This window comes from Streptomyces sp. NPDC110618 (assembly GCF_055657065.1).
Genome location: NZ_JBVKBN010000036.1, coordinates 1 through 55885, shown reverse-complemented (window position 1 = coordinate 55885; position 55885 = coordinate 1). Strand labels below are relative to the sequence as shown.

The window sequence follows — 55885 nt, the reverse complement described above, 5'->3', positions numbered from 1 at the left end:
CGAGTACGAACGCGACTACTGGCGAAGACTGGAGCAACCCCCGCAGTCCGCCTGAAACAAGACCACCGGACTCCACGAAACCCGGGGCACTTCAATGAGCATGGGAGACGGCGCCGACCCAGGCCAGCTCAGCTGGCTGCCAAGCTCTGTAGAAAATGCCGGGCGTGGCAGGGCCTGGGAGGCGAGGATGCTCATCATGGACGAGAGTGCAGTCGACAGCTGGTCACCGGCAGACAACCCCTACGCAATCGCCGTATCGGAGGCTCAGTGGGCACGGCGTGATGTCGCGCTGTGCGTCCGGCGCATCCATGCTGGCGATGAAGTAGTCAGCGGGTTCGACTCCCGACAGATCGACGCGAGGCACTTGTGTATCGCGCTGCGGCAGTTGCTGACGGCGGAGACCTTGGAGCAGGCCGCGCTGGCCGATCTCGGCATGGACCCGGAAGTCGGACAGGCGCTGAAACAGGCACGCAAGCGATTCGAACTGTCGCTGCCGGACATCACGCAAATCCGAAACGGACTCATCCACTTCGAAAACTGGTCGCGTGGCCTGGGCCACGGTCCGCAGAGCCAGCGGGTCAAGGCTGGTAACGAACCGCGCGACGTGGCTCGCGCCTTCTGGGGTTTCGGCTACGACATCACTACCGACACTGTCTCCATGGGGCCCTACCGAATCAACGTCACTGCCGCCGAGGAGGCTGCCGCCGAACTGGCTCATGCGATCTACATGGCCGCGCGCGCTGTCGACATGAAGAACACCGCCGACCATCGTGATTCCGCCGCCCAGGTCCTCACCGACGCCGAAGTCCCTTGCGCACCGGCGGGGCCGGTCCAAGTCTCAGCAGGGCTCGACGGACGTGTGTGGCTCTCCCTCGACTCTGCGGCCGTCGCTGAGGAGGCCGAACGCCACACCCTGTCTAGGAGGGCACTCTCCGCACTCGCTGGCGCGGGGTTCGGCATCACGTCGCTCGGGCACTTTCCGGCTGACGATCCAGCTCTTCAACTCGCTGCTGGGCAGGCGCTCCGTATCGAACCATGCGCCGCACGGCAGGCGCTCGCTACGGCGCCGCAAGGCTGAAGGGCGACAGTGCTGCTGCGGAATACCTGGCTTGATGGAATCGCAGACCAGCTGGTCTCTGTCCATAGCATCAGATCTGCTAGCCCAATTCCGTCTTGCCCCCACATCCGCACCCACAGCCAGGCACACTGTCCCGCAGAGAAGAAAGCGAGAGCACATGGACGGGACAACAGCGATACACCTCGGGCTGCGGCACTGCCGCACAAGCCTGACTGAGAAAACCAAGCTCCAGGATTCGGCCTCCAGGAGGAAGACCTTCTCCGCCGCACTGCAACAGTTCGAGGAACAGATGAAGGCGGCGGAGGTCGTCTCACCCGCCACTCGCCCCATCAACCTGTACTACGGCCTCGTCCAGGCCGGGCTGGCAATAACGGCTGCCCATGCAGAAGGAACATGGACCTTCGACAAGCACGGCCTGAAGATCCCAGACATGAAGCGCGGCGTTCCTGACATCGCCGTCCGGCCCGAGGGCGTGGGGGCCTTCCAGGCGGTGTCCGACGCCACAGGATCCGAGCGCACGACGGACGCCATCACTCTCGGGGCATTGTGGAACTCGCTCCCTGAGCTTGCGGAGATCCCTCTCGAAGGAACGAACGACATCCTTGCGGTCGAGCTCTTGGCGGACAGCCGCACATCTACCGAAGCCACAGATGTCTGGTCGGCCGACCATATCGCTGAGTCCGCTGAATTCCTTTGCGCGACTGTCTGGGTAAACGAGGAAATGCCCTCACTGCCAAACCGCAAAGCGTGGCTGCAGGACTTCATCACCAAGTACCCGGGCCTGGAGGGCTCAGAGCCGTGGGGGGCGAGGAGCAGGCATTCAGAGAGGCGCGCGCCCGCCGCTTCTCCGTCGAGCTCTGCTGGCCGGCCCCGAAAAAGGGCATGCAGACAGGAGAGATCGCGGAGTTCTTCGACGTCCGGGCCCCTGCCTACCGCTTCATCGAGGACCGCCACCTGCGGCCAGCGTTCGAACCCAGCAAGGCACCACCGACACCGCTGATGTCCTGGTGGCTGCTCCTCTACAGCTTCTCCATGCTGGCCCGCTACCAGCCCCGCCAATGGACCGACGCCCTGGACATCGACAAGTCCCCCGACGCCGCAGCCTTGGAGTACGCCCTGGACACCGCGCTCGAAGTGATTCCCCACCTGGTACTGGAGGGCCTGCGTCAGACGCCGATCCTGCTCTCCAAGCCGCTCGCCTTGTAGGCGGCCAGGGCACATCCAGGGCACATGAGCCCGGGAAACGGCGTCGACCCGTGAGAACTACCGAGAGGAGTTTTCCCAGTTCAACGCACATTTCTCTGCGAAACCCCAGGTCAGCGCCCTCCCGCCCCCAATCGCTGCACGAGTGGCAGGACCTGAGCCACCGGTTGCATGAGGCGGGGCATCAGCCGTATTGCCTTGTGTGGCCGTGAGTCATCCTCATACCGCGGGGCCCGACGCCTGAGTGCGCCTGAGTGCGCGTCGGGCCCCGCGGTCGTGGTCGGGTGGGTGTCGGTCAGGGGGTGTGGTTGAGGACGTTGCCGTTGGCGCAGGAATGGGTCGCGTCAAGCGTCCACGCTTCCCCGGCCGGTACAGCCGCCAGCTCCTGGACGCAGATGCTGGCTCCGACGATGTTCCAGTGGGTCCCGCTGACCCCGGATCCGAAGTTGGACTCGGGCTCGTCGGCGTGGGCGGGCGTGGCGAGTACGAGGCTCGTGACGACCAGGGCGGCGGCGGAGATGATCTTCTTCACGGGCCACCCAAGGACGTCGTACGACTCCGGTTACTGTCCTGCGGCCGGAAGCCTGACCAGGGCCTTCACGATGCGGACCCCCGTACCACCGCCACCGGGCACTCTGCGTGGTGCAGGGCCGCCTGGCTGACCGAGCCGAGGAGGAGGCCGGTGAAGCCGCCTCGGCCTCGGGCGCCGACGACCAGGAGTTGGGCGGTGCGGCTGGCCTCGATCAGGGCCTCCCGGGTGGGGCCGTGGACCAGGCGGTGCTCCACGGGGACGTCCGGGTAGCGCTCGCGGTGGCCGACCAGGGCCTCCGCCAGGAGGCGTTCCTCCGTCGCCTGCAGTTCGCCGCGGGTGCTCGCGTACGGCTGGTTCGGGTCCGGCGGCGCGGGCAGGGGGGCGTTCCAGGTGGTCCAGGCGTGCAGGGCCAGCAGGCCGGTGCCGCGCTGGGCCGCCTCCGCGAAGGCGAAGTCCACAGCCGCCTCGCCCTTGGGGGAGCCGTCGACTCCGACGACCACGGGGCCGCTCGCGTCCCCTGTCTCCCGCACGACCAGCACCGGGCACCCGCCGTGCGACGCCAGATGCACCGCCGTCGAGCCCACCAGCAGGCCTACGAAGCCGCCCATGCCCCGGGAGCCCACGACCACCAGCTCCGCGGCGCGGGACTGCGCCTCCAGTACCGTCAGCGGCTCGCCCGTCACCACCGTGTGGGAGACCTCCACCTCCGGCGCCGTCTTCCTGGCGCGGGCCACCGCCTCGGCCACCAGGTCCTCGACCATGTTCCGGACGCCGCCCTCGGGCGGACCCAGCGGCGACGGGCCCAGCGGCACATGCATCGCCGGCCACAGGAACGCGTGCACGACCCGCAGCCCCGCCCCGCGCCACCGCGCCTCCCGCGCGGCCGTCTCCACCGCCGCGAGACTCGACGCGGAACCGTCCACACCCACGACCACCAGACCGCTCATCACCGCTCCCACGTCCAGACGCCTCGCTTGTCACCCTCAGGGTCACCCGCCGCGCCGCCCCCTGCCATGGGACCAACAGCCGTCGTAGGGGCCGACCGGCCCTGTTTCCCGGCCTGCGCGTCGCGCCCGGCGCGGTCCGCCGCTCGCCGTACCGTTCCGCTATGTCCGAGTCCGACGCCGGGCGTCCGCTGGTCTCCGCCCCTCACCCCGACACCCTCGTCGAGCGGGTCAAGGAGCGGGTCTACGCGACGATCACCATGCTCGCCGTGCTGGTCGGGCTCGCGCAGAACAGCCATACCCGGTACTCCACCGCCGCCGTCTTCGTCGCCTGCACCGCGCTCGGCCTGTGGCTGGCGACCCTGGTGGCCGACCTCCAGGCCCACCGGGTGGTCCATCAACGGATGCCCGCCCGTACCGAGGTGCGGGATCTGCTCTACGCCACCTGGCCGCTGCTCAGTTGCGCCGTCGGGCCGCTCGTGATGATCGCCCTGTCCGCCCTGGAGCTCCTCGGGCTGTCCACCGCCCTGTGGATCGCCGTGGGCGTCGATGTCGCCTCGCTGGCCGGGTGGGGGTTCATCGGGGGGCGGCGGATGGGGAACGGGGTGCTGCCGTCCGTCGTCGCGGCGGTCGTGGACGCCGCCATCGGGTTGGGGGTGGTGATGGTGAAGGTCGTCGCCGGGCATTGAGGGCTGCCCCGAGCCCGTTGCCGGGTTCCGGCAACGGGAAAGGGCCCGCCCGCCGTCGTACGGCGAGCGGGCCCGTGCGGGCCACCGGCCGTCAGCCGGTGATCTCCACCTTCCCGTTCAGCGGCTCCGCCGGAGCGGGCGCGGGCGCCTCCGTGCGCTTGCCGGTCACGCCCTTCAGCAGCTCCGCCAGGTCCACGCCCGTCGTCGAGCCGAGCAGCTCCAGGCCCTGGGCCACGTTGTCGGCCACCGCGCGCGGGATCCGGCCCGCGCCGTCCGTCGAGATCACGGTCATCTTGTCGACCGCGCTCAGCGGCTCGGACGCCTTCGCCACGACCTGCGGCAGGACCTCGACGAGCATCTGCAGGACCGCCGCGTCGCCGTACTGCCCGAACGCGTCCGCCTTCAGCCGCATCGCCTCCGCCTCGGCGGCACCCTTCGCCCCGATGGCCGCCGCGTCGGCCTCGCCCTCCAGCCGTACGGCCTCGGCGATCGCCGCACGCCGGGCGCGCTCGGCCTCACCCTGCCGCAGACCCTCGATGGCCTCAGCCTCGGCCAGGGCGCTGCGCCGCTGCTTCTCGCCCTCACCGGTCAGCCGGGCCCGCTCGGCCTCCGCCTGGGCGTCCGCGATACCGGCCGCCTTCTCCGCCTCGGCCTCCTTCACGCGGGCCACGCGACGGGCCTCCGCCTCCTGCTCGGCGGCGTACCGGCGGGCGTCGGCGGGCTTGCGGACCTCGGTGTCGAGCTGGCGGTCGGTCAGCGCGGCCTGCCGCTCGGCGACCTTCTCCTGCTCGGCGAGGATCTCCTGCCGCCGTGCCGCCTCGGCCAGCGGGCCGGCCGCCGCGGCTCGCGCCGCCGCCTCGTCGGTCTCCGCCTTGATCTCGGCCTGCTTCAGCGCGAACGTCCGCTGCGCGACCGCGATCTCCTCCTCCGCCTTCAGCCGGGCCTGCTCGGCGGCCCGCCGGGCCACGGCCTCGGCGATGTCGGCCTCCTGCTTGGCGCGCGCGGCCTCCGGGCGGCCGAGGTCCTCCAGGTAGGAGCCCTCGGTGGTGATGTCCTGGATCTGGAAGGCGTCCAGCACCAGGCCCTGCCCGGACAGGCTGGCCTCCGCCTCCTCGGCTACCTGGCCGGCGAACGCGGCCCGGTCGCGGATGATGTCCTCCACCGACATCCGGCCCACGATGGCGCGCAGGGCGCCGGAGAGCACTTCCTGGGTGAAGCCGACGATGCCGTCCTGCTGCATCAGGAACCGCTGGGCGGCGGCCCGGATGGAGTCCTCGGTGCCGCCGACCTTGACGATCGCGACGCCCTCCAGGTTGGCCTTCACCCCGCGCAGGGTGACCGCGCCGCGCACCGCCACCGGGATGTGCCGGGAGGACAGGTCGAGGGTGAACTTCTGCTGCACGAACGGCACGACGAACACACCGCCGCCGACCACGACCTTCTGGCCGCTGTTGTCGGTGAAGACCCGCCCGGTCTCCGGGTCGGTGGCCTTCTTGCCGCGCCGGCCGGTGACGATGAACGCCTCGCTCGGCCCGGCCACCTTGTAGCGGGTGATGACGACGAGGCCCAGCAGCACCAGGAGTACGACGACTCCCACCACCGCGAAAACGACAGGACTCATGGCACTGCCCCCGATTCATGTACTAGGGAAAGAAAGAAGAAAGAGAGAGAAGGTCAGCGGGTCACCGGGCGCACGACGACCGAGGTCGCCGACGGCACCGACTCGACCCACACCTCGGCGCCCCGGGCCACCGGGCCCGCACTGCGCGCGGCGAACTTCACCGGCTGGCCCGCGAGTCGGAGCAGCACCTCGCCGTATCCGTCGGCGGGGATCGCGGTGACCACGCTGCCGGGCGCCCCCACCAGATCGTCCCCGTTCGGGGTGCGAGCCGTCCGGTCGCGCATCAGGGCCCGGCTGAAGCGGTACGTCAGCCAGGCCGTCCCCACTCCGCACACGGCACCCGCCGTGCCGGCGACCGCGGGCGGGGCGTGGGTCACGCCCATGACGATGGCCCCGGCGAAACCGGTCATCGCCGTGAACCCGGCGACCACCGGCAGCGACAGCCACCCGTCCAGCCCGCCCTCGAACGCGCCGTCCAGCACCCCGCCGAAGACCAGCGACAGGGCGAGGAGCGCGACCCCCGCTGTACCGAGTCCGAGAAACCAGACCATGCGCGCTCTCCCCCTCCCGCCTCTGCCGCCGACCTCCGACGGAAGGGAGCATGACACGTTCAGCGGAGTGCCTTCACTGCCGTGCTCCGGCAATCTTTATCCCGCGTTTAATGCCGAGCCGACACCGGAACCGGCGGCCCGGATTTCCCCTCGTCACCGCTTCCGCGGGTACACCCTGATCAGGGTCTGCTGGCCGTTGGCGACGAGTGTGCGGCGGTCGTCCCGGACGCCGTAGACCTCCAGTTGGCAGACCGTCAGGGTGCGGCCGGGCTTAAGGACGGTGCCGATCGCCTCCAGGTGGTCGCCCACGGCCGGGGCGAGCAGGTTGATCTTGTACTCGACGGTGAGCACGTCGGAGTCCTCGGGGAAGAGGGTGTACGCGGCGTAGCCCCCGGCGCTGTCGGCGATGGCGCTGGTGGCGCCCGCGTGGAAGTAGCCGTGCTGCTGGGTGACTTCGGGGCGGCTCGGCAGGGTGATGTGGACCCGGCCCGGCGCGATGTGCGTGATCCTGGCGCCGAGGTGGCCCATCAGGCCCTGGCGGTCGAAGCTGTCGCGGATCCGGGCCTGAGTCTCGGGGCTCGCCTTCTCCTGCGCTGTCGGGTCCTCCACGCACGCTCCTCCAGAAAATCCAGAAATCCCAGAAACTCCGGGGACTCCAAGGGCTCCAAGGGCTCCAAGGGCTCCAAGGGCTCCAAGGGCTCCAGGAACCTCAGCGACTCCACGGACGTCACGGCACCACCACGGTCATCATGGCACCGGGGGTGCCGGGCCCCTGGGGACACCGGCACCCCTCCGTACGGATCAAGCCGCCTGAAGCGCCGGTTCCGGCGACTCCACCGGCTCCCCCGGCTCCCCCGGCTCGTCCAGCAGATCCAGCAGTTCCGCCCGCGCCCGCGCCACCCGTGAACGCACCGTCCCGACCGGGCAGTCGATCGCCTCGGCCGCCTCCGCGTACGGCAGACCGAGCAGTTGGGTGAGGACGAACGCCCGACGGCGCTCGGCGGGCAGCGAGGCCAGCAGGTCCAGCAGGACGACTCCGTCGTCGAACCCGGGCACGCCCCGCGGCTGGGCGTTCTCCACGGCGAGCTGCCAGTCCGCCACATCGGCGGGCCGGGGGCGTACGGCGGCGTGCCGGTAGCTGTCGACCACCGCGCGCCGGGCGATGGCCAGCAGCCAGGAGCGGGCCGAGGAGCGGCCCTCGAACCGGTGCAGGCTGCCGAGCGCGCGCAGGAAGGTGTCCTGCGCGAGGTCGTCCACAGCCTGGGGATCGGCGCACAGGTAGGCGACATAGCGCAGCACGTCCCGGTGCAGGGCGCGGACGAAGTGCTCGACGGCGGCCGGGTCACCGGTCCGGGCGGCGAGCGCCGACGCGGTTATCAAGTCGTCGGGCGCGAGGCTGTCTTTGGGTACGGCGGAAGCGATCACCTGGGGTGTCCTTCGGATCGTCCGGAGCACGGGCCGACCGCGCGCATGCGCACGGCACGGACAGGCGCGGGGGTCCGCGACCCGGTGAGTGAAGTGGGAACACGGCCGTGGGAAACGGCCGTTGGCACCGGCTGTCGTCAGGCGACAGCGGGCCCCACCGGCGGACCCCGGGAGGTGATCGCATGGGCGAGGAGGAGACACGGCACGCGCTCGGCGTCGCCGCGGGCGGCGCGTGGGCGGGGCCGCTCGGGTGGTACGGGCAGGGCGAGCAGCAGCCGCAGCGGCGCCGCCAGCCATCCGGCCACCGCCCGCAGGATGCGGAACGCCGCCTGTTCGCCGTACGCCAGCCACAGGCCGCACAGCAGGGCGGCGAGCAGGTGGGCGGCGAGCATGCCGGGCGAGGAGACGAGCGAGGCGGCGGAGGAGACAGCGGAGGCGTCGGGGCCCATGTCGTGACCCAAGTGGCCCATATGACCCATATACCCCATGTGGCCCATGTGGCCCATGCGCAGGGCGTGTTCGTCCACCCCGCCCGCCGCACCGGCCGTCGACTGCGCCCAGGAGAACCCCGAGTGCAACCCGGACTGCGCGGCCACGACCACCGTCACGACCAGCGGCAGCCCCCGCTCGCGCCCGCCCAGCAGCCAGCCGACCGCACTCGTCGCGGCCGCCCCGGCGGCCAGCGCCCACGCGGGCACATGACTGCCGGACATCAGGACGTGTCCCAGCGCGGCGAGCAGCACGCACACGGCCGCGAACACCGCGGCCCTGATCGCGCGAGTGCACCGCCCTGCTGTCATGGCGCCTCATCCTCGCATCCGGGCGTGGTCCGTCAGGCGTGGGTACGGCCGTGACCTGCGATCGGTTCACCGCGGGGCGGATCCGCTCGACCGGAGCCCAACCGGAGCCCGACCGGATCAGGTTCACATCCGTGAATAAGGATCATGTACGCGGATATTGACGCGCACACAACACCACCCGCAAGCTTCCCGCAGAAAGCGCTTACCAAAGGCGACCTGCACCCGCCGCCCGCACCCGCCCCCACCCACCGGCCACCCGCACCCACCCGCACGGCTCCTGGAGGCCCCCCCATGCACCTGAGACCCGCCCTCGCGTGCGCCGCCCTGCTCACCGGCACGCTGGTCGCGCTGTCCGGCAACCCGGCCCAGGCCGCGACCACCCGCTACGAGGCCGAGGCCGCCGTCTGCACCGGCACCGTCGACTCCGACTGGGCCGGGTACTCCGGCAGCGGCTTCTGCAACGGCACCAACGCCACCGGCGCGTACGCCCAGTTCACCGTGAACGCGGCGAGCGCGGGCACCGCCACCGTGCACATCCGCTTCGCCAACGGCACCACCACCGCCCGCCCGGCGAGCCTCGTCGTCAACGGCACCACCGTGCAGACCCCCTCCTTCGAGGCCACCGGCGCCTGGTCGACCTGGGTCACCAAATCGCTGACCGTGAACCTGAACGCGGGCAGCAACACGATCCGCCTGAACCCCACGACCTCGGGCGGACTGCCCAACCTCGACTACATCGACGTCGAGACCGGCGACAGCACCCCGCCGGCCGGCACCACCCTCTACGTCGCCCCGAACGGCACCGACAGCGCCGCCGGCACCCAGTCGGCGCCGACCACGCTCACCTCCGCCATCAGCCGGATCTCCGCGGGCGGCACCATCTACGTACGCGGAGGCACGTACCACCAGTCCTCGACGATCACCATCCCGGCCGGGAACAACGGCACTTCGGGCGCGCGCACCACACTCGCCGCCTACCCGGGCGAGACACCGGTGCTCAACTTCTCGGCGCAGAGCGAGAGTTCGTCCAACCGCGGGCTTCAGCTGAACGCCTCGTACTGGCACATCAAGGGGCTCGTCGTCGAACGGGCCGGGGACAACGGCATCTTCGTCGGCGGCAGCGACAACGTCATCGAGCGCACGGTGACCCGCTTCAACCGGGACACCGGGCTCCAGCTCGGCCGGATGACGTCCTCCACGCCGACCTCGCAGTGGCCCTCCGACAACCTGATCCTGAGCGCCGAGTCGCACGACAACGCCGACTCCGACGGCGAGGACGCCGACGGCTTCGCCGCGAAGCTGACCACCGGGACCGGCAACGTCTTCCGCTACGCCGTCGCCCACAACAACATCGACGACGGCTGGGACCTGTACACCTACGCCGACGAGGACCCCATCGGCCCGGTCACCGTCGAGGACTCCCTCTCCTACGAGAACGGCACCCTCAGCGACGGCTCCCAGGCCGGCGACGGCGACCGCAACGGCTACAAGCTCGGCGGCGAGAACGTGCCGGTCAACCACGTCGTACGGCGCAGCTTCGCCGTCGACAACGGCAAGCACGGGTTCACGTACAACAGCAACCCGGGCTCGATGACGATCTCGAACAACGTCAGCGTCGACAACGCCCAGCGCAACTTCAACTTCGACGCGGGCAGTTCGGTGTTCCGGAACAACACCTCCTGCCGCAGCGGCAGTGGCACCAACGACCGGATCGTGGGCAACTCCGACAGCTCCAACCAGTTCTGGTCCGGCAGCAACGGCTCCCGCTGCTCCTCCTACGGCGGGTCCCTGGGCTGGTCGTTCGCCTCGGACGGACGGCTGGTGGTGACGTTCGGCGGGGTCGTGGTCACGCCGTAAGCCCCTCCCCGGCATCGGCGCCCGCCCCCGACCAGGAAGCGGGCGCCGGCGCTCACTTCGTCCCCACGCTCCGCAGGATCACCGGCACCAACGTCCTGGCGGCGTCCGCGACTTCGGCCACCGAGACATGCTCCCGCGCACTGTGCGCGACGTGGATGTCGCCGGGCCCGTACTGCAGGGTGGGGATCCCCTCGGCCGCGTACAGCCGCAGATCGCTGCCGTACGTGGCCCCGTGGATCCCCGGCTCGGCGCCGCCGACCGCGTCGGTCTTCGCGGCGCGCACCAGGTCCGCCAGCGGATGCCCGTCCGGCAGCGAGCCGCTGGCGAACTGTCCGCCCGGCCAGGTGACCTCGGCCGGATGCTCCCGCAGCCACGGGTCCGCCGCGCACGCCTCGGCCACGCACCGCTCGAACTCGGCGCGCGCGTCGGCCGGTTCCTCCCCCAGCCGCACGCCGAGCCGCCCCTCGGCCACCAGCAGGTCGGGCACGCTGCTCGCCCAGTCCCCGGCACGCAGGGTGCCGACGGACAGGCCGTACGGGATGGGATGCTCGGCCATCAGCGGTGCCGGGTCGCGGTTGCGCTCGGTCTCCAGGCGGGCCAGCGCCCGGTGCAGCGGCAGGTAGGCGTCGATGGCGCTGACGCCCTGTTCGCGCGAGCTGCCGTGGGCGGACCTGCCGGGCACGGAGATCCGGAAGGTCAGGGCGCCGGCGTTGGCGGTGATGACCCGGCCCGCGGTCGGTTCGGCGATGACGCAGGCGTCGCCTCGGTGGCCGCGGCGCAGGGTGCCGAACGCGCCGATGCCGCCGTCCTCCTCGCCCACCACGAAGTGCACGGCGACCCGGCCGCGCAGCCGCAGCCCGGCGGCCCCGATCGCGGCGAGGGCGGCGAGGTGGGCCGTCAGTCCGGCCTTCATGTCGCAGGCGCCGCGCCCGTGCACGAGATCCCCGGTGACGCGGGGGACGAACGGGTCCCCGTCCCAGGCGGCCAGGTCGCCGGGCGGTACGACGTCGACGTGGCCCTGGAGTATCAGCGTGGGCCCGTCGTCGCCGCCGGTCGTGCCGACCAGGCCCCAGGCCTCGTCGCGGGGGGCTTCGGAACCGGGGAAGCCGGGGTCGGCGTGCAGGGCGTCGAGGTCCATGGACCACAGGTCGACGTCCAGGCCGAGCAGTTCCAGGCGCCGGGCGAGGTGGTGCTGGAGCTCGGACTCGGCGGGGGTGCCGGTGACGCTGGGGATCGCTATGAGGTCCCGCAGCGTACGGGCGACGGCGGCCTCGTCGATCTCGTCCAGCGCGCGGGCTTCTTCGCGGCTCAACATACGCGGATGCTAGATCCCCGGGGAGCCCTCGGAACAGCGCCTCATCGGCCCCTCACGACGAGCCTCGCCATTGCCCCGCCGCGGAACAGCGACTCACCCGCCCCCCGCCGTGAACCTCACGACCGCCCCGCCCCGGAACAACAACTCACCCGCCCCTCACCATCGCCCCGCCACCGAACAGCGCTCACCCGCCCCCGGCCATGCACCTCACAGCGGCCCCTCCCCCGCGCACCAGCTCATCCCCCCTTCACCGTGAACCCGATGACCGCCCCTCCCCCGGGCCGCCGCGAGGCGAACGTCGCGCCGCCGTGCGCCAGGGCCACCTCGCGGACGATCGACAGGCCGAGCCCCGAGCCGGGCAGGGAGCGGGCGTCCGCCGCCCGGTAGAACCGGTCGAAGACATGCCGGAGGTCGTCGTCGGTGATCCCGGGCCCCCGGTCCAGCACCTCCACCCGTACCGTGCCGTGCACGGCGGGCCCGGCGACATTGATCTCGATGGGCGCGTTGCCCTCGCGGTCGAACTTGGCCGCGTTCTCCACCAGGTTCGACAGCGCCCGCTGGAGCATCCCGGGCTGCCCGTCGGTGGTGGTGTCCCCGCTGGCCCGGACGAGGATCCGCCGCCCGGTGCGCCGCTGGGCGAGGCCCGCCACGTCCTCGGCGATGTCGGCGAGGTCGACGCGCTGCGGGGGCTCGGAGTCGTACTGGCCCGCCGCCAGGTCGACCAGTTCGTTGACGAGGTCGGTCAGTTCGCGGGCCTCCTGGGCGAGGTCGGCGACCAGTTCCTCCCGGGTGTCGGGCGGGAACTCGTCGATCCGGCGCAGCAGCGAGATGTTGGTGCGCAGCGAGGTCAGCGGGGTGCGCAGTTCGTGCCCGGCGTCCTGCACCAGCCGCCGCTGGTCCTCCTCGGACTGGGCGAGCCGGCCGAGCATGCGGTCGAAGGCGCGGCCGAGGCGGCCCACCTCGTCGTAGCCGGTGACCGGCACCTGGATGCCCAGGCGCCGGGTGCGGGCGACCTTCTCCGCGGCGGAGGTGAGCACGATCAGGCGCCGGGTGATGCGGCGGGCCAGCCACCAGCCGAACAGTCCGGCCCCGACCACGACCGCGGAGGTGAGGATCAGGGTGCGCTGCTGGAGTGCCCGCAGCAGGTCCTCGGTGTTGCTGAACTCCTGCGCGATCTGCACCGCTCCGCGTCCGCCGCCGAGGGAGACGGTGGCGACCCGGTAGACGTCGTCGCCGACGTCCACGTCGACGTGGACGATGGTGCGCCCGGAGGCCTGCCGGGCGGCGATCTCGCGGTCGGCGTCGGTGACGGGCAGTCCGGGGTCGCCGGGGTCGTAGATCGAGCCGTCGTGGCCGAGGACCTGCACGTCGGTGCGGGCGGGGCGGACCAGGTCGTGGCCGGGGGCGGTGGAGGAGAAGTCCAGCGGTTCCATCTTCCGGGTGCTGACCTCCTCGCGCACGGCCCGGACGACCTCGTCGAACGCCGACTGCTGGTCCACGCGGACCAGGCGGGCGGCGGCGCTGTAGGACAGGAAGCCCATGAGGACGGTGACGGCGGCGGTGATGGCGGCGAAGGAGACCGCGAAGGTGGTGCGCAGCGAGACCAGCCGGGGTCGCGGGCGCCGCAGCCGCCGCGCGAGGCGGCCCACTCAGTCCGCCCGGAGCACGTAACCCACGCCGCGCACCGTGTGGATCAGCGGCGGGGCGCCGGGCGCGTCGAGCTTGCGGCGCAGGTAGCCGACGTAGACGGCGAGGTTCTTGGAGCCGGGGCCGAAGTCGTAGCCCCAGATCTTGTCGTAGATGGTGGCGTGGTCGAGGACGATGCCGGCGTTGCGCACGAGCAGTTCCAGCAGTTCGAACTCGGTGCGGGTCAGCTCCAGCTCGCGCTCGCCGCGCCAGGCCCGGCGCGCCTGCGGGTCCATGCGCAGCCCGGCCGCCTCCAGCATCCGCTCGTCGGCCTGCTCGGGCTCCTGCTTGGGCACGTCGGCGGCGGCGCCGGTCTCGGTCTGGCCGGTGCGGCGGAGCAGGGCGCGCAGCCGGGCGAAGACCTCCTCGACGTCGAAGGGTTTGACGACGTAGTCGTCGGCGCCCGCGTCCAGGCCGGCGATCCGGTCCTGGGTCTCCACGAGAGCGGTCAGCATCAGGATGGGGGTGCGGTCGCCCTCGGCGCGCAGCACCCGGCAGACCTGGAGGCCGTCGATGCCGGGCATCATCACGTCCAGGACGAGCACGTCCGGCGCGGCGGTGTGGGCCTGCGCCAGTGCCTCCACGCCGTCGGCGACCGCGGTGACCCGGTAGCCCTCCAGGGTCAGGGCACGCTCCAGGGCGTGCCGGATGGCGCGGTCGTCTTCGGCGAGGAGCACGGTGTGAGGCACGCCTTTCAGTGTGCCAAGGCCGGGGGCCGGGCGGCCCGGTGAGTACGCCCGCGGGCCCCCTTCTTACGTGCCTCTCACCGGGCCTGGGAGACCGCCCCTGACCAGCCCCCGAGATCACCCCTCACCAGCCCTCGGAGATCACCCCTCACCAGCGCCCGCAGACCGCCCCTCACCGGGCCTCGGAGATCGCCGCGAGCTGCTCGGCGAACGGGACGACGGCGAAGTCGTCCTTGACGGGCCGGGCCGGGCCCAGCCCCTCCGTCAGCGCGGCCAGTTCCCCGGCCGCCCGCTCGATCCGGCCGTCCAGGCCCTCCGCGCCCCAGTCCTCCGAGGCCGCGTAGACGCCGGTCGGGACGACGACGGCCTTGAGGTAGGCGAACAGGGGGCGCAGGGCGTGCTCCAGGACCAGCGAGTGCCGGGCGGTGCCGCCGGTCGCGGCGATCAGCACGGGCTTGCCCGCGAGCGCGTCCGGTTCCAGTACGTCGAAGAACGACTTGAACAGTCCGCTGTACGACGCCGAGAACACCGGCGTGACCACGATCAGCCCGTCCGCCTCGGTCACCGCCCGCTGGGCGGCGGCGAGCTTGGTCCCGGCGAATCCGTTGGTGAAGTTGTGCGCGATCTCCACGGCGAGGTCGCGCAGTTCCACGACCTCGGTCTCGGCCCCGGTGCGGGCGGCCGCGGCGGCGGCCAGCCGGTCACCGAGCAGCCGGGTGGAGGACGGGACGCTCAGTCCCGCCGAGACGACGACGAGCTTCATACGGTGGTCACCTCCTGGGCGTTCTTGAGAGAGGCGTGGGTGGGGGCGTCCGGCACGTCGGCCGGGCGGTTCTTGGCGAACTCCTCGCGCAGGACCGGTACGACCTCCTCGCCGAGCAGGTCGAGCTGCTCCAGCACGGTCTTCAGGGGCAGTCCGGCGTGGTCCATCAGGAACAGCTGGCGCTGGTAGTCACCGGCGTACTCGCGGAAGGCCAGGGTCTTCTCGATCACCTGCTGCGGCGAGCCGACGGTCAGCGGGGTCTGCGCGGTGAAGTCCTCCAGGGAGGGGCCGTGGCCGTAGACCGGGGCGTTGTCGAAGTAGGGGCGGAACTCGCGCACCGCGTCCTGGGAGTTCTTCCGCATGAACACCTGCCCGCCGAGCCCGACGATCGCCTGCTCGGGAGTGCCGTGCCCGTAGTGGGCGTAGCGGGCCCGGTACAGCTCGACCATCCGCTTGGTGTGGTCGGCCGGCCAGAAGATGTTGTTGTGGAAGAAGCCGTCGCCGTAGTACGCGGCCTGCTCGGCGATCTCCGGGGAGCGGATGGAGCCGTGCCAGACGAACGGCGGTACGCCGTCCAGCGGGCGGGGCGTGGAGGTGAAGCCCTGCAGCGGGGTGCGGAACTTGCCCTCCCAGTTCACCACGTCCTCGCGCCACAGCCGGTGGAGCAGGTTGTAGTTCTCCAGGGCCAGGTTGATGCCCTCGCGGATGTCCTTGCCGAACCAGGGGTAGACCGGGCCGGTGTTGCCGCGGCCCATCATCAGGTCCACCCGGCCGTCGGCCAGGTGCTGGAGCATCGCGAAGTCCTCGGCGATCTTCACCGGGTCGTTGGTGGTGATCAGCGTGGTGGACGTGGACAGGATCAGCCGCTCGGTGCGGGCCGCCACGTAGCCGAGCATGGTGGTCGGCGAGGACGGCACGAACGGCGGGTTGTGGTGCTCGCCGGTCGCGAAGACGTCCAGGCCGACCTCCTCGGCCTTGAGCGCGATGGCGACCATGGCCTTGATCCGCTCCGCTTCGGTCGGCGTCCGCCCGTTGGTCGGGTCCGGCGTGACATCGCCGACGCTGAAGATCCCGAACTGCATGGTCGCTCACCCTCCAGGTTGTTGACCGTTCAACTATACCCTCGAACGGTCACACCCGGCGGGCTATTCCCCGCCCCCTGTCAGGGCGTCCAGCGCGGGTCGCGTCCGGTACGGGCCAGCAGCCGCTCGAAGGGCTCGGCATCCTCCGCCACCGGTACGGGTTCCCCGAACACGCCCATCCTGCGGGCGGTCGGCTCCAGCGTCGCGACCGCACCCTCCAGCTCCGCCACCACGGCCCCGTCCGCGCCCGGGTACTCCTGACCGGTGGCCCGCGCCAGGTCCCACACGTGCACGGTCAGATCGAGCAGCGCCATCGAGCCCACCAGCCGGGCCGGCATGTCCATCGCCCCGGTGGTCCCCTCCTCCGCCCCGGGCGCCGACCACAGCGAGACCAGCCGCTCCGCCTCCTCCGTGAACCGCTCCCGCCACGCCGGGTCGGCGCCGACGAGGTCGGGAGTCTCGGCGCCGAAGTCGGAGTCGTCCTTGACGGCCAGCCGCTGGAACTGCACCACCACCTGGAAGAGATGGTTGACCAGGGCCTTCACGTCGTACTCGGAGCAAGGAGTCGGGCCACCGAGCGCCGACGCGGGAATGGCCCGCACCACCGGCACCGCCCGCTCCCGCGCGAGATCCAGCAGCTCACCGATGCCGTACGTCTTCACAGGGTGCGCAGAGTTCGTGTCCATACCCCGACCGTAGGAGCGGGCGGGGCTGCCCTTCTTGAAGAAACGCGACATACGATCCCGGCATGGACGCCCGCCAGGACGACACCCGCGGAATCGTGGACCCGTCGGGCCTGCTCTCCCGCGTCCGCTTCCGCCGCCACCTCCCCGCCGAGCCGCTGCGCCCCTACGTCGAGTGGTACTGGCTGATCGACTGGGACCTCCCCGAGCCCTACGTCGCCCACACCGTCCCGCACCCCTCGGTCAACCTGACCTTCCAGTGGGACGAGGAGACCGGCCCGCCCTATTCCGAGCTGACCGGCGTGGCCCTCGGCCTGTACGCCCGCAAGCTGACCGGCCGGGGCCGGGTGTGCGGGGTGAAGTTCCGGCCCGGAGCCTTCCGCCCGTTCGCCCCGCAGGTCCCGGTCTCCCACTGGACCGGCCGCGCGCTCCCCGCGGGGGAGGTCCTGCGGCAGGCGACCCCGCAGGAGGCGAGGCGGATCGTGACGGCTGACGGCGACGAGGCCCGCGCGCACGCCCTGGACCACTTCCTGCTCTCGGTCCCCCACACCGCGGACCCCCAGGCGGAGCTGGCGGCCGACCTGGTCGCCCGGATCCGCACAGACCGATCCGTGAACCGGGTCGCGGACTTCGCGAGCAGCCAGGGACTGTCCGTCCGCTCCCTGCAACGCCTGTTCTCCGCGTACGTCGGAGTGAGCCCCAAGTGGACGATCCTGCGCTACCGCCTCCACGACGCCCTGGACCAGGCCGACTCCGCGGACACGGACTGGTCCGGCCTGGCGGCCACCCTGGGCTACGCGGACCAGTCCCACCTGGTGCGCGCGTTCACGGGGACACTCGGGGTGTCCCCCACGGCGTACGCGCGAGCGGTACGGGGGGACTGACGGCGCGGGCACGTCGGCCGCACCCCCAGCGCCTCCCCGGGAGCCGACACCGCCGACGCCTCACGGCACCAGCACCAGCCGGCCCCGGATGCCGCCCTCCGCCAGACGGGCGTGCGCCTTCACCGCGTCGACCAGGGCGTACGTCTCCGCGACCCGGAGGGTCAGCACGCCCTTCTCGGCCAGGTCGACCAGCTCGGCGAGCCGACGGCCGTCCGCGCGCACCTCGACCGCGCCGACACGGATGCCGCGCTCGGAAGCGGGCTCACCGCCCGGGTGGACACCCAGGTACGCGCCGCCGTCGCGAACCCGGGCCAGGGCCGGCCCGCCGAGGGCCGCCGCGTCCAGTACGGCATCGAAGCCGCCCTCGTCGGCGTCCGCGACCCGGGCCGCGCCCAGCGACCGTACGAGCTCCTCACTGCCCGGCCGGGCCAGCGCCGTCGCCTCGATGCCCCGGTGTGCGGCAAGCTGGAGCGCGTAGCCGCCGACCGCGCCCGCGGCACCGGTCACCAGCAGCTTCTGCCCCGGCTCCACCCCCAGCTCGTCCAGCGCCTGCGCCGCGGTCAGGGCGTTCAGCGGAAGGGTGGACGCGGAGACGGCGTCGACGCCCGCCGGGGCCTTGGCCACCGCGTCGGCGTCCAGGATCACGTAGTCGGCGTGGGTGCCCAGCGACTTGCCCATGCCGTAGTGCAGGGCCACCACCTCGTCACCGACGCTCCAGTCCGCCTCCGCGCCGACGGCGTCCACCGTGCCCGCGACATCCCAGCCCAGGCCGATCTGGGTGCCCTCACCCCCGAAGACACCCGCCCGCAGCCCGGCGTCGACCGGGTTCAGCGCGGCCGCCGCCACCTTGATCCGGATCTGGCGCGCACCCGGCTCGGGCACCTCGACCTCCACGACCTCCACGGCCTCGGGTCCGCCGAACGTCGTCACCACTGCTGCACGCATGTCGAAACAGCTCCTCAAACCATTGCGAAAGCCTCGGTATCTCCTCGGCCTCCGCAACCCTAGGAAGAGCTACTATCGATTCGTAAGGAGTTACCCAAAGGTGCGTACCTACCTCAGAGGTGAGCCGTGGCGACGATGACAGCGGCACAGCGACGCGAACAGGCACGCCGCGAGTACGACGCGTTCATCAAGGGCTGCCCGACCAACCAGCTCCTGGACCGGCTCAGCGACAAGTGGGTCAGCCTCGTCGTCTCCGCGCTCGCCTCCGGCCCCATGCGCTACAGCGACCTCGGCCGCAAGATCGCCGGGGTGAGCCCCAAGATGCTCACCCAGACGCTGCGCGCCCTGGAACGCGACGGCATCCTCACCCGTCAGGTCACCCCGTCCGTACCGGTCCGCGTCGACTACGAACTGACCCCCCTCGGCCACAGCCTGGCCCTGCTGCTGATGGCCGTGAAGGACTGGGCCGAGACCCACATCGAACAGGTCCACGAGGCCCGCGAGCGGTACGACGCGGCGAACGAGGCGCAGGCGGCCTAACCACCGGGGGGCGCGCCCGGGGGCGCTAGAAGTAGTACGCGTCCCCCGTCTCCAGGATCAGCACCCGCTGCCGGTCATTGGCCGGGTTCCGGTCCACGGCCCCGCCGCTCCACACCGTGTCCATCTCCAGCTCCACCTCGGAGGACGCGTCCCGCAGCCGTACCCGCAGCGCGATCCGCTCCCCGAACTCGTCCGCGCCCAGCGCCCCCACCCGGCACAGCACCGCCCGCGTCCCGGCCCGCGCACACCCGTCGGGCAGCTCCTGCCGGTCCGCCAGCGGCTCCGACCAGCGCAGCCGCACCGTCGCGTCGGGCACCGCCGAGGGCCCGTGGTTGCGGGGCGTGAACCGCAGATCGACCTCACCGCCGACCAGCGACGCGGACCCGTGGTACGCCAGATCCGCCTCCGGCCCTCGCACGGCACCGGCCGCCCCCGACGCCCCTCCCACCAGCAACGCCGCCGCCATCACTCCGGCCCCGCACACCCGCGCACCGCGCATACGTCCACTCCCGTCCATCCGGTCGTTTTGTCGTACGGATGTATGCCACGTGGGGCATACGGCAGGCGCCGTCCAACAGGTGACAGACCCCGGTCCGCCCGAGGCCCCTTATGCCAAGCTGCGCCCATGTCCGTACTGCGCTCCGCCGTCCTGTTCGTCGTCGCCGCCCTCTTCGAGATCGGCGGTGCCTGGCTGGTCTGGCAGGGCGTACGCGAGCACCGCGGCTGGCTGTGGATCGGCGGCGGCGTGCTGGCCCTCGGTGCCTACGGCTTCGTCGCCACCCTCCAGCCGGACGCCGAGTTCGGCCGCATCCTCGCCGCGTATGGCGGGGTCTTCGTGGCCAGCTCGCTCGCCTGGGGCATGGTCGCGGACGGCTACCGGCCCGACCGCTGGGACGTGGTCGGCGCACTGATCTGCCTCGCGGGGATGGCCGTGATCATGTACGCCCCGCGCGGCGAGGGCTGACGGCCCTCAGTCCTCCGGCAGCAGACCGAGCTGCCCCAGGAACTCCATCTGATCGAAGTAGAGCCGGTAACTGACGATCCTCCCGTCCCGGACGGTGGCGAAGTCCACACCCCGCAGCTTGACGGGCTTCCCGGTCGCGGGCAGCGACTGCCCGTCCGGCAGCGCGATGGGGCCGCTGTTGATCCCGCTGAAGAACCCCTCATCGATCGCGGTGTCCCCGGCCTCGTACTCGTTCAGGGGCTCGAAGACCGCGTTCGGCACCGCGTCCGTCATCTGCCGGAAGTACTCGACGATGTGGTCCCGCCCGGTCACTTCCCCCTCATCGGGCGTCACCGCCACGGCTTCCTCCGCGAACAGCTCCGCCAGCGCCTTCAGATCCGGCTCCCCGGTGACCGCCGCGGTCAGCCGGTCCATCACCTCACGAGCCTGTCCCATGACAACCTCCGCCCTGCGAGGACCACCCACCCCAATTCTCCCACCAGAGCCCCCACCGGGGGCCGCCAGAGGCCTCGCCGGAACCTCGCAGGGGGCCGTTCGAAGGGCTCGCAGGGGCCCCTCGGGAGCCCACCCACCGAAACCCCCCGACCCGCCCCCGGCCCGCCCGCCTATCCTGGCCGGGCATGCATTCGGGCCCCGCCCGAGCCGTCCGCCCTCCCGAGGAGCAGCCCCATGGCAGCCGCCGCACCGTCCGCCGCGTCCCGTATCGCCGTCGTCACCGGGGCGAGCAGCGGTATCGGTGCCGCCACCGCCCGGCAGCTCGCCGCGGCCGGGTACCGGGTCGTGCTGACCGCGCGCCGCAAGGACCGGATCGAGGCCGTGGCCGAGGAGATCAACGCCGCCGGACACTCGGCGACCGCCTACCAGCTCGACGTCACCGACCGCGCGGCCGTCGACGAGTTCGCCACCGCGTTCAAGACCATCGCCGTCCTGGTCAACAACGCCGGCGGAGCCCTCGGCGCCGACCCCGTCGCCACCGGCGACCCCGCGGACTGGCGCGCGATGTACGAGACCAACGTCATCGGCACCCTCAACCTCACCCAGGCGCTCCTGCCCAAGCTGGAGGCCGGCGGCGACGGCACCGTCGTCGTGGTGTCCTCGACCGCGGGCCACGGCACCTACGAGGGCGGCGCGGGCTACGTCGCCGCCAAGCACGGCGAGCACGTCCTCGCCGAGACCCTCCGCCTGGAGATCGTCGGCAAGCCGGTCCGTGTCATCGAGGTCGCCCCCGGCATGGTGAAGACGGACGAGTTCGCCCTCACCCGCTTCGGCGGCGACACCGACAAGGCCGCCAAGGTCTACCAGGGCGTCGCCGAGCCGCTCACCGCCGACGACGTCGCCGACACCATCACCTGGGCCGTGACCCGGCCCAGCCACGTCAACATCGACCTGCTGGTCGTCCGGCCCCGCGCGCAGGCGTCCAACACCAAGGTCCACCGGGAGCTGTGATGACGGGCGAGGAGAAACAGCAGGACGAGAGCAAGAGCCCCCACAACGAACGCCAGATGTGGTGGTGGCTCGGCTACTTCCTGTTCGGCATCCACATCGTGGCGTTCGTCATGATCTACGCCGTGACACACGCGCCGAAGTAACCCCGGAACCCAAGAGTCCACGGATAGAACCGACCGAGTGGACAGACACATACCCTTCGACGCCCTGCACAACTTCCGCGACCTCGGCGGCTACCGCACCGCCGACGGCCGCCGGATCCGCCCCGGCCGCCTCTACCGCGCCGACTCCCTCGGCAAGCTCACCGAAGGCACCGAGGACTGGACCCGCTTCCTCGCGCTGGGCGTGCGCACGGTCATCGACCTGCGCTACCCCTGGGAGATCGACTCCCGGGGCCGGGTCCCGGACCACCCCACGCTGACCTACCACAACCTCAGCATCGAACACCGCCCCTACAACCAGGCCGCGTTGACGGCGGACGTGCAGGCCGGACCGTACCTGTCGGAACGCTTCCTGGAGGTAGCCAAGGACGGCGCACAGGAGATCCGCCGCGCCCTCGAAGTCATCGCCAAGTCCGCCGAGTCGGACGAACCCCTCGTCTTCCACTGTGCCTCGGGCAAGGACCGCACGGGCCAACTCGCCGCCCTGGTCCTGTCGTTGCTCGGCGTCGACGAGCCGACGATCATCGAGGACTTCACCCTCACCGAACTGGCCACCGAGTCCCTGCTGGCGGAATGGCGCACCCGCAACAACGGCAACTCCCCCACCTGGCCGGACTACGGCCGCGCCCCGGCATCGGTCATGCGCCTGTTCCTCCAGGGCCTCAAAGACCGCTACGGATCGGTAGAGACGTACGCAACCGAGACCCTCGCCCTGACCCGCACCCTCCGCGCCGCCCTCCTGGAGCAACCCCCCACCACCCACCCGGCGTTGACCTTCCACAAGGCAACCGAGGCAGACGCCCCCACCCTCGCCCGCCTCCACGACTCGGCCGCCCTGTGGATGCTGGCCCGCGGCATCGACCAGTGGAAACCGGGCCGCAAGGACGAGGCCCACTTCCGCACCCGCATGCGCGAGGGCGAGGTCTGGCTGGCCCACGCCGACGGCTACCTGACCGGCGCCTGGGAACTGTGGTGGTCCGACCCCGCCGCCTGGGGCCCCCGCCCCGACGACGCCGGGTACATCCACCGCCTGATGACGACGCCCCACACGGCCCCGCCAGGCACCGGCCGCCGCCTCCTCGCCGAGGCCGAGTCCCGCATAGCCACCACCGGCCGCCCCTACGCCCGCCTCGACTGCCTCACCTCCAACCCCCGCCTGCGCACGTACTACGAGACCGCGGGCTACCGGGCCGTCGGCGAACGCCACGACAAAACGGACGGCACGAACGCCCTGTACGGGGTGACGCTGATGGAAAAGAAGCTCGGTTAACTCACAGGACTGAACATCACCGATCACCCGTACGGCCGTTGAACTGCCGACCTACGCTCGCGTCGAACGATCAACGCAACGGCCCTCGCCCGGATGCCGGTCCGGAGCGAGGGCCTGACCAGTACGGAAGGCGGCCTTCCTCATGGCTGACTGCGAGCCTAGCGCTCATCGATTCATGGACCTCACGGTCCCCGAGTACGCGTACATGTTCGGCTTCCTGCAAGCCGACGGGCATCTGTACCAAGGCACAGGGCGCAAAGGGAGGTTGAGCCTGGAGATCAACGCGCGGGACATCGATCTCCTCCGCGCATTCCAGAAGCTGACGCCCTACAACAGCAGCATCATCCAACGCACCCGGTCCACCAACTTCGCCGCCGTCCATACCTCGGCGGTCTGGAGCGTGTGCTCCCTGGAGGCCAGGACCGTCCTCAACGACCTCGGACTCCCCTACGGACGAAAGTCGGAGACGATCGCTCCGCCGCTCGGCGACTTCGCCCACCGTGACTACCTTCGAGGAGTCATCGACGCCGACGGGTCAGTGGGATTCACGAGCAAGGGATTTCCGTTCGTCTCCCTCACCACGGCCAGCACCGCCATCGGCCAGGACCTGTGCGACTACGTCCAAGAGGTCACCGGAGTCCAGCGCACAGTCAAGCGGAACACTCGCGACAGCATCTACAACGTGCTCATCGCGATGGAGGCAGGCCAGCGCCTGGCAGCCGACCTGTACTACCCCGGCTGCCTGGCTCTGGCACGCAAGCAGGCGGCCGCCGACTCGCTCGCCGCGTGGATCCGTCCCGCAGGAATGCGTTCCGCCTACACGGCCCGCCGCTGGACGGCGGCGGAGGACCGCATCCTGCTGAAGCTCAACAGCCCGACAGCGGCGGCCGAGGTCCTCGACCGGACGCCGCAGAGCTGCAATCTTCGTATGTGGCGACTGCGGTCCGGCAAGGTACCCATGCCGAGCAACTGACGTCGGACCGACACGGCCCCCGGCTGTCGCGCCGGGGGCCTTGTGCGTCAGCCCTTCACACACACGAACTGCTTCAGCTTCGCGACCACTTCGACGAGATCGCGCTGCTGCTGCATTACCTGGTCGATGTTCTTGTAGGCACCCGGAATCTCGTCCAGCACACCGGAGTCCTTACGGCACTCCACACCGCGCGTCTGTTCCTCCAGGTCCCGCACGGTGAAACGCCGCTTCGCCGCATTGCGGCTCATGCGCCGACCGGCACCGTGCGAAGCGGAGTTGAAGGCCTTCTCGTTGCCGAGTCCCTTCACGATGTAGGAACTCGTGCCCATCGAGCCCGGAATGATCCCGTACTCGCCGGAGCCCGCCCGGATCGCTCCCTTGCGGGTGACGAGCAGGTCCATGCCCTCGTAGCGCTCCTCGGCCACATAGTTGTGGTGGCACGAGATCTCCTGCTCGAAGGTCGGCTTCGCCTTCTTGAACTCCCTGCGGACGACGTCCTTGAGCAGCGCCATCATGATCGCGCGGTTGTACTTCGCGTACTCCTGGGCCCAGTACAGATCGCTCCGGTACGCCGCCATCTGCGGCGTGTCCGCCACGAACACCGCGAGATCGCGGTCGACCAGGCCCTGATTGTGCGGAAGCTTCTGCGCGACGCCGATGTGGTACTCCGCCAGCTCCTTACCGATGTTCCGGGAACCGGAGTGCAGCATGAGCCAGACCGAATTTGACTGATCAAGACAAAATTCGATCATGTGATTGCCGGATCCGAGCGTCCCCATCTGCTTCTCGGCCCGTTCATGACGGAACTTGACCGCTTCCGCGATCCCGTCGAACCGGTCCCAGAAGTCGCCCCACCCGCCGGTCGGGAAGCCGTGCAGTCGGCCGGGGTCGACGGGGTCGTCGTGCATCCCCCGCCCCACCGGAATCGCCTGCTCGATCTTCGAGCGCAGGCGGGACAGGTCGCCGGGGAGGTCGTTCGCCGTCAGGGACGTCTTGACCGCCGACATTCCGCAGCCGATGTCCACCCCGACCGCCGCCGGGCACACCGCGCCCTGCAGGGCGATCACGGAGCCGACCGTCGCACCCTTGCCGTAGTGGACGTCCGGCATGACCGCCAGGCCCTTGATCCACGGCAGGGTCGCCACGTTCCGGAGCTGCTGGAGGGCCACGTCCTCCACCGTCGCGGGGTCCGTCCACATGCGGATCGGAACCTTGGCACCGGGCATTTCCACGTACGACATATCGTCCTCATTCCCCCGATAAGCAACACAAGTCTCAAATCGCAAAACTGGCGCCGAGGTCAACGAAAGGGACACCGGACCGGCGTTCACAGCAGTGCGTGCGATACACATTGTGTCCAGGGGTCGCACCCCGCCCGCAATCCATTTCCGCAGCGAGAGGAGCCGACCGTGCAGCGGAAGGCGTACGTATCCGGCGTCGCCGCGCTCCTCGCGGCGCTGCTGGCCGGCTGCACCGGAAGCTCCGACGACGGCGGTCCGACGGACGGGTCCAACCCGGGCGACTCCGGTACGGCGACGGCGGCGGCCGAGCCCGGCCGGTACCGCACGCTCCCGGAGCCCTGCGGCTCGGTCGACCCGGACACCCTCGACGCGCTGCTGCCCGGCATCCCCGAGGTCAGCGACGAGGAGCAGCGCGAGAAGCTGTACGAGGGCACCGCCACGCTCACCTACGACACCGACCGCAAGGTGGGCTGCCGCTGGAAGGTGGACTCGGCGACCGCGACCGATCACCTCTTCATCGACTTCGAGCGCGTGGTGTCGTACGACAACACCGTCAGCGACGACAGCCAGGCCGAGGAGGTCTTCGCGAAGCTGCGCACCGAGGCGGACCTCCCCGAACCGACAGACACGGACGCCGAGCCCTCCGGCTCCGAGTCCCCGGACAAGCCGACCGACGCGGTGTCCAACTCCCTGACCCCGTCGGACCCCGACGCCTCCCCGTCCTCCACGTCCACTCCGACCGACCTCCAACCCCGCGTCCTGGACGATCTGGGTGACGAGGCGTTCCTGAACGACGTGCTCAGCAGTGCCGGTTCGACGGCCAAGCAGCGGACGGTGACTGTGGCGTTCCGCACGTCCAACGTCGTGGTGACCATCCAGTACGAGGAGCAGCCGGCCACGGTCGGTGTGGTGCCGGACAGCAAGGAAATGCAGGACAGGGCGCTGAATCTGGCCAGTGAGCTGGCTGAGACGCTGGCGGGCTGAGGCCCGTGTGCGGCGAGTTGTGAAGACGGCGAAACAGAAACGCACTGCTTCCTCACCGCGTACCGTGGCCCCTCGGACCCGATCCGACGGCAGGAACCACGAGTCTCATGAGTGAAGGAACCATGCAGCGAGCAGCCCAGCGTGACCCGAGCCATCAGCGAGCCAGGCGTCTTTCCCGCGCTGTTGTCGGTGCGGCCGCCGTTCCCGTGATGCTGATCGCCGCCGGCTGCTCCTCTGACTCCGGCTCGGACGACGCGAGCAAGAACGCCAGTGCCAGTGCTTCGGCGTCGGCGAGCCCGTCACCGACGGTGCAGGCGGCGGCGTACGACAAGTTGCCCGAGGCGTGCGATGTGCTGGCCAAGGACACCTTGTCCGATCTCGTACCGAAGGCGGGCAAGTCCGGCAAAGAGGGTTCGTCCGACGACACCTCCGCGCGGGCCAGTTGTTCGTGGAGCAGCCTGGACAACAACGGTGTGAAGGGCTCGCAGTTCCGCTGGCTGAACGTGTCGCTGCTGCGCTTCGAGTCGGACATCACGCGTGGTGAGGGCGACAAGCTGGCGGCGGAGTTCTACGCCAAGCAGGTTCAGGACGCCCAGGCGACGAAGGACGCGAAGAACGTCAAGTCGGAGCCGGTCGCCGGGACGGGCGACGAGGCGACGCTGGTGCGTTACGACCTGAAGAAGAAGGAGGGCGCCTTCAAGCAGCAGACGGTCGTGGCGCGGGTCGAGAACGTGGTCGTCACGCTCGACTACAACGGCGCCGGCCTCGCGGGCGAGAAGACGCCGGACGCGGGCACCCTCGTCAAGCTGGCCGAGAAGGCGGCGAAGGAGGCGGTGGCCGCGGTGACGAAGGCCAACGGCTCCGGCACGGACGGTGACGCGGCGGGCACGAATCCGTCCAAGTCGCCCTCGAAGGAAGCCTCCAAGGACTCCTCCAAGGACTCCTCGAAGAAGCCGTCGGCGAAGGCGTCGGCGAAGAGCTGACCCTCCGGCGACACGTGCGCCGCACACATGTGCCACCCTGTTGCGCGCAACAACACGCAAGGGGAGGGGAGTACGAGTGGCCGGGCCACCGCAGCTGACCCGAATGCACCGCGTCCTCATCGGCGTGGTGGTGTTCGGCGCTGTCATCATCGCCGGCATCGGCTTCGCCGGTTCGTACGCGGCCGTCCGAGAGCTGGCCATCAAGAAGGGTTTCGGGGACTTCAGCTATGTGTTCCCGATCGGCATCGACGCGGGCATCTGTGTGCTGCTCGCGCTCGATCTGCTGCTGACCTGGATTCGTATCCCCTTTCCGCTGCTGCGTCAGACGGCCTGGCTGCTGACGGCGGCGACGATCGCGTTCAACGGCGCGGCGGCCTGGCCGGACCCGCTGGGCGTGGGTATGCACGGCGTGATCCCGATCCTGTTCGTGGTCGCGGTGGAGGCGGCCCGGCACGCGATCGGGCGGATCGCCGACATCACTGCGGACAAGCACATGGAGGGCGTCCGGCTGACCCGCTGGCTGCTGAGCCCGGTGCCGACGTTTCTGCTGTGGCGGCGGATGAAGCTGTGGGAGCTGCGCTCCTACGAGCAGGTCATCAAGCTGGAGCAGGAACGTCTCGTCTATCAGGCCCGCCTGCGTTCCCGTTTCGGCCGGGCCTGGCGCCGCAAGGCTCCGGTGGAGTCCCTGATGCCGCTGCGGCTGGCCCGTTACGGTGTCCCGCTGGCGGAGACCGCACCCGCGGGTCTGGCGGCGGCGGGGATAGAGCCGCTGCTCATACCCCCGGCGCCGCAGCAGCCGCAGGCTGTCACGGCGCCGTCCGCTGCCGAGCAGCGCCCGCAGCTCGTGGGCAATCAGTACCCCGAGCAGTATCCCGAGCAGTACGAGGACCAGTACGGCCAGTACGCCTACGAACCGGCCCCCGACGAGAGCCCCTGGCTGCACGCCCGGCGCCCGGAGGAGATCGAGTACCACGGCGACTACGACCCGACGTACGACCCGTCGCAGTACGAGGACTGGCACGAGCAGGAGCCCCCGGCCATGGACCAGGAGCCCTCTCCTGAGGAGACGGGCAGCTTCCCCATCCCGGTGGCCCCCGGCCGCACCCGTGAGCTGGGTGAGGGCGGCGGCTCCCCGGAGCCGGACGAGGACGCCTTCTACCAGGTGTTCCGTGAGTCGATAAAGAGCGGCAACGGCGCTCCCACGCCCCGCGGCTTCATGGCCGACGTGGAGGCGACGTACGGCATCGCGCTCCCGGAGGCGGAGGCCAAGCGGATGGTGAACCGCTTCGGCAACCGTCTGAACGCGGAGCTCACCGACGAGCACATCGCGTAGAGCGCAGAAGAAAGGGGCCCTCCACACCAGGAGGGCCCCTTCTTCATGCGTACGAGCGCGTACGGGCCGGGCTACTCGCCGAGCAGCGACCGCACCCGCTCCTGCCCGACCGCCAGCAGCAGCGTGGGCAGACGCGGACCGGTGTCCCGGCCGACCAGCAGGTGGTAGAGCAGCGCGAAGAACGACCGCTGGGCCGTCTTGATCTCCGGCGGCAGGTCCTTGGGCGTGGCGTCGGCCGGGAATCCGGCCTGCACCTTGGGCACGCCGTAGACGAGGTGGGTCAGCCCGTCGAGCGACCAGTGCGAGTCCAGTCCGTCGAGCAGGAGCCGCAGGGACTGCTGGGAGGTCTCGTCGAGGGACTTCAGCAGTTCGGCGTCGGGCTCGGCGCGCACGATGGTCCGCTGGTCGGCGGGGACGTGCGTGTTGATCCAGGCCACGGCCTTGTCGTAGCGCGGGCGGACCTCGTCCAGGGAGGTCAGCGGGTTGGCCGGGTCCAGGTCGGACAGGATGCGCAGCGCCTGGTCCTCGTGCCCGGCGGTGATGTCGGCGACGGACGCGAGGGTGCGGTACGGCATCGGGCGGGGCGTGCGCGGCAGCTCGCCGTCGGCGGTGCGCACCGCGCGGGAGTGCGCGGCGATGTCGGCCGGGAGGGCGGAGCCGTCGGTGACCTTGGCGTCGAGCTTGTCCCACTCGTCGTACAGCCGCTGGATCTCCTGGTCGAAGGCGATCTTGAAGGACTGATTGGGGCGGCGGCGGGCGTAGAGCCAGCGCAGGAGCTGGGGCTCCATGATCTGCAGGGCGTCGGCCGGGGTGGGCACCCCGCCGCGCGAGGAGGACATCTTCGCCATGCCGGAGATGCCGACGAAGGCGTACATGGGGCCGATGGGCTGCTTGCCGCCGAAGATACCGACGATCTGCCCGCCGACCTGGAACGACGAGCCGGGCGAGGAGTGGTCGACGCCGCTGGGCTCGAAGATGACGCCCTCGTAGGCCCAGCGCATGGGCCAGTCGACCTTCCACACCAGCTTGCCGCGGTTGAACTCGCTCAGCCGCACGGTCTCGGCGAAGCCGCACTCGTTGCAGGTGTACGACAGCTCGGTGGTCTCGTCGGCGTAGGAGGTGACCGTGGTCAGGTCCTTCTCGCAGTTGCCGCAGTACGGCTTGTACGGGAAGTACCCGGCCGCGCCGGCCGAGCCGTCGTCCTCGGCGGCGGCGCCGGAGCCTTCGGCGGCCTCCAGTTCGGCTTCGTCGACGGGCTTCTGCGACTTCTTCGCGGGGGCCTTCTTGGTGCGGTACTGGGCGAGCACGGCGTCGATGTCGCCGCGGTGCTTCATGGCGTGCAGGATCTGCTCGCGGTAGGCGCCCGAGGTGTACTGCTCGGTCTGGCTGATCCCGTCGAACTCCACGCCCAGCTCGGCCAGCGACTCGATCATCGCGGCCTTGAAGTGCTCGGCCCAGTTCGGGTACGGCGAGCCCTCGGGGGCGGGGACGGAGGTCAGGGGCTTGCCGATGTGGGCGGCCCAGGCCTCCTCGTCGACCCCGGCGATGCCCTTGGGCACCTTGCGGTAGCGGTCGTAGTCGTCCCAGGAGATCAGGTGCCGGACCTGGTACCCGCGGCGCCGGATCTCGTCGGCGACGAGGTGGGGCGTCATGACCTCGCGGAGGTTGCCCAGATGAATGGGGCCGGAGGGGGAGAGGCCGGACGCGACGACGACCGGTTTGCCCGGGGCCCGACGCTCCGACTCCTCGATGACCTCATCCGCGAAACGGGAGACCCAGTCGGTGGTCTCGGTGCTCTGAGCCACGATCGGCACGTCCTTCTTTCCTAGGGGCAGCCGTACGGTCAAGGCTGACTGGTGCATTCTCCCAGACGCGGCCGCGCCCGGAAAAACGGCTTTACCCCCCGTGGGATACTGGCCACGTCCAGCAATTCCGCCGAGGAGAACGGCTCCCATTCAATGGCTCCGGTCACGTCGCTCACCGATCTCGTCAACCAGCGCCTCACCGACGCCCTCGTCTCCGCCCTGCCGGAGACCGACGGCGCGGACCCGCTGCTGCGACGTAGCGACCGGGCCGACTTCCAGGCCAACGGCATCCTCGCGCTCGCCAAGAAGGCGAAGGCGAACCCGCGGGAGCTGGCCACGAAGGTGGTCGGCGGCATCGTCACCGGCGATGTGATCAAGGATGTCGAGGTCTCCGGGCCCGGCTTCCTGAACGTGACCATCGCCGACCGGGCGATCACCGAGACGCTTGCCGCGCGCGCCGCCGACGACCGGCTCGGCGTGCCGCTGAAGGAGAACCCCGGCGTCACGGTGATCGACTACGCGCAGCCGAACGTGGCCAAGGAGATGCACGTCGGCCACCTGCGCTCCGCGGTGATCGGCGACGCCCTGCGCCACATGCTCGACTTCACCGGCGAGAAGACGATCGGCCGGCACCACATCGGCGACTGGGGCACCCAGTTCGGCATGCTCATCCAGTACCTGATCGAGAACCCGGGCGAGCTGGCGCCGCCGTCGGAGGTCGACGGTGCGGAGGCGATGAGCAACCTCAACCGCGTCTACAAGGCCTCGCGTGCCGTCTTCGACGCCGACGACGACTTCAAGGAGCGGGCCCGTAAGCGGGTCGTCGCCCTGCAGTCGGGCGACGAGGAGACGCTGAAGCTGTGGCAGCAGTTCGTGGACGAGTCGAAGGTCTACTTCTACTCGGTCTTCGAGAAGCTGGACATGGAGATCCGGGACGAGGAGATCGTCGGCGAGTCGGCGTACAACGAGGGCATGCCGGAGACCGCCCGCCTCCTGGAGGAGATGGGTGTCGCGGTGCGCTCCGAGGGCGCGCTGGTCGTGTTCTTCGACGACATCCGCGGCAAGGACGACCAGCCGGTGCCGCTGATCGTGCAGAAGGCGGACGGCGGCTTCGGCTACGCGGCCTCCGATCTGACGGCGATCCGCAACCGGGTGGGCGAGCTGGACGCGACGACGCTGCTGTACGTGGTGGACGTGCGTCAGTCCCTGCACTTCAAGATGGTCTTCGAGACAGCCCGCCGGGCGGGCTGGCTGAACGAGAACGTGACCGCCCACAACATGGGCTACGGCACGGTCCTCGGCGCGGACGGCAAGCCGTTCAAGACCCGTGAGGGTGAGACGGTCCGGCTGGAGGATCTGCTGGACGAGGCCGTTCAGCGGGCCGCCGAGGTCGTACGGGAGAAGGCGCTCGACCTGACCGAGGACGAGATCCAGGAGCGGGCCACGCAGGTCGGCATCGGCGCGGTGAAGTACGCGGACCTGTCGACGTCGCCGAGCCGGGACTACAAGTTCGACCTGGACCAGATGGTCTCGCTGAACGGCGACACGTCCGTGTACCTCCAGTACGCGTACGCCCGGATCCAGTCGATCCTGCGCAAGGCGGGCGAGGCGAAGCCGTTCGCGCACCCGGAGCTGGAACTCACGGCGGCGGAGCGGGCGTTGGGCCTGCACCTGGATGCGTTCGGGAGCACGGTCTTCGAGGCGGCGGCCGAGTACGCGCCGCACAAGGTGGCCGCGTACCTGTACCAGCTGGCGTCGCTGTACACCGCCTTCTACGACAAGTGCCCGGTGCTGAAGGCCGACACCGAGGAGCAGAAGGAGAACCGCCTCTTCCTCTGCGACCTCACCGCCCGCACCCTGCACCAGGGCATGGCGCTCCTCGGCATCCGCACCCCCGAGCGCCTCTGACCTGAGCGGCTGCGGGACTTCGGCCTTGCCCTAGTTCCGCAGCCCCCGTCCCAGCCGCTCAAGCCCCTCCCCGATCCGCTCCGGTGTCTCCGTGACGAAGCAGAGCCGCAGGGTCGAGCGGTCGGGGTCACCGGCGTAGAAGGGCGCGCCGGGCACGTAGGCGACGTCCTGGCGCACCACCCGGGCCAGCAGCTCCGCCGTGTCGTACGTGTCCGGCAGGCGGGCCCAGAGGAACATGCCGCCCTCGGGGCGGTTCCACGTCGAGCCGGGCGGCAGGGCGTCGGCCAGCCCGGCGAGCATGGCGTCGCGCCGCTCGCCGTAGACGCGGGCCACGCGCGCGACGTGGGCGTCGAGGTCCTGGTCGGCCAAGTACCGTGCGGCGGCTAGCTGGTTGAGGGTCGGGGTGTGCAGGTCCGCCGCCTGCTTGGCGACCGCGCAGGCGCGGCGCAGTTCGGCGGGGGCCCGGAGCCAGCCCAGGCGCAGGCCGGGTGCCATGACCTTGGAGAAGGAGCCGAGCAGGACGGTGCGGTCCTCGGCGCCCGGGTGGGCGGCGAGCCACGGCACGCGCTCGCCCTCGAAGCGCAGTTCGCCGTAAGGGTCGTCCTCGACGAGCCACAGCCCGTACCTGGCCGCGACGGCGGCGACGGCGGCGCGCCGCTCGGCGGGCATGGTACGGCCGGTGGGGTTCTGGAAGGTGGGGACGGTGTAGAGGAGCTTGGGCCGCTCCTTGAGGACCAGTTCCGCGAGCGCGCCGGGGTCCACGCCGTCCGCGTCTCCGGGGACGGCCACGATCCGGGCGCCGGTGAAGGCGAAGGCCTGAAGTGCCGCCAGGTAGCAGGGACTTTCGACCAGTACCGCCTCGCCGGGTTCGAGCAGCGCGGTGGCGAGCAGGGACAGCGCCTGCTGCGAGCCGGTGGTGACGAGGACGTCGTCGGCGTCGGTGGGCAGTCCGCGCGCGGACGTGCGGTCGGCGAGCGCGGCCCGCAGGCCGGGTTCGCCCTCGGTGGTGGAGTACTGGAGTGCCTGCCCGGGGGTTTCGGCGAGGACCGCGCGGTAGGCGGCCGCTATCCCGTCGGCGTCGAACAGCTCCGGCGCGGGCAGTCCGCCCGCGAAGTTGACGACCTCGGGCCGTGCGGTGACGGCCAGGATGTCCCGTACCGGGGAACCGCCCACGGAGCGGGCGCGCGCGGCGAGCGGCGGCAGGGACGCGGAACGGGACGGCACGGGCTCGGCGACGGTCACGTGGCGGCTCCTCGAAGGCGGTTCGGCTGCTGCCCGCACCCTAGGCGGCTAGGTGCCGTCTACAAGCACCTTTCCGTGATACGGACACGGCGACCAAAATCTGTCCCGTCCCGCCCTCTCGGGACGGCGCGTCCTCGCAGGTCGGAGCCGGTCCCACCGCTCGGGCGTCCCGAATCCCCGGCAAGGCCTGGCACCGGCCCCGCCCCTTCCGCAATCTGAGACCCTCCCGGACCCCTCCTGCGAAAGGGCCCCCATGTCCGCACGCCGCCGCCCCCGACTGCTCGCCGCGCTCCTCCTGCTGGGCGTCCTGACCGCCGCGCTCACCGGCTGCGAGGACGGCAAGGGCCTGCGCGACGAGGGCCCGTCGAGCAGTGTCGGCGAGCACCGCTAGCGGACCTCAACCGCCCGACGACGGCTCCCACTTGTCCCCGCCCAGCAGGAACTCGTACGCGGGCCGCCCCTTGTTGCCGCTCGTCCGGAACGGCCTGCCCCCGTCGTCGACGACGAGCTTCCCGCTCCGGCCGCCGCTGGACCACGCCAGCACCAGGTACCAGCGCACGTCGTACGCCGAGGCGTCGGCGGTGATCCGGAAGACCTCGGGGTCCGACTCGCTCACCGAGAACGGGAAGTCCCGCTGCCCGGCCCCGGCCACCACGACCGGGCGCGCCGCGTCGAGCGCGACCGTGAAGGGCCGGCTCGGTACATTGCCGCCGCAGCCGACGCCCATGACGTAGTCGTTCCACTTCAGCGGCGCGTCCTTGCCGACGACCCGCACGGTCAGACTGTCGAGGACCACGGTCTCCCGGCCCGTGCCCTGCACGGTCAGCGTCACCAGCTGCTCCCCCGCCGACACGGCCCCCTCCGCGGCCACCCAGGCGGGCGCCTCCTGCTGGAACGGCGGCGGAGGCACCTTCGAGGCGTCCTTGTCGATCAAGTAGTGCTGGGAGCAGGGCCCTTCCCAGGTGTACGGCCGGGTCGTGACGGTCAGCGGCGGTGCGCTGTCCTCGGCACCGCCGCCGCTCGCGCGACTCTGGGAGGGCTCGGCGGTCGGGGTGTTCTTGGCCGGCGCCGGGTCGGTGCTGCGGGACGGGGAGGCGGAGGCCGGCCGACTCTCGCTCGGCGACCCGGACGGCTCCTCGGAGGTGACGGAACCGGCGGGACCGCGGCGGCCGTCGGCGCTCTTCTCCCCGTCCCCGGAGAAGGGGTTCACGGCGAGGGCGACCCCGGCGAGCAGGGCGGCGAGGCCGACCCCCGCGAGGACGGCCGTACGGCGGGGGAGGCGGGACGGGGAGGGCGGGAGAGGCTCGTTCTCCGGCTCGGGCTCGGGTTCGTGCTCCGTCTCTTCGACCGGTGCCCCAGGAGTCGCCGCTGCCGTCGCCGTCCCCTTTCTTCCCCTCCCCGCGTCGGCCAGCACCCAGCGCCGGTGCAGTTCCACCAGTTCCTCCGGGCTCGCCTTGCAGAGGCGGGCGAGGCGTTCGACGGGGGCGTACTCGGCGGGTACGGCGTCGCCGTTGCAGTAGCGGTGCAGCGTGGACGTACTCATGTGCAGGCGCTTGGCGAGCACCCCGTAGCTGAGCCCGGAGCGGCCCTTCAACTCCCGCAGATACGCGGCGAAACCGTCCCCCGAACTGTCCTGCGACACCGTTCCTCCACTCCCCGTCATCCCGTTCCCCCGTTCCAGGGAAGGGTTGTTCGCCCACGTCAGACGTGGTGCGGGCGTTCCAGCGTCCCGTATCCCCCGGCGGTTGCTGCGCCCGGGACAAAAGATCGCACACGCTCTCCCCATCCACAGCAGATCCCGTCGACACGGACAAGGAACCAGCCATGCGCACCTTCCGCCACGCACGCCTTCTCGCCGCCACCGGCGCCGCTCTCGCCGCCCTCGCCCTGACCGCGTGCGACAACGGCACCGGAACCGAGGACGAGGGCAGGGCGGAGCCGTCGACGACGCGCACCACGCAGCCGGACGACAAGCAGACGGGCGGCACGCAGACCAAGGAGCCGAACGAGCCGACGGCGGAGACGGAGCAGGCGGAGCCGACAGCGCAGCCCTCTTCCGATGCCGGCTCCTCCGAGCCCGTCATCTGCAACGGATCGAACACCAAGGTGACCGCCCAGACGGTGTCCCGCCCCCTGAACCACATGCTGCTGACGGTGACCAACACCGGCTCGAAGCCGTGCTCGCTGCCGTACTACCCGCTGGTGCGCTTCGACGAGATGCAGTGGGCGCCGCAGGTCAGGGAGGACTCCCAGCCGCAGGCGGTGCCGACCCTTGACCCCGGTGAGTCCGGCTACGCGGGTGTCATGCTCTCCGCGGCCGACGGCAGCGGGGAGAACGGCACGACCGCGAAGCAGCTGACGGTCGGCTTCCAGGGCATGGAGCCGGGCAGCGACGGCGGCGCCACGGCCACCGCGCCGCTGCCGAAGAAGGGCGTGTACTACGACAGCGCGCTGACGGTCACGTACTGGCAGCAGGAGGCGGAGGACGCCCTGAACTGACCCCCTCGCCGGACTACCGCAGCATCTGGGCGGCTTCGGTCGCCCAGTAGGTGAGGATGTTCCGGGCGCCGGCCCGCTTGATCCCGGTGAGGCTCTCCAGGATGGCCCGGTCGCGGTCGATCCAGCCCTTCTCAGCGGCGGCCTCGATCATCGAGTACTCGCCGGAGATCTGGTAGGCGGCGACCGGCACGTCCACCGCGTCGGCGACCCGGGCGAGGATGTCGAGGTAGGGTCCGGCGGGCTTGACCATCACCATGTCGGCCCCCTCCTCCAGGTCCAGGGCCAGCTCCCGCAGGGACTCCCGCGCGTTGGCGGGGTCCTGCTGGTAGGTCTTGCGGTCGCCCTTCAGCGAGGAGCCGACGGCCTCCCGGAAGGGGCCGTAGAAGGCCGAGGCGTACTTGGCGGTGTACGCCAGGATCGCCACGTCCTCCCGGCCGATCTGGTCGAGGGCGTCGCGGATGACCCCGATCTGCCCGTCCATCATCCCGCTGGGCCCGACGACATGGGCGCCCGCGTCGGCCTGGACCTGCGCCATCTCGGCGTACCGCTCCAGGGTGGCGTCGTTGTCGACGCGCCCGTGCTCGTCGAGGACGCCGCAGTGCCCGTGGTCGGTGGTCTCGTCCAGGCACAGGTCGGACATGACGAGCAGCTCGTCACCGACCTCGGCCCGGACGTCCCGGATGGCCACCTGGAGGATCCCGTCGGGGTCGGTGCCCGGCGTCCCGAGGGCGTCCTTCTTGCTCTCCTCCGGCACACCGAACAGCATGATCCCGGACACCCCGGCGGCCACGGCCTCCGCGGCGGCCTTCTTCAGGCTGTCCCGGGTGTGCTGGACCACGCCCGGCATCGCGGCGATGGGCACGGGCTCGGAGACGCCCTCCCGCACGAACGCCGGAAGGATGAAGTCCGCGGGGTCGAGCCGCGTCTCGGCGACCATCCGCCGCATGGCAGGCGTGGTCCGCAGCCGCCGGGGCCGCGTACCGGGAAAGGATCCATACGTCGTCATACCCCCAAGCTACGCCCGCCCCGGCAGCCCCCTTACAGACACCCTGTCGGCACGGCCGGCCCCGCGCACCCGACCTGCGCGCCCCACCTCCGCGGGCCATCCTGAGAGGACAACCGCACCCAGGGCCCCGACGGCCACCGCGACCGCCGCCGTCCCTCCGACGCCCGCCGCGGAGGACCCCGATGACCACCCACCACCGCAGCACGCCCGACCTGTTCTCCCTCTCCGACATCCACGGCCCGGTCCTGCGCCCCGGCGAGGACGCCTACGCCCAGGAAGTCACCGGCTTCAACCTCGCCGCCCTGCACACCCCGGACGTCGTCGTCGGCGCGACCGGCACCGACGACATCGTCACCGCCCTGCGCTGGGCCTCGGCCACCGACACCCCCGTCGCCGTCCAGGCCACCGGCCACGGCGCCAACTTCCCCATCGAGCGCGGGCTGCTGATCAGCACCGCCCGGATGACCGACGTCACCGTCGACCCCGCCGCCCGCACCGCGACGATCGCCGCCGGAGCGAAGTGGCGGCACGTCCTGGAGGCGGCCGCCCCGCACGGCCTGGCCTCCCTCAACGGCTCCTCCAGCGACGCGGGAGCCATCGGCTACACCCTCGGCGGGGGCCTGCCCGTCCTCGGCCGCACCTACGGCTACGCCGCCGACCTGGTCCGCTCCTTCCAGGTGGCCACCGTGGACGGCACCCTCCACGACGTCGCCGCCGACAGCGGCTCCGACCTGTTCTGGGCCCTGCGCGGCGGCAAGGGCAACGTCGGGGTGGTCACCTCGATGGTCACCGAGCTGCCGGAGCTGTCCCACGTCCTCGGCGGCGGCATCTACTGCGACGGCCGCGACGCCGAGGCTCTCCTGCGCGCCTGGGCGGAGTGGACCCGCACGGTTCCGGCGGAGATGAACAGCACGTTCAGCCTGCTGCGCCTGCCCCCGTTCCCGGAGATCCCCGAACCGTTCCGCGGCCGCTTCTGGGCGCGGGTCTGCCTGGCCTGGACGGGCGACGCGGCGGAGGGCGAGCGCCTGCTGGCCCCGCTGCGCGAGGCCGCTCCGGTCGTCGTGGACACGGTGGAGGACATGCCGTACGCCGCCGTCGACCGCATCTTCATGGACCCCCAGGACCCCCTGCCCGCCCGCGAGTCCTGCGCCCTGCTGCGCGAACTGCCCCCTCAGGCCGTGACGGCGTTCCTCGCCGAGGTGGGCCCGGACGTGGCCGACTGCGCGCTGCTGATGGTGGAGATCCGGCACATGGGCGGCGCGCTCGCCCGCCCCGCCTCCGTCGAGGACGCGGTCTGCTCCCGCGACGCCCAGTACCTGCTGGAAGCCGTCGGCGTGCTGGCCGCGCCGCCCGCCGCCGAGGCCGTCGAGCAGGCCACCCGGTCCCTGAACGCGGCGATGGCCCCGTACGGCACCGGCCGCACCATGGTCAATCTGCACGGCACCCCGGGCGACAGCGCCGACCGGGCCCGCGCCTGGACCCCCGAGGTCTACGAGCGGCTGCGCCGGACGAAGGCCGCCTACGACCCGAAGAACCTGCTCGCCTTCGGCCACACGGTGCCTCCGGCACAGGAAAACCCCGCCGCCCGCTGACACGGACGACGGGGTGAACCCGTGGCACTGCTCAGGTCGTGGACCGGCGCCTGCGCGCCCCCGGCCGCCGCTCGCTGGGCCTGGTGACCGGATCCCCGGCCGCCAGCGCCGCGTCCCGGCGCCTGGCGCCGAACTCCGCCAGCGCCTCGGCCAGCTTGTGCACGGACGGCTCGGGAGCCATCACGTCCACGCGCAGCCCGTGCTCCTCGGCGGTCTTCGCCGTGGCGGGGCCGATACAGGCGATCACCGTCACGTTGTGCGGTTTGCCCGCGATACCGACCAGGTTCCGCACGGTGGACGACGAGGTGAACAGCACCGCGTCGAAGCCGCCGCCCTTGATCGCCTCCCGGGTCTCGGCCGGCGGCGGCGAGGCGCGCACGGTCCGGTAGGCGGTGACGTCGTCGACCTCCCAGCCCAGCTCGATCAGCCCGGCCACCAGCGTCTCGGTGGCGATGTCCGCGCGCGGCAGGAACACCCGGTCGATCGGGTCGAAGACCGGGTCGTACGGCGGCCAGTCCTCCAGCAGGCCCGCGGCCGACTGCTCGCCCGACGGCACCAGGTCCGGCTTCACACCGAACGCGATCAGCGCCTTCGCGGTCTGCTCGCCCACCGCCGCGACCTTGATCCCGGCGAAGGCGCGGGCGTCCAGCCCGTACTCCTCGAACTTCTCGCGCACCGCCTTGACGGCGTTGACCGAGGTGAAGGCGATCCACTCGTAGCGGCCCGTCACCAGGCCCTTGACCGCCCGCTCCATCTGCTGCGGGGTGCGCGGCGGCTCCACCGCGATGGTCGGCACCTCGTGCGGCACCGCGCCGTACGAGCGCAGCTGGTCGGAGAGCGAGGCCGCCTGCTCCTTGGTGCGCGGCACGAGCACCCGCCAGCCGAACAGCGGCTTGGACTCGAACCACGAGAGCTGCTCGCGCTGGGCCGCGGCGGACCGCTCGCCGACCACGGCTATCACCGGCCGGCCGCCCTCCGGCGAGGGCAGCACCTTGGCCTGCTTCAGCGTCTGCGCGATGGTGCCGAGCGTCGCGGTCCAGGTGCGCTGCCGGGTCGTCGTACCGGCGACGGTCACCGTCATCGGGGTGTCCGGCTTGCGGCCCGCGGCCACCAGCTCACCGGCCGCCGCGGCCACGGAGTCCAGCGTGGTGGAGACGACGACCGTGCCGTCCGAGGCGCCGACCTCCGTCCAGCACCGGTCGGACGCCGTCCGCGCGTCCACGAACCGCACGTCCGCGCCCTGCGCGTCGCGCAGCGGCACACCGGCGTAGGCGGGCACACCGACCGCGGCCGCGATGCCGGGGACCACCTCGAAAGGCACCCCGGCGGCGGCGCACGCCAGCATCTCCTCAGCGGCGTACGCGTCGAGCCCGGGGTCCCCGGACACCGCACGCACGACCCGCCTGCCGCCCCGCGCGGCCTCCATGACAAGATGTGCCGCATCCCGCACAGCGGGTGCTCCGGCGGTTGTTGACGCGCCGTCAACGACCGCCAGCTGAGGCGTGCCTGTGCCCTGGGCCGGATCCGTCGAGGGGTCCGTGTTCACCACGGCCACGCCCGACCTGGCGTGCACCCGGACCACGTCGAGCACTTCGTGCTCGGCGACCAGGACGTCCGCGTTCGCCAGCGCCTCCACGGCGCGCAGTGTCAGCAGTCCCGGATCTCCGGGTCCGGCACCCAGGAAGGTGACGTGCCCTTGTTCAAGGCCGGTGGGAAGGGTGGTGGGGCTCAATGTGCTCGCTCCCCCATCAGACCGGCCGCGCCCTGCGCGAGCATCTCGGCGGCGAGTTCGCGACCGAGTGCCAGCGCGTGGTCGTGCGTCTCGGGCACGGGACCGGTGGTGGACAGCTGCACCATGCGCGCACCGTCGGCGGTGCCGACGACGCCGCGCAGGCGCATTTCCTTGACAATCTGCCCGTCGGCCAGCAGGTCGGCCAACGCGCCCACGGGGGCGCTGCAACCGGCCTCCAGGGCGGCGAGCAGTGACCGCTCGGCGGTCACGGCGACCCGCGTGAACGGGTCGTCGAGTTCCCCGAGCGCGGCGATCAGCTCCGCGTTGTCCGCGAGGCACTCGACCGCCAGGGCCCCCTGGCCGGGGGCGGGCAGAACCGTGTCGACCGACAGGAAGTCGGTGACCTCCTCGATCCGGCCGATCCGGTTCAGCCCGGCCGCGGCCAGCACGACCGCGTCGAGTTCGCCGTCGCGGACGTACCGGATGCGCGTGTCGACGTTGCCGCGGATCGGCACGGTCTCGATGTCGAGGCCGTGGGCACGGGCGTACGCGTTCAGCTGCGCCATGCGGCGTGCCGAGCCGGTGCCGATGCGCGCGCCGCGCGGCAGGTCGGTGAACTTCAGCGCGTCCCGGGCGACGATCACATCGCGCGGGTCCTCGCGCTCGGGGATCGCGGCGAGCGTCAGCTCTTCGGGCTGCGCGGTGGGCAGGTCCTTCAGCGAGTGGACCGCGAAGTCGACCTCGCCGCGCAGCAGCGCGTCGCGCAGCGCGGTGACGAAGACGCCGGTGCCGCCGATCTGGGAGAGCGATTCCCGGGAGACGTCGCCGTACGTGGTGATCTCGACGAGCTCGACGGGCCGTCCGGTCACCTGGCTCACGGCGTCCGCCACCTGCCCGGACTGGGCCATGGCGAGCTTGCTCCGCCGGGTCCCGAGCCTCAGTGCCTTGTCTTTCATACCGGCCCTCGGTCTTTCTCGGTGCTGTCCCCGGCCCGGGAGACGGCGGCCACCGTCTCGGGGTCGAGGTCGAACAGGGTCCGCAGCGCGTCCGCGTACCCGGCGCCGCCGGGTTCGGCCGCGAGCTGCTTGACCCGTACGGTCGGCGCGTGCAGGAGCTTGTCCACGACGCGCTTCACGGTCTGGGTGATCTCGGCGCGGTGCTTGTCGTCCAGCCCCGGCAGCCGGCCCTCCAGCCGGGCGATCTCCGCGGCGACGACATCGGCGGCCATGGTGCGCAGCGCCACCACGGTGGGCGTGATGTGCGCGGCCCGCAGCGCGGCGCCGAACGCGGCGACCTCGTCGGCCACGATCCGGCGCACCTGGTCGACATCGGCGGCCATCGGCGCGTCCGCGGACGCCTCCGCCAGCGACTCGATGTCCACCAGGCGGACCCCGCCGAGCCGGTGCACGGCCGCGTCGATGTCCCTGGGCATGGCGAGGTCGAGCAGGTACAGCACCGGCTCGGGCGCCTCGGCGACCGGCTCGGGCCTGCGCCGCTCGGGGATGCGTCCGACGGTGGCCGCCGCGGCGGCGAGCGCCGCAATGGCCTCGGCCTCGTCGGCGGGGCTCTGCGGGCGCGGGATGCCGTTGTCGACCCACGCGGCGTGCTGCTCCAGCGTGGCCGCGTCCATACCGGCGACGGCGGCCTCCCCCATCACGGAGAACCCGGACTGCACGGCGGCGAGATCGAGCGGACAGTTCTCGTCGTCCGTAGGCGTCAGGCTGCGGGCATTCGTACCGCCGGCCCCGTCAGGCGTGGTCCCGCCCGTCAAGCTGCGGGCATTCGTGCCGCCTGGGGTGCTCCCCCCCGTCAAGCTGCGGGCATTCGTGCCGCCTGTGGTGCTCCCACCCGTCAAGCTGCGGGCATTCGTGCCGCCTGGGGTGCTCCCCCCCGTCAAGCTGCGGGCATTCGTGCCGCCTGGGGCGGCACGGGTGGGCGCAGGCGGCACCTCGTCGGCGCCGAGTTGCGCAGGCGCCCCCCGGTCCTTCAGCGCGCCCGCGACCATCTCCGCCGCGAGCACCAGGCCGGTGGCCCCGGTGCAGGACACGGCGATGTCGGCACGTGTCAGTTCGCCCGGCACCGCGTCCATCGCAACCGCGCGAGCCGAAACCCCGGTACCGCCCTCGCCAAGGATCTCCACCAGCCGCTCGGCCCGGTCCGCCGTACGGTTCGCGATCACGACCTCGGCCACCCCGGCCCGCGCCAGCGTCGCCGCCGCCAGCGAAGACATCGACCCGGCGCCGATGACCAGCGCCTTCTTCCCGCGCGCCCAGTCCGGCACGGCCGTCGTCCGGGACAGCTGCTCCAGGCCGAAGGTGACCAGGGACTGCCCGGCGCGGTCGATACCGGTCTCGGAGTGGGCCCGCTTGCCGACCCTGAGCGCCTGCTGGAACAGGTCGTTCAGCAGCCGCCCGGCCGTGTGCAGGTCCTGCGCCCGCGCGAGGGAGTCCTTGATCTGGCCGAGGATCTGGCCCTCGCCGACGACCATCGAGTCCAGCCCGCACGCCACCGAGAACAGATGGTGGACGGCCCGGTCCTCGTAGTGCACATAGAGATACGGAGTCAGCTCGTCGAGACCGACCCCGCTGTGCTGGGCCAGCAGCGTCGACAGCTCGGCGACACCGGCGTGGAACTTGTCCACGTCCGCGTACAGCTCGATCCGGTTGCAGGTGGCGAGCACCGCCGCCTCGGTGGCGGGCTCGGCGGCGACCGTGTCCTGGAGCAGCTTGATCTGGGCGTCCGCGCTCAGCGCGGCCCGCTCCAGCACGCTGACCGGCGCGCTGCGGTGGCTCAGTCCTACGACCAGGAGACTCATGCCGGCATCACGGCGGGCACGTCCCCGTCAGGTCCCTTGTCGCCGGACTCGTCCCGCACGGTGGGCACCGCGCCGGTGCCCTCGTTGGCCGCGGCCTCCTCGCCGGCCTTGCGCTGCTCGTGGAAGGCGAGGATCTGCAGCTCGATGGAGAGGTCGACCTTGCGCACGTCCACGCCGTCCGGGACGGTCAGCACGGTCGGCGCGAAGTTCAGGATGGAGGTGACCCCGGCGGCCACCAGCCGGTCGCAGACCTGCTGCGCGGCACCGGCGGGGGTGGCGATGACACCGATGGACACACCGTTGTCCTTGATGATCTTCTCAAGGTCGTCGGTGTGCTGCACGGGGATGCCGGCCACGGGCTTTCCGGCCATTGCCGGATCGGCGTCGATGAGCGCGGCGACCCGGAAACCACGGGAGGCGAAGCCGCCGTAGTTGGCCAGGGCGGCGCCGAGGTTACCGATACCTACGATCACAACCGGCCAGTCCTGGGTCAGGCCGAGTTCGCGGGAGATCTGGTACACGAGATACTCGACGTCGTAGCCCACGCCGCGCGTCCCGTAGGAGCCCAGGTACGAGAAGTCCTTGCGCAGCTTCGCGGAGTTGACCCCGGCTGCGGCCGCGAGCTCCTCGGAGGAGACCGTCGGTACCGAGCGCTCCGACAGTGCGGTCAGCGCGCGGAGGTACAGCGGAAGCCGGGCGACGGTGGCCTCGGGAATCCCTCGGCTACGGGTCGCCGGTCGGTGAGTTCGGCCAGTTGCCACGGTGCTCCTGCGGGTAGAGCGGGGCTGCAGGCGGTCGTACGTCCCCAGACCGCCCCGTCGGAAGCAGGCTATGTCTTTGTGAACGCGTGCACAAAGATGGTGTCCGATTTGCCCGGCCAACGTGACCGGGGTCACGCACGTCGCTCTCGGAGGCAAAACCGCACACTTCCCTCAATCAATCCCGCCCCCGAGACCACTTCTCCATCGATCCTAAGCGACCGGCCGGTGCAGTTGTACTAGTCAGTCAGTGCCTTGCGGAGGCGGTTCTCGTCCACGCGCCAGAAGGTGTGCTGCTCTCCGTCGACGAGGACCACGGGGATCTGTTCCCAGTACTGGTCGTGGAGTTGGAGGTCCACGGTGATGTCCTTCTGCTCCCAGGGGACACCCAGATCCGCGCACACCTTCTCGATGACGATCTGTGCGTCATCACACAGATGACAGCCGGGCTTGCGGATGAGCGTGACGAGGCGGTCCTGGGGGTTCCGGGGGTTCTTCGCCTCGCGGCGGCGGAAGAGGGGAGTCATGTCGGCCATTCTCGCGCGCGGGGCGGTGGGGCGGAGAGGTGCGTCACTGTTGATGAACGCCGTGATGGGATCACTTCTTTAACGACACGGTCGCGGAGAGTTCACAGCCTTCGAACCTCTCGGCTCCGGAAGCACCGAACAAACTGGCTATGCTCACGACATGGCCGCTCTCGGATGGCTCACCCCCCGTAGGCGCTCCGCCACGGCGCGGAGCGTGTTGGCAGGCGAGGCCTCTGCGGAGGCCGCGCGCAAGTCGGTTCCCGAATCCGTGCCCGAGGCCGGGCCCGAGGAGGAACCCCAGTTCCCGGTGCTCGGGGACGACAAGGCCGCCGCGTTCTTCGACCTCGACAACACCGTGATGCAGGGCGCCGCGCTGTTCCACTTCGGCCGGGGGCTGTACAAGCGGAAGTTCTTCGACACCCGTGACCTGGTGCGGTTCGCCTGGCAGCAGACGTGGTTCCGGCTGGCCGGCGTCGAGGACCCGGAGCACATGCAGGAGGCGCGCGACTCGGCGCTGTCGATCGTGCAGGGGCACCGGGTGTCCGAGCTGATGTCGATCGGCGAGGAGATCTACGACGAGTACATGGCGGAGCGGATCTGGCCCGGGACGCGGGCGCTGGCGCAGGCGCACCTGGACGCGGGGCAGAAGGTGTGGCTGGTGACGGCGGCGCCGGTGGAGATCGCGCAGGTGATCGCGCGGCGGCTGGGGCTGACCGGGGCGCTGGGCACGGTGGCGGAGTCGGTGGACGGCGTGTACACGGGCAAGCTGGTGGGCGAGCCGCTGCACGGGCCTGCGAAGGCGGAGGCCGTACGGGCGCTGGCGGCGGCGGAGGGGCTGGACCTCTCGCGCTGCGCGGCCTACAGCGACAGTCACAACGACATCCCGATGCTGTCGCTGGTGGGACACCCCTACGCGATCAACCCGGACGCCAAACTCCGCAAGCACGCCCGCGAACTGGACTGGCGCCTGCGCGACTACCGCACGGGGCGCAAGGCGGCGAAGGTCGGCATCCCGGCGGCGGCGGGCGTGGGCGCGGTCGCCGGCGGCACAGCAGCAGCCATCGCCATCTCCCGCCGTCGCCGCTGAATGCCTGCGGCGGCCCGCGCGCGTGGATGGGGGTACGCGTAGCGCCTACGGCCGTCATGCGGCCGGGGCCGGGGTGGGGGGTGTCCGTCCTCGGACGGGCGGCTCACCACGTACATCAATCCCCCACTCCGGACGCCCGCCACTGCGGGCGAACACCCCCCACCCCGTCCCCTCCCACCGCGGGCGACTGCAACTCCATGATCCCGACCCGCCCCGCCTAGCTGCGGGCAGTCGTGCCACCGGGACGGCGCCCACCCAAGCAGACGGCACCGCTCCATCACCGCAGCTGCGGGCAGTCGTGCCGCTGGGGCGGCACGGGTGGGCTGGGGGTCCCCCCTCTGGGGGAGGCACCCCGCACGCGCGGGCAAGCGAACCCACCCCCACGGCGCCAACGACCGGTGGTACCCAGAGCCCAGGGCAACCGAAAGCAGCGGTACAGGTCCGATCAACCGCGGACCGTCGCAGGCGAACCCGGCCAATCCGGGCGCCATACCCACCCAACCCCCTGTCCAGTCCCCTTGGCTGCACACGGCCACAACACGCCCCGCTCCCGACCGAAATACGATCCCTTCCGGTCAACAAGCGGTCACTGCAAGGCACTTACCTGACCGTCAATCGGTTACAGAAGCGACGTAATCGATGATTTGAGCAACTGGGTGTAGCAGTGCCTGCACGAAGCGTTATTCTCCTCAGACGCAAACCGGTACCCCTCCGTCGCTACGACGGGTGAACGGTCCCGCACTGCACGTGATGGAAGCTCTGCCTCTGGGAGTCCCGTGTACCCACACGTCGGGGTTGACGCCTCGGGCCTGGCTACGCTGCGCGCAACGGTCCAAGACCTGTTGCGCGGCTTCGTCCCCACCGCGTACGCCGTCCCCGCCCTCGCCGTAGCCGCCGCCCCCGCCGGCAACTGCTACGCGCTCGCCGACGGCACGGCCGCCGTCGGCAGACGGGGACGCGCCTCCGGCGCCACCACCCCCCGGCGCCCGGCCGCGGACAGCGACAGCGCCCGGATGATGGATCTCGTCGAGCGCGCGCAGGCCGGCGAGGCCGACGCCTTCGGGCGGCTCTACGACCAGTACAGCGACACCGTCTACCGGTACATCTACTACCGGGTGGGAAGTAAGGCGACCGCCGAGGACCTCACCAGTGAGACCTTTCTGCGGGCGCTCCGACGCATCGGCACCTTCACCTGGCAGGGCCGCGACTTCGGCGCCTGGCTCGTCACCATCGCCCGCAACCTCGTCGCCGACCACTTCAAGTCCAGCCGCTTCCGCCTGGAGGTCACCACCGGCGAGATGCTCGACGCCAACGAGGTCGAGCGCTCCCCGGAGGACTCCGTCCTGGAGTCGCTCTCCAACGCCGCCCTGCTCGACGCCGTCCGCCGGCTCAACCCCCAGCAGCAGGAGTGCGTCACACTCCGCTTCCTGCAGGGCCTGTCCGTCGCCGAGACCGCCCGCGTCATGGGCAAGAACGAGGGCGCGATCAAGACCCTCCAGTACCGCGCCGTGCGCACCCTCGCCCGGCTCCTGCCCGACGACGCCCGCTGACGCCGCACGCTCAGTAGCGTTCAACTCGCTCTCGGTGAAAGTCCGTTGACTCCCCGATCCGATCATCCGCCGTCCGTAACCCAAGTGCCGCGACGCTCGTTGTGCGGGATGCAGGCTCCCTGTGGTCACTACCCGGCCGTCTCCGATCACTCGATCGTGTGGATGTGGTCGGGTCGTGCAACCCTCAGGACCCCCTGGGGAGTCGACCGTCATGACGAGAGGAGGTGCCGCCAGTGATCGCGAACGTATCGGCGCACCGGCGGGCGAACGCCTTCGCCCAGGCCCTGGAGGAGCAGTCCGACCAGGGCACGGCGGCCGAGCAGTCCGAAGGATCGGCACCGGCCCCGGCCGCTGCGGAACAGACCGAGCAGGGCCGCCTGCTGGCCCTCGCCACAGGTCTCGCGGAGCTGCCCCGGCCAGAGCTGGATCCCGAGGTCAAGGTCGTCCAGCGGGCCCAGCTCGTGGCCGCGATGGAGGCCATGCTGCTGGAGAGCGCCGGAGGCGGGGCTGATTCTTCGGTGCCGGAGCAGCGCTCCCACCGGGCCCGGGGCGCACACCGGGCGAGCGGACTGGGCAAGCTGCGACCGCGCTCCCGGCTCACCAAGGGCCTCGCCGCCGGCGGCCTCAGCGTCGGCGTGGCCGCCGGAGCCTTCGGCGGAGTCGCCGCGGCCAGCGGTGACGCCCTGCCCGGCGACTCGCTCTACGGCCTCAAGCGCGGCATCGAGGACTTCAAGCGCGGCCTCGCCGACGGGGACTCCGAGCGCGGCCGGGTCTACCTCGACCAGGCCTCCACCCGGCTGAGCGAGGCCCGCCGCCTGATGGAGCGCGACCGCGGCGGCCCCCTCGACCACGAAACCCTCGGCGAGATCCGCCGCGCCCTGTCCGGCATGCACCACGACGCCTCCGAGGGCCACCGGCTACTCACCGCGGCCTACGCCGCCGACCCGGACTCCCTCGGCCCCATGCAGGCCCTGGCCGGCTTCTCCCGCTCGCACCGAGACACCTGGGGCGCTCTGCGCGACCGCCTCCCCGTCCAGCTCGGTGACGTCGGCGCGCAGGTCACGTCGGTCTTCGACGCCATAGACGAAGACGTGGCGCCGCTGGAGTCCCTGCTGCCCGAGGCGCCCTCCGAGAGCGGCGGCTCCGGCAAGCACCGGGGCGCCCCCGAGTCGGCCTCCACCGGTTCCTCCGGTGCGGACCGCTCGACCGCCCCCAGCAGCGGCAGCAGCGCCTCCGACGGCCGCGGCTCCTCCAGCAGCCCCAGCAGGTCCGCGAGCGGCTCCACCGGCGAGGACGAAGGCCTGCTCGGCGGCAGCACCGGCGGCCTCCTCGACCCGCCGAGGAGCAGCGGCAGTACGACGCCGTCCGCCAGCGACCCGGCCATCCCCGAGCCGGACGTCACCCTCCCGCCGCTGCTCCCGGGCCTGCTCCCCGGGCTCGGCATCGACACCGAGGACGCCGACTAGGCGCCGGACGGAATGCGGTACACGACGGGGCGCCCTTCCTGGACCCGGGAAGGGCGCCCCGTCGTCGTATAGCCGTACAAAACGTTTCTTCGGGACCTCGGGAGAGGCCGTCTCAGAAGAAGACCGACCTGCGCTGCACCAGCAGCTTGTACAGGGTGTGCTGGATCTGCTCCCTGACCTGGTCGGTCAGGTTGAACATCAGCATCGGGTCCTCGGCCGCCTCCGGCGGATAGCCGTCCGTGTGGATCGGCTCTCCGAACTGGATCGTCCACTTGGTGGGCAGCGGGATCGCGCCCAGCGGGCCGAGCCAGGGGAAGGTCGGGGTCAGCGGGAAGTAGGGGAAACCGAGCAGCCGGGCCAGCGTCTTGGCGTTGCCGATCATCGGGTAGATCTCCTCCGCGCCCACGATGGAGCACGGAATGATCGGCGCCCGCTTGCGCAGCGCCGTGGAGACGAAACCGCCCCGGCCGAACCGCTGGAGCTTGTAGCGCTCCCCGAAGGGCTTGCCGATGCCCTTGAAGCCCTCCGGCATCACCCCGACCAGCTCGCCCTGGCCCAGCAGCCGTTCGGCGTCCTCCGCGCACGCCAGGGTGTGCCCCAGCTTGCGCGCCAGCTCGTTGACCACCGGCAGCATGAAGACCAGGTCCGCCGCCAGCAGCCGCAGATGCCGGCCCGCCGGATGATGGTCGTGCACGGCGACCTGCATCATCAGCCCGTCCAGCGGCAGCGTGCCGGAGTGGTTGGCGACGATCAGCGCGCCGCCCTCGGACGGGATGTTCTCCACGCCCTTCACCTCGACCCGGAAGTACTTCTCGTACACCGGCCGCAGCAACGACATCAGGACCTGGTCGGTCAGCTCCTCGTCGTAGCCGAAGTCGTCGACCTCGTAGTCCCCGGTGAGGCGGCGGCGCAGGAAGGACAGACCGCCCGCGATCCGCCGCTCAAGACCGCCCTCGTCCTGCGGCTCCGGCGTCGCATCCGTCACCGGTTTCTGTTCCGTCACTGGGCCATCATCCTGCGGGACCGGCCTGCCGGGCAGGGGCTGGACCTCACCGAGCGCGGAATCCGCGCCCTTGCGCCGGCTCCCCACGCTCCGGCGGCGCTGCGGCCGCGGTGCGGCGCCCGCGCGGGACCGGTCGTCGTCGAACGGAATGACCTTGGCGTCCGCCATCGTTGCTGCGCTCCTCAGTTGGCGCTCTGCGTCGGGAGGTGACCACTGCCCGGAAGGGCCAGCTCGGCGATCCGGTCCACGGCCCCCGCGAGGGCCTCCGGCGGGAGCAGTCCGGGGCCGCGGCTGCGGGTGAAGTCCTCGAAGGTCTCCGCGGTCGTGTACTTCGGCCGGAAGCCGAGGGTCTCCCGCATCTGGTCCGTCGCCACCACCCTGCCGTGGGTGAGCAGGCGGATCTGCTCGGGCGAGAAGTCCGTCATACCGAGCGTACGCACCAGCGAGCCCGCCCAGGTGACCGCGGGCAGCAGCAGGGGCACAGTGGGCCGCCCGAGCCGTCGCGCGCACTGCGACAGCAGCAGCACCCCGTCACCGGCGATATTGAACGTGCCGCTGTTCAGGGTGCCCCGGGCGGGCTCGTGCGAGGCGATCCGCAGTACCTCGATCACATCGTCCTCGTGCACGAACTGCAGCCTCGGGTCGTAGCCGAGCACGGTCGGCAGGACGGGCAGCGAGAAGTACGAGGCGAGCGGTGTGTCCGCGGTCGGCCCGAGGATGTTGGCGAACCGCAGCACGCACACAGCCACATCCGGCCGCCGCCGCGCGAACCCGCGCACATACCCCTCGACCTCGACGGCGTCCTTCGCGAAGCCGCCGCTGGGCAGGGACTTGGGCGGGGTGGTCTCGGTGAACACCGCCGGGTCCCGGGGCGCCGAGCCGTAGACGTTCGTACTGGACTTCACCACCAGCCGCTTGACCGTCGGCGACTTCTGGCACGCCCCGAGCAGCTGCATGGTGCCGATGACGTTGGTCTCCTTGACCGTGGCCCGGCTGCCGCTGCCCAGCGCCGTGCCCGTCACGTCCATGTGCACGACCGTGTCCGCGCCCGTCTCGGCCAGGACCCTCGCTATGGTCGGCTGCCGGATGTCGGCCTGAATGAAGTCCGCGCCGCCCAGATGGTGCTCGGGCGGAACCGCGTCCACGGCGACGACCCGGTCGACCTGTGGGTCACGCTGGATCCGTCGTACGAAACGGCCCCCCAGTTGACGGGCCACTCCGGTCACGAGCACGACCTTTCCCAAGATCAGCGCCTTCCTTCCAGGAATTCGTCCAGACCCGATGTACCGCTGCTCGTTACCCTGCCGGGTTCCCCGTGTGCCGCCAACTTAGCGGGTCGATGTTGCGCTGTGATGACCACCCAATGCATGAAGTGACGGCATCCACAGGACGGACGAACAGATGCAGCCAGTGTGACCGTCCGGTCCCGTGTACGGAGTCCGGCCCGCCGCACAAGAACGCAGGTGGGGCCCCGCCCGGCCGCTTGGAAATGGCCGCCTGGAAAGGGGTGTGGCCCCCGACCGGCAACCGGTGGGGGGCCACACTCACGCTCTCGCGGCGGCTCGCGTCGCGAGTTACTTCTTGTTGCGACGCTGAACGCGCGTGCGCTTGAGCAGCTTGCGGTGCTTCTTCTTGGCCATCCGCTTGCGCCGCTTCTTGATAACAGAGCCCACGACTACCCTCGCTCACTTCTCATCACTCGGTGTTTGGGCGCCATGGGCCCACACGACCTACGAGGGGCTAGCCTACCCGCCCGAGCGCTGAGGTCGTAATCGAGGTGGCCGGGGGAGATCCGACGGTGCCCTGAGGATCCCCCCGCACCCCGTGCCGTCAGGCGGTTTCCACCCCCACATAGCTCTCACGGAGGTACTCGTGTACCGCTTGCTCGGGGACGCGGAAGGACCGCCCCACCCGGATCGCGGGCAGATGACCGCTGTGCACCAGGCGGTACACGGTCATCTTGGACACTCGCATCACCGAGGCGACTTCCGCCACGGTAAGGAACTGAACCTCGTTCAGAGGCCTCTCGCCAGCTGCAGCCATGACACACCTGAACCTTCCGCACTCGACGGCCACCGGCTTCCCCTTCCGGTGACTCTTCGTCGCTGCGTGCTCACTCCCCAATGTAGGGGCGGGTGGTGCGAGTGGGGAAGAGGTGCACCCATCGGCGGCCTACTGTGACAGACACGCTCGTTTGAGTACGTAGCGGGTCAGCGGCCGGTAGTAAGCAGACCGCACACCGTCATCAAGTGGAACGACGACGGACACCACCCCCTCCGCCTCCCCCACGAAGAGCGCGGGGTCATCGGTATCGGCCAGCCCAATGGCCTCAAACCCCAGCTGACCTGCTCCGCAGACCCAGCCGTGATCCCCGATCACCAACTCCGGCAACGGCCCGCCGGCCTCGGCCGCGGCCGCCAGAGCGAGCCGAACCGGGAGCGGGGAATGCGTGTGTGCGCCCGGCTCACGCCCGGAGCCAACCGCGTCGGCCTCGCGTACGAGCGCGACTCCTCGTACGTACTCAAGGTTGTACGTGCGTAGACCGAACCGGGTCGTTATGTCGACACAGCGACCCTGCGCGGGGGTGAGGACGACACATCCGGCCGCCGAGAGAGCGTCCGCCAAGGCGGCGTAGAAACCGAGCAGGGGACGCGGGTGCCCGGTGCCGATGAGCACGGCTCCCCCACGTCGGACGACCGCGCGCAGCCGTCCCGCGAACGCCTCCAGGCCCGCCAGCGTCCGATCAGGATCGATCACATCATGCCCGTCAACGCACAGCGGATCGCGGGAAACCCCGCATTTGTCGGCCATCAACGCGACCAGTTCCCGCTGCCCCCACTCGGCGCACGGATCGACCCCCATCAGCGCCCGGGGGTCCCTGGCCGCGAACAGCCGATAGCTGCGCAGGCTCGTCTCCCGGGAGGTGGCCACCACCCCCGCCAGCCGAGCAGCGACCAGATGCCCCCGCAGAGCCCCAATGGACAACACGCAGCGATGCTGGCGGACACGGGGCGGGGGTGGGGGCGGAACGGGGCGAAGTGCGCACGGTTGGCGTAATGGAGGCGGTGCGGGGCGGTAGGGGCTCGTGTCCTACGGGAGCAGCCCCCGCAGCGGGAACACCGCCCGCCTTGTCGCCAGTACGGCCTGATCCAGCCGGTCCGCGGGGTCGTACCCCGCCTCCCACTCCCCGTACGCCACGGGCCACCGCCCGTCCGTCATCCGCACCGGCGCCAACTGCCGCGTACGGGCGAACACTTCCTGCCGCCACTCCTCCGGGATCGACGCCTCCGGAGCGATCTCCCGGCCCGCGGCGATCCCCACCAGATGGGTCCAGGAGCGGGGCACGACCTCCACGACCGCGTAGCCGCCGCCCCCGAGGGCCACCCAGCGCCCGTCGGCGTACTCGTGCGCCAGCTCGTGGCAGGCGACCTGTACGGCCCGCTGCGCGTCCAGCGACACCGCCAGATGGGCCAGCGGGTCCTCGAAGTGCGTGTCCGCCCCGTGCTGGGTCACCAGCACCTGCGGGCGGAACCCGGCCAACAGCTCCGGCACCACGGCGTGGAACGCCCGCAGCCAGCCCGCGTCCCCCGTCCCGGCCGGCAGCGCCACATTCACCGCCGAGCCCTCCGCGTCCCCCGCCGCGCCGGTCTCCTCCGGCCAGCCGGTCTGCGGGAACAGCGTGCGCGGGTGCTCGTGCACGGAGATCGTCAGGACCCGCGGATCGTCCCAGAACGCCGCCTGGACGCCGTCCCCGTGGTGCACGTCGACGTCCACATACGCGACGCGCTCGGCGCCGAGCTCCAACAGCCGGGCGATGGCGAGCGAGGCGTCGTTGTAGATGCAGAAGCCGGAGGCGCCGCCGGGCATCGCGTGGTGCAGGCCGCCCGCGAAGTTCACGGCGTGCAGCGCGTCCCCCCGCCACACGGCCTCCGCCGCCCCCACGGACTGCCCCGCGATCAGCGCCGAGACCTCATGCATCCCGGCGAACGCCGGATCGTCCAACGTCCCGATCCCGTACGACCCGTCGGCGGACCGGGGATCGGCCGAGGCCGCCTTCACGGCGTCGATGTAGTCCTGGCGGTGCACGAGCCGCAGCGTCGACTCCCCGGCCGCCTTCGCCTTGACCACGTCCACGTCCTGGTCGAGCCCGAAGCTCTCCACCAGTCGCCGGGTCAGGGCCAGCCGGACCGGATCCATCGGATGCTCCGGCCCGAAGTCATAGCCCGTTACTGCCTCGTCCCACATCAGCTGTGCGCGGCCGCTCATGCCCGCCACCGTATCGGTCCGATTGAGTCTCGAACGATCGGGCATACACAAGCGTCACCAGCACCAACACCATCGGCACAAGCATCGCCCCGCGATAGCTCCACGCATCGCCCAAGGCCCCCACCAACGGCGAACCGATCAAGAAGCCCACATAGTTGAACACATTCAGCCGGGCCACGGCCGCATCGGACGCCCCCGGCGCCAACCGCCCCGCCGCGGCGAAGGTCTGCGGCACCAGCACGCACAACCCCAGCCCCAGCAAGGTGAACCCGACCAAGCCCACGCCGGCCGACGGCGCCCACGCCACCACCGCGAACCCGCCCGCGGCCACCACGGCCCCGGTCCGCACCACGGCCACCGCCCCGAACCGCCGCACCCCGAAGTCCCCGATGGCCCGCCCCAACAGGGTCGTCACCATATAGACGTTGTACGGAACGGTCGCCATCTGAGCGCTCCCGCCCAGCACGTCCTTGAGGTACTTCGCGCTCCAGTTGGAGACGGTGGAGTCCCCGATGTAGGCGAAGGTCATGACCAGGCAGAGGGGCAGCAGAAGCTTGAACCCCACACTTCCCGCCGCTCCGGTCCCGCCCTCCTCCGCCTCCGGCTCCGGGCGACCGTCGACGTACCAATGGCTCCCCACGAACGCCAACGGCATCAGCAGCACGACCACGGGCAGATACGACAGGAGCAGCGCGTAGTCGAAGCGTGCCCCCACCCAGGCCAGCGTGGCGCCGAAGATCCCGCCCAGGCTGTACGCGGCGTGGAAACTGAGCATGATGCTGCGCCCGTACGCCCGCTGGAGACTGACCCCCAGCATGTTCATCGAGGCGTCCAACGCGCCCACGGCCAGCCCGAACGCCGCGAGGGACAGCCCCAGTTCCACCATCCGCTCCCCCGCCGCCACCCCCAGCAGCGACAGGAACACCACCGGCTGGGACCACCGCAGCACCCGGCTCGCCGGTACCCGCTTCACCAGCCACCCGGTCGCCACACTCCCGACCCCGGCCAGAATCGGCACGGCGGCCAGGAAGGCCGGCAGCAGCGCGTCAGAGACCTCGTAGCGGTCCTGGATCGCCGGTATTCGGGTCACCAGGAGGGCAAAGGCCACGCCCTGGGCGTAGAAGCTGAACGTCAGCGAGGCCCTGCCGCGCCACAGCACATCAGTCATGGCGGCGAGCGTAGGGCTCAGGCGTACCCGTGGGTAGATCCAGCCAAAGATGAATCTCCTTCAGCTTTGCTCAGACCAGTAGGTCAAGGAGCTCGCTCATGTCTGCGAAGAGTCCATTGGCCCCTTCCAGCCGCGAGGCCGGGGTCATCGCCGTGAAGCCGTAGACATCCATGCCCGCGGCGACGGCCGCCTGCACCCCCAGGGGACTGTCCTCCACGACCACACACCGCTCGGGTGCGACCCCCATCCGCTTCGCGGCGTACAGGAACAGATCCGGCGCCGGCTTCCCGCGTCCCACGTCCTGCGAGCTGAAGATCCGCTCGTCCTCGAACCACCGCGCCAGCCCGGTCGTCCGGTGCCCCACCCGAATCCGCTCATGGCTCCCGGACGAGGCCACGCAGTACGGCACCCCGTCGGCGGCCAGCTTCTCCAGCACGCCCTCCGCCCCGGCCACGGGCTTCAACTCCCGCTCGAAGGCGGCGAATACCCGAGCGTGGAAGACATCGTCGAAGTCCGTCGGCAACCGCTGCCCGGTCCGCTCCTCGACAAGATCGTGTACGCGGTGCATGGCGGAGCCCATGTAGTCGCGCAGGGAGTCCTCGTAGGAGGTGGGGTGTCCCAGCTCTGTCAGATAGGCGGCGAGGTGCCGGTTGGATATGGGCTCACTGTCGACGAGCACACCGTCGTTGTCGAAGATGACGAGGTCATAGCGCATGGGAAGAGCCTAAACGCAGAAAACCCCCGTACCGAATAAACGGTACGGGGGTTTTCATCAATAATTGTTCGGCGGCGTCCTACTCTCCCACAGGGTCCCCCCTGCAG

56 protein-coding genes are annotated in these 55885 nt (G+C 71.0%); 22 read left to right on the top strand and 34 right to left on the bottom strand.

Translation table 11 applies throughout. The annotated features are described in order from the left end of the window. The first annotated feature begins 196 nt into the window (after positions 1 to 196). The 3 genes from ACZ7L7_RS35960 to ACZ7L7_RS35950 are packed head-to-tail and all read left to right on the top strand — an operon-like array spanning position 197 to position 2284. On the top strand, positions 197 to 1078 hold the full coding sequence (locus ACZ7L7_RS35960; protein WP_453604893.1) for a hypothetical protein: 882 nt from the start codon (positions 197 to 199) through the stop codon (positions 1076 to 1078). Positions 1079 to 1112: 34 nt separating this feature from the next. Further along, the gene (locus tag ACZ7L7_RS35955; RefSeq protein ID WP_453604891.1) at positions 1113 to 2078 is read left to right on the top strand and encodes a YaaC family protein; all 966 of its coding nucleotides are present in this window, start codon (positions 1113 to 1115) and stop codon (positions 2076 to 2078) included. Further along, positions 1961 to 2284 carry a YaaC family protein gene (locus ACZ7L7_RS35950; protein WP_453604889.1) on the top strand — a complete coding sequence of 108 codons (324 nt, stop codon included), beginning with the start codon at positions 1961 to 1963 and terminating at the stop codon, positions 2282 to 2284. The genes ACZ7L7_RS35955 and ACZ7L7_RS35950 overlap by 118 nt, the downstream gene beginning before the upstream one ends. A 292-nt stretch (positions 2285 to 2576) precedes the next feature. Here the strand turns inward: ACZ7L7_RS35950 and ACZ7L7_RS35945 are convergent, their stop codons facing one another. Together ACZ7L7_RS35945 and ACZ7L7_RS35940 are read right to left on the bottom strand one after the other, a co-directional pair. After that, complete coding sequence (locus ACZ7L7_RS35945) at positions 2577 to 2813, bottom strand: hypothetical protein (protein WP_472077941.1); 237 nt, start codon at positions 2811 to 2813, stop codon at positions 2577 to 2579. A gap of 65 nt (positions 2814 to 2878) precedes the next feature. Then, the gene (locus ACZ7L7_RS35940) at positions 2879 to 3760 is read right to left on the bottom strand and encodes a universal stress protein (protein WP_285515981.1); all 882 of its coding nucleotides are present in this window, start codon (positions 3758 to 3760) and stop codon (positions 2879 to 2881) included. A 161-nt stretch (positions 3761 to 3921) separates the two neighbouring features. On the opposite strand from ACZ7L7_RS35940, the gene ACZ7L7_RS35935 reads away from it, so the two are divergent. After that, complete coding sequence (locus ACZ7L7_RS35935; protein ID WP_472077940.1) at positions 3922 to 4446, top strand: hypothetical protein; 525 nt, start codon at positions 3922 to 3924, stop codon at positions 4444 to 4446. 91 nt (positions 4447 to 4537) lie between these two features. Here ACZ7L7_RS35935 and ACZ7L7_RS35930 read toward each other — a convergent pair whose 3' ends face one another. From ACZ7L7_RS35930 to ACZ7L7_RS35910, 5 genes are all read right to left on the bottom strand, one after another. Then, the gene (locus ACZ7L7_RS35930; RefSeq protein ID WP_093718343.1) at positions 4538 to 6067 is read right to left on the bottom strand and encodes an SPFH domain-containing protein; all 1530 of its coding nucleotides are present in this window, start codon (positions 6065 to 6067) and stop codon (positions 4538 to 4540) included. Between the two features lie 53 nt (positions 6068 to 6120). Next, the gene (locus ACZ7L7_RS35925) at positions 6121 to 6618 is read right to left on the bottom strand and encodes an NfeD family protein (protein WP_093718342.1); all 498 of its coding nucleotides are present in this window, start codon (positions 6616 to 6618) and stop codon (positions 6121 to 6123) included. A 153-nt stretch (positions 6619 to 6771) separates the two neighbouring features. Further along, complete coding sequence (locus ACZ7L7_RS35920; RefSeq protein ID WP_472077939.1) at positions 6772 to 7227, bottom strand: PaaI family thioesterase; 456 nt, start codon at positions 7225 to 7227, stop codon at positions 6772 to 6774. 192 nt (positions 7228 to 7419) lie between these two features. Then, on the bottom strand, positions 7420 to 8043 hold the full coding sequence (locus tag ACZ7L7_RS35915) for a sigma-70 family RNA polymerase sigma factor (RefSeq protein ID WP_453604880.1): 624 nt from the start codon (positions 8041 to 8043) through the stop codon (positions 7420 to 7422). A 137-nt stretch (positions 8044 to 8180) separates the two neighbouring features. Then, positions 8181 to 8843 (bottom strand): hypothetical protein, encoded by a 663-nt coding sequence (locus ACZ7L7_RS35910; protein ID WP_285515987.1) that lies wholly within the window; start codon positions 8841 to 8843, stop codon positions 8181 to 8183. 291 nt (positions 8844 to 9134) lie between these two features. On the opposite strand from ACZ7L7_RS35910, the gene ACZ7L7_RS35905 reads away from it, so the two are divergent. Further along, the gene (locus ACZ7L7_RS35905; RefSeq protein WP_472077938.1) at positions 9135 to 10700 is read left to right on the top strand and encodes a carbohydrate-binding protein; all 1566 of its coding nucleotides are present in this window, start codon (positions 9135 to 9137) and stop codon (positions 10698 to 10700) included. Between the two features lie 52 nt (positions 10701 to 10752). Here the strand turns inward: ACZ7L7_RS35905 and ACZ7L7_RS35900 are convergent, their stop codons facing one another. The 6 genes from ACZ7L7_RS35900 to ACZ7L7_RS35875 form a co-directional block, all read right to left on the bottom strand. Next, the gene (locus ACZ7L7_RS35900) at positions 10753 to 12015 is read right to left on the bottom strand and encodes an ArgE/DapE family deacylase (protein ID WP_285515989.1); all 1263 of its coding nucleotides are present in this window, start codon (positions 12013 to 12015) and stop codon (positions 10753 to 10755) included. Between the two features lie 236 nt (positions 12016 to 12251). After that, positions 12252 to 13664, bottom strand: a complete 1413-nt coding sequence (locus ACZ7L7_RS35895; RefSeq protein ID WP_471432043.1) for a HAMP domain-containing sensor histidine kinase — start codon at positions 13662 to 13664, stop codon at positions 12252 to 12254. After that, a complete protein-coding gene (locus tag ACZ7L7_RS35890; protein WP_285515991.1) occupies positions 13665 to 14390 on the bottom strand; it encodes a response regulator transcription factor in 726 nt (241 codons plus the stop codon). Positions 14391 to 14559: 169 nt separating this feature from the next. After that, complete coding sequence (locus ACZ7L7_RS35885; RefSeq protein WP_471591808.1) at positions 14560 to 15150, bottom strand: FMN reductase; 591 nt, start codon at positions 15148 to 15150, stop codon at positions 14560 to 14562. Continuing rightward, a complete protein-coding gene (locus ACZ7L7_RS35880; protein WP_285515993.1) occupies positions 15147 to 16232 on the bottom strand; it encodes an LLM class flavin-dependent oxidoreductase in 1086 nt (361 codons plus the stop codon). Before ACZ7L7_RS35880 ends, ACZ7L7_RS35885 begins: the two co-directional genes overlap by 4 nt. A gap of 80 nt (positions 16233 to 16312) precedes the next feature. Then, positions 16313 to 16918 (bottom strand): TIGR03086 family metal-binding protein, encoded by a 606-nt coding sequence (locus ACZ7L7_RS35875; RefSeq protein ID WP_472077937.1) that lies wholly within the window; start codon positions 16916 to 16918, stop codon positions 16313 to 16315. 62 nt (positions 16919 to 16980) lie between these two features. On the opposite strand from ACZ7L7_RS35875, the gene ACZ7L7_RS35870 reads away from it, so the two are divergent. Continuing rightward, positions 16981 to 17799 (top strand): DUF6597 domain-containing transcriptional factor, encoded by an 819-nt coding sequence (locus ACZ7L7_RS35870; RefSeq protein WP_453604872.1) that lies wholly within the window; start codon positions 16981 to 16983, stop codon positions 17797 to 17799. 60 nt (positions 17800 to 17859) lie between these two features. Here ACZ7L7_RS35870 and ACZ7L7_RS35865 read toward each other — a convergent pair whose 3' ends face one another. Beyond that, on the bottom strand, positions 17860 to 18744 hold the full coding sequence (locus ACZ7L7_RS35865) for an NADP-dependent oxidoreductase (protein WP_285515996.1): 885 nt from the start codon (positions 18742 to 18744) through the stop codon (positions 17860 to 17862). Between the two features lie 126 nt (positions 18745 to 18870). On the opposite strand from ACZ7L7_RS35865, the gene ACZ7L7_RS35860 reads away from it, so the two are divergent. Continuing rightward, positions 18871 to 19284: a winged helix-turn-helix transcriptional regulator gene (locus tag ACZ7L7_RS35860; protein ID WP_250754135.1), complete on the top strand. Its 414-nt coding sequence runs from the start codon at positions 18871 to 18873 to the stop codon at positions 19282 to 19284. Between the two features lie 25 nt (positions 19285 to 19309). On the opposite strand, the gene ACZ7L7_RS35855 is transcribed toward ACZ7L7_RS35860, so the two are convergent. Then, the gene (locus tag ACZ7L7_RS35855) at positions 19310 to 19783 is read right to left on the bottom strand and encodes a hypothetical protein (protein WP_093718331.1); all 474 of its coding nucleotides are present in this window, start codon (positions 19781 to 19783) and stop codon (positions 19310 to 19312) included. A gap of 126 nt (positions 19784 to 19909) precedes the next feature. Between ACZ7L7_RS35855 and ACZ7L7_RS35850 the strand changes: the two genes are divergently transcribed. Then, the gene (locus tag ACZ7L7_RS35850) at positions 19910 to 20248 is read left to right on the top strand and encodes a YnfA family protein (protein ID WP_472077936.1); all 339 of its coding nucleotides are present in this window, start codon (positions 19910 to 19912) and stop codon (positions 20246 to 20248) included. A gap of 6 nt (positions 20249 to 20254) precedes the next feature. On the opposite strand, the gene ACZ7L7_RS35845 is transcribed toward ACZ7L7_RS35850, so the two are convergent. Then, positions 20255 to 20683 carry an ester cyclase gene (locus ACZ7L7_RS35845; protein ID WP_472077935.1) on the bottom strand — a complete coding sequence of 143 codons (429 nt, stop codon included), beginning with the start codon at positions 20681 to 20683 and terminating at the stop codon, positions 20255 to 20257. Positions 20684 to 20917: 234 nt separating this feature from the next. Between ACZ7L7_RS35845 and ACZ7L7_RS35840 the strand changes: the two genes are divergently transcribed. The 4 genes from ACZ7L7_RS35840 (at position 20918) to ACZ7L7_RS35825 (ending at position 24098) form a co-directional block, all read left to right on the top strand. Then, positions 20918 to 21694: an SDR family NAD(P)-dependent oxidoreductase gene (locus tag ACZ7L7_RS35840; RefSeq protein ID WP_250754139.1), complete on the top strand. Its 777-nt coding sequence runs from the start codon at positions 20918 to 20920 to the stop codon at positions 21692 to 21694. Next, a complete protein-coding gene (locus tag ACZ7L7_RS35835; protein ID WP_250754143.1) occupies positions 21694 to 21837 on the top strand; it encodes a hypothetical protein in 144 nt (47 codons plus the stop codon). The genes ACZ7L7_RS35840 and ACZ7L7_RS35835 overlap by 1 nt, the downstream gene beginning before the upstream one ends. A gap of 37 nt (positions 21838 to 21874) precedes the next feature. After that, positions 21875 to 23125 carry a tyrosine-protein phosphatase gene (locus tag ACZ7L7_RS35830; RefSeq protein ID WP_453604866.1) on the top strand — a complete coding sequence of 417 codons (1251 nt, stop codon included), beginning with the start codon at positions 21875 to 21877 and terminating at the stop codon, positions 23123 to 23125. A 142-nt stretch (positions 23126 to 23267) separates the two neighbouring features. After that, the gene (locus ACZ7L7_RS35825; RefSeq protein ID WP_250754149.1) at positions 23268 to 24098 is read left to right on the top strand and encodes an LAGLIDADG family homing endonuclease; all 831 of its coding nucleotides are present in this window, start codon (positions 23268 to 23270) and stop codon (positions 24096 to 24098) included. A 47-nt stretch (positions 24099 to 24145) separates the two neighbouring features. Here the strand turns inward: ACZ7L7_RS35825 and ACZ7L7_RS35820 are convergent, their stop codons facing one another. Beyond that, entirely contained in the window at positions 24146 to 25339 is a 1194-nt protein-coding gene (locus ACZ7L7_RS35820) for an RtcB family protein (RefSeq protein ID WP_472077934.1), read from the bottom strand. A gap of 168 nt (positions 25340 to 25507) precedes the next feature. On the opposite strand from ACZ7L7_RS35820, the gene ACZ7L7_RS35815 reads away from it, so the two are divergent. The 3 genes from ACZ7L7_RS35815 (at position 25508) to ACZ7L7_RS35805 (ending at position 28639) form a co-directional block, all read left to right on the top strand. After that, a complete protein-coding gene (locus tag ACZ7L7_RS35815) occupies positions 25508 to 26323 on the top strand; it encodes a DUF3558 domain-containing protein (protein WP_285516002.1) in 816 nt (271 codons plus the stop codon). Positions 26324 to 26430: 107 nt separating this feature from the next. Then, positions 26431 to 27306: a DUF3558 family protein gene (locus ACZ7L7_RS35810; protein ID WP_285516003.1), complete on the top strand. Its 876-nt coding sequence runs from the start codon at positions 26431 to 26433 to the stop codon at positions 27304 to 27306. A 76-nt stretch (positions 27307 to 27382) separates the two neighbouring features. Continuing rightward, on the top strand, positions 27383 to 28639 hold the full coding sequence (locus ACZ7L7_RS35805; protein ID WP_285516004.1) for a DUF2637 domain-containing protein: 1257 nt from the start codon (positions 27383 to 27385) through the stop codon (positions 28637 to 28639). A gap of 71 nt (positions 28640 to 28710) precedes the next feature. Here the strand turns inward: ACZ7L7_RS35805 and lysS are convergent, their stop codons facing one another. After that, the gene (gene lysS, locus ACZ7L7_RS35800) at positions 28711 to 30453 is read right to left on the bottom strand and encodes a lysine--tRNA ligase (protein WP_453604860.1); all 1743 of its coding nucleotides are present in this window, start codon (positions 30451 to 30453) and stop codon (positions 28711 to 28713) included. Between the two features lie 144 nt (positions 30454 to 30597). Between lysS and argS the strand changes: the two genes are divergently transcribed. Then, the gene (gene argS, locus ACZ7L7_RS35795) at positions 30598 to 32352 is read left to right on the top strand and encodes an arginine--tRNA ligase (protein WP_472077933.1); all 1755 of its coding nucleotides are present in this window, start codon (positions 30598 to 30600) and stop codon (positions 32350 to 32352) included. Between the two features lie 30 nt (positions 32353 to 32382). On the opposite strand, the gene ACZ7L7_RS35790 is transcribed toward argS, so the two are convergent. After that, positions 32383 to 33594 (bottom strand): aminotransferase-like domain-containing protein, encoded by a 1212-nt coding sequence (locus ACZ7L7_RS35790; RefSeq protein ID WP_471591813.1) that lies wholly within the window; start codon positions 33592 to 33594, stop codon positions 32383 to 32385. A gap of 253 nt (positions 33595 to 33847) precedes the next feature. Here ACZ7L7_RS35790 and ACZ7L7_RS35785 point away from each other — a divergent pair, with 253 nt between their 5' ends. Next, on the top strand, positions 33848 to 33985 hold the full coding sequence (locus ACZ7L7_RS35785) for a hypothetical protein (protein ID WP_471591814.1): 138 nt from the start codon (positions 33848 to 33850) through the stop codon (positions 33983 to 33985). 6 nt (positions 33986 to 33991) lie between these two features. Here the strand turns inward: ACZ7L7_RS35785 and ACZ7L7_RS35780 are convergent, their stop codons facing one another. Beyond that, positions 33992 to 35236 carry a helix-turn-helix domain-containing protein gene (locus ACZ7L7_RS35780; RefSeq protein WP_472077932.1) on the bottom strand — a complete coding sequence of 415 codons (1245 nt, stop codon included), beginning with the start codon at positions 35234 to 35236 and terminating at the stop codon, positions 33992 to 33994. Between the two features lie 182 nt (positions 35237 to 35418). Between ACZ7L7_RS35780 and ACZ7L7_RS35775 the strand changes: the two genes are divergently transcribed. Next, positions 35419 to 36093: a DUF4232 domain-containing protein gene (locus ACZ7L7_RS35775; protein WP_472077931.1), complete on the top strand. Its 675-nt coding sequence runs from the start codon at positions 35419 to 35421 to the stop codon at positions 36091 to 36093. A 13-nt stretch (positions 36094 to 36106) separates the two neighbouring features. Here the strand turns inward: ACZ7L7_RS35775 and hemB are convergent, their stop codons facing one another. Further along, a complete protein-coding gene (hemB, locus tag ACZ7L7_RS35770; protein ID WP_285516011.1) occupies positions 36107 to 37099 on the bottom strand; it encodes a porphobilinogen synthase in 993 nt (330 codons plus the stop codon). Between the two features lie 182 nt (positions 37100 to 37281). On the opposite strand from hemB, the gene ACZ7L7_RS35765 reads away from it, so the two are divergent. Then, positions 37282 to 38691, top strand: coding sequence for an FAD-binding oxidoreductase (locus ACZ7L7_RS35765; RefSeq protein WP_471432054.1), 1410 nt, complete (start codon positions 37282 to 37284; stop codon positions 38689 to 38691). A 31-nt stretch (positions 38692 to 38722) separates the two neighbouring features. Here the strand turns inward: ACZ7L7_RS35765 and ACZ7L7_RS35760 are convergent, their stop codons facing one another. From ACZ7L7_RS35760 to ACZ7L7_RS35740, 5 genes are all read right to left on the bottom strand, one after another. Further along, the gene (locus tag ACZ7L7_RS35760; protein WP_285516013.1) at positions 38723 to 40423 is read right to left on the bottom strand and encodes a bifunctional uroporphyrinogen-III C-methyltransferase/uroporphyrinogen-III synthase; all 1701 of its coding nucleotides are present in this window, start codon (positions 40421 to 40423) and stop codon (positions 38723 to 38725) included. Then, entirely contained in the window at positions 40420 to 41379 is a 960-nt protein-coding gene (hemC, locus tag ACZ7L7_RS35755; protein WP_453604848.1) for a hydroxymethylbilane synthase, read from the bottom strand. The genes ACZ7L7_RS35760 and hemC overlap by 4 nt, the downstream gene beginning before the upstream one ends. Next, positions 41376 to 43238: a glutamyl-tRNA reductase gene (locus tag ACZ7L7_RS35750; protein ID WP_472077930.1), complete on the bottom strand. Its 1863-nt coding sequence runs from the start codon at positions 43236 to 43238 to the stop codon at positions 41376 to 41378. Before ACZ7L7_RS35750 ends, hemC begins: the two co-directional genes overlap by 4 nt. Further along, on the bottom strand, positions 43235 to 43999 hold the full coding sequence (locus ACZ7L7_RS35745; protein ID WP_285516016.1) for a redox-sensing transcriptional repressor Rex: 765 nt from the start codon (positions 43997 to 43999) through the stop codon (positions 43235 to 43237). Before ACZ7L7_RS35745 ends, ACZ7L7_RS35750 begins: the two co-directional genes overlap by 4 nt. 236 nt (positions 44000 to 44235) lie before the next feature. Next, positions 44236 to 44532 (bottom strand): glutaredoxin family protein, encoded by a 297-nt coding sequence (locus ACZ7L7_RS35740; RefSeq protein ID WP_453604844.1) that lies wholly within the window; start codon positions 44530 to 44532, stop codon positions 44236 to 44238. A 151-nt stretch (positions 44533 to 44683) separates the two neighbouring features. Between ACZ7L7_RS35740 and ACZ7L7_RS35735 the strand changes: the two genes are divergently transcribed. The 3 genes from ACZ7L7_RS35735 (at position 44684) to ACZ7L7_RS35725 (ending at position 48626) form a co-directional block, all read left to right on the top strand. Continuing rightward, positions 44684 to 45610 (top strand): HAD family hydrolase, encoded by a 927-nt coding sequence (locus ACZ7L7_RS35735; RefSeq protein ID WP_285516018.1) that lies wholly within the window; start codon positions 44684 to 44686, stop codon positions 45608 to 45610. A gap of 776 nt (positions 45611 to 46386) precedes the next feature. Then, positions 46387 to 47160, top strand: coding sequence for an ECF subfamily RNA polymerase sigma factor, BldN family (locus ACZ7L7_RS35730; protein ID WP_285516019.1), 774 nt, complete (start codon positions 46387 to 46389; stop codon positions 47158 to 47160). A gap of 233 nt (positions 47161 to 47393) precedes the next feature. Continuing rightward, entirely contained in the window at positions 47394 to 48626 is a 1233-nt protein-coding gene (locus ACZ7L7_RS35725; RefSeq protein ID WP_285516020.1) for a DUF5667 domain-containing protein, read from the top strand. Positions 48627 to 48738: 112 nt separating this feature from the next. Here the strand turns inward: ACZ7L7_RS35725 and ACZ7L7_RS35720 are convergent, their stop codons facing one another. The 8 genes from ACZ7L7_RS35720 to ACZ7L7_RS35685 form a co-directional block, all read right to left on the bottom strand. Next, entirely contained in the window at positions 48739 to 49797 is a 1059-nt protein-coding gene (locus tag ACZ7L7_RS35720) for a lysophospholipid acyltransferase family protein (RefSeq protein ID WP_285516021.1), read from the bottom strand. A 14-nt stretch (positions 49798 to 49811) separates the two neighbouring features. Beyond that, the gene (locus ACZ7L7_RS35715) at positions 49812 to 50873 is read right to left on the bottom strand and encodes an NAD-dependent epimerase/dehydratase family protein (RefSeq protein WP_285516022.1); all 1062 of its coding nucleotides are present in this window, start codon (positions 50871 to 50873) and stop codon (positions 49812 to 49814) included. A gap of 330 nt (positions 50874 to 51203) precedes the next feature. After that, complete coding sequence (locus tag ACZ7L7_RS35710; RefSeq protein WP_003948845.1) at positions 51204 to 51302, bottom strand: 30S ribosomal protein bS22; 99 nt, start codon at positions 51300 to 51302, stop codon at positions 51204 to 51206. A 157-nt stretch (positions 51303 to 51459) separates the two neighbouring features. Beyond that, positions 51460 to 51672, bottom strand: coding sequence for a helix-turn-helix domain-containing protein (locus ACZ7L7_RS35705; RefSeq protein ID WP_004984898.1), 213 nt, complete (start codon positions 51670 to 51672; stop codon positions 51460 to 51462). Positions 51673 to 51801: 129 nt separating this feature from the next. Next, positions 51802 to 52617 carry a phosphatase gene (locus tag ACZ7L7_RS35700; protein ID WP_285516023.1) on the bottom strand — a complete coding sequence of 272 codons (816 nt, stop codon included), beginning with the start codon at positions 52615 to 52617 and terminating at the stop codon, positions 51802 to 51804. A gap of 102 nt (positions 52618 to 52719) precedes the next feature. Beyond that, the gene (locus tag ACZ7L7_RS35695; protein WP_285516024.1) at positions 52720 to 53895 is read right to left on the bottom strand and encodes an acetoin utilization protein AcuC; all 1176 of its coding nucleotides are present in this window, start codon (positions 53893 to 53895) and stop codon (positions 52720 to 52722) included. Then, positions 53846 to 55063, bottom strand: coding sequence for an MFS transporter (locus ACZ7L7_RS35690; RefSeq protein WP_285516025.1), 1218 nt, complete (start codon positions 55061 to 55063; stop codon positions 53846 to 53848). The genes ACZ7L7_RS35695 and ACZ7L7_RS35690 overlap by 50 nt, the downstream gene beginning before the upstream one ends. Positions 55064 to 55133: 70 nt before the next feature. Beyond that, complete coding sequence (locus tag ACZ7L7_RS35685) at positions 55134 to 55778, bottom strand: HAD family hydrolase (RefSeq protein ID WP_285516026.1); 645 nt, start codon at positions 55776 to 55778, stop codon at positions 55134 to 55136. Between the last annotated feature and the right edge of the window lie 107 nt (positions 55779 to 55885).

Coding starts and splice junctions, on each gene's coding strand:
- ACZ7L7_RS35820 (WP_472077934.1), bottom strand. CDS start 25,339: ATGTCGTACGTGGAAATGCCCGGTGCCAAGGTTCCGATCCGCATGTGG.
- ACZ7L7_RS35925 (WP_093718342.1), bottom strand. CDS start 6,618: ATGGTCTGGTTTCTCGGACTCGGTACAGCGGGGGTCGCGCTCCTCGCC.
- ACZ7L7_RS35850 (WP_472077936.1), top strand. CDS start 19,910: ATGTCCGTACTGCGCTCCGCCGTCCTGTTCGTCGTCGCCGCCCTCTTC.
- ACZ7L7_RS35930 (WP_093718343.1), bottom strand. CDS start 6,067: ATGAGTCCTGTCGTTTTCGCGGTGGTGGGAGTCGTCGTACTCCTGGTG.
- ACZ7L7_RS35935 (WP_472077940.1), top strand. CDS start 3,922: ATGTCCGAGTCCGACGCCGGGCGTCCGCTGGTCTCCGCCCCTCACCCC.
- ACZ7L7_RS35775 (WP_472077931.1), top strand. CDS start 35,419: ATGCGCACCTTCCGCCACGCACGCCTTCTCGCCGCCACCGGCGCCGCT.
- ACZ7L7_RS35840 (WP_250754139.1), top strand. CDS start 20,918: ATGGCAGCCGCCGCACCGTCCGCCGCGTCCCGTATCGCCGTCGTCACC.
- ACZ7L7_RS35855 (WP_093718331.1), bottom strand. CDS start 19,783: ATGCGCGGTGCGCGGGTGTGCGGGGCCGGAGTGATGGCGGCGGCGTTG.
- ACZ7L7_RS35885 (WP_471591808.1), bottom strand. CDS start 15,150: ATGAAGCTCGTCGTCGTCTCGGCGGGACTGAGCGTCCCGTCCTCCACC.
- ACZ7L7_RS35865 (WP_285515996.1), bottom strand. CDS start 18,744: ATGCGTGCAGCAGTGGTGACGACGTTCGGCGGACCCGAGGCCGTGGAG.
- ACZ7L7_RS35810 (WP_285516003.1), top strand. CDS start 26,431: ATGAGTGAAGGAACCATGCAGCGAGCAGCCCAGCGTGACCCGAGCCAT.
- ACZ7L7_RS35940 (WP_285515981.1), bottom strand. CDS start 3,760: ATGAGCGGTCTGGTGGTCGTGGGTGTGGACGGTTCCGCGTCGAGTCTC.
- ACZ7L7_RS35845 (WP_472077935.1), bottom strand. CDS start 20,683: ATGGGACAGGCTCGTGAGGTGATGGACCGGCTGACCGCGGCGGTCACC.
- ACZ7L7_RS35905 (WP_472077938.1), top strand. CDS start 9,135: ATGCACCTGAGACCCGCCCTCGCGTGCGCCGCCCTGCTCACCGGCACG.
- hemC (WP_453604848.1), bottom strand. CDS start 41,379: ATGAAAGACAAGGCACTGAGGCTCGGGACCCGGCGGAGCAAGCTCGCC.
- ACZ7L7_RS35835 (WP_250754143.1), top strand. CDS start 21,694: ATGACGGGCGAGGAGAAACAGCAGGACGAGAGCAAGAGCCCCCACAAC.
- ACZ7L7_RS35750 (WP_472077930.1), bottom strand. CDS start 43,238: ATGAGTCTCCTGGTCGTAGGACTGAGCCACCGCAGCGCGCCGGTCAGC.
- ACZ7L7_RS35880 (WP_285515993.1), bottom strand. CDS start 16,232: ATGCAGTTCGGGATCTTCAGCGTCGGCGATGTCACGCCGGACCCGACC.
- ACZ7L7_RS35870 (WP_453604872.1), top strand. CDS start 16,981: ATGGACGCCCGCCAGGACGACACCCGCGGAATCGTGGACCCGTCGGGC.
- ACZ7L7_RS35955 (WP_453604891.1), top strand. CDS start 1,113: ATGGAATCGCAGACCAGCTGGTCTCTGTCCATAGCATCAGATCTGCTA.
- ACZ7L7_RS35825 (WP_250754149.1), top strand. CDS start 23,268: ATGGCTGACTGCGAGCCTAGCGCTCATCGATTCATGGACCTCACGGTC.
- ACZ7L7_RS35765 (WP_471432054.1), top strand. CDS start 37,282: ATGACCACCCACCACCGCAGCACGCCCGACCTGTTCTCCCTCTCCGAC.
- ACZ7L7_RS35720 (WP_285516021.1), bottom strand. CDS start 49,797: ATGGCGGACGCCAAGGTCATTCCGTTCGACGACGACCGGTCCCGCGCG.
- ACZ7L7_RS35740 (WP_453604844.1), bottom strand. CDS start 44,532: ATGGCCGACATGACTCCCCTCTTCCGCCGCCGCGAGGCGAAGAACCCC.
- argS (WP_472077933.1), top strand. CDS start 30,598: ATGGCTCCGGTCACGTCGCTCACCGATCTCGTCAACCAGCGCCTCACC.
- ACZ7L7_RS35690 (WP_285516025.1), bottom strand. CDS start 55,063: ATGACTGATGTGCTGTGGCGCGGCAGGGCCTCGCTGACGTTCAGCTTC.
- ACZ7L7_RS35875 (WP_472077937.1), bottom strand. CDS start 16,918: ATGGACACGAACTCTGCGCACCCTGTGAAGACGTACGGCATCGGTGAG.
- ACZ7L7_RS35950 (WP_453604889.1), top strand. CDS start 1,961: ATGCAGACAGGAGAGATCGCGGAGTTCTTCGACGTCCGGGCCCCTGCC.
- ACZ7L7_RS35900 (WP_285515989.1), bottom strand. CDS start 12,015: ATGTTGAGCCGCGAAGAAGCCCGCGCGCTGGACGAGATCGACGAGGCC.
- ACZ7L7_RS35695 (WP_285516024.1), bottom strand. CDS start 53,895: ATGAGCGGCCGCGCACAGCTGATGTGGGACGAGGCAGTAACGGGCTAT.
- ACZ7L7_RS35960 (WP_453604893.1), top strand. CDS start 197: ATGGACGAGAGTGCAGTCGACAGCTGGTCACCGGCAGACAACCCCTAC.
- hemB (WP_285516011.1), bottom strand. CDS start 37,099: ATGACGACGTATGGATCCTTTCCCGGTACGCGGCCCCGGCGGCTGCGG.
- ACZ7L7_RS35910 (WP_285515987.1), bottom strand. CDS start 8,843: ATGACAGCAGGGCGGTGCACTCGCGCGATCAGGGCCGCGGTGTTCGCG.
- ACZ7L7_RS35735 (WP_285516018.1), top strand. CDS start 44,684: ATGGCCGCTCTCGGATGGCTCACCCCCCGTAGGCGCTCCGCCACGGCG.
- ACZ7L7_RS35705 (WP_004984898.1), bottom strand. CDS start 51,672: ATGGCTGCAGCTGGCGAGAGGCCTCTGAACGAGGTTCAGTTCCTTACC.
- ACZ7L7_RS35785 (WP_471591814.1), top strand. CDS start 33,848: ATGTCCGCACGCCGCCGCCCCCGACTGCTCGCCGCGCTCCTCCTGCTG.
- ACZ7L7_RS35685 (WP_285516026.1), bottom strand. CDS start 55,778: ATGCGCTATGACCTCGTCATCTTCGACAACGACGGTGTGCTCGTCGAC.